The organism is Oliverpabstia intestinalis (assembly GCF_009696065.1).
Taxonomy (GTDB): domain Bacteria; phylum Bacillota; class Clostridia; order Lachnospirales; family Lachnospiraceae; genus Oliverpabstia; species Oliverpabstia intestinalis.
On record NZ_VUMS01000010.1, the window covers coordinates 1 to 57,671 of the forward strand.

Below are 57,671 nucleotides of genomic sequence, written 5' to 3' on the forward strand. Positions count from 1 at the left end.
GGTAACCAGAATCAGTTTACCATCTTTTTTGTCAGATTCTTTCAGCAGATTGTAGTCGATCTTTGCTTTGTACTTTCCGTACTGTTCCAGATATTTGTCATCAATACCTGCTTTTGCTGCGATCTCGGTGATCGGTTTCATTTCGCATTCCTGTGCGATCTCAATGTCTGTTTTGTATCCCATATCATTTACCTCCTTTTATGATAACTGTTTTCTTATTTTACAGTTATCTTTTATACTTCTCTGGTTCTCTGCAGAGCAAATACCTGATTCACATAAGTAGTCAGTGCACTCTGATATAAAACAGAAACCAGAATTGTATTTGCAATTGTCAGTGCAATCGTCTGTATGACTCTTGTGGCATACAGCACACTCCATGGGGTCGCATAGTATACATGCAATCCTACGACGGTAAATCCCAGAGAGCCTACGATTCCATGAACAATCAGCATAACTGCTATTTTCCAAGTATTCACTTTATCCCTGAAGACATATTTCTTAAATACTGCAGGAATCACACCTGCCAGCACAGAAGACACCAGAATCAATGGATTCGGTGCATATCCCTGGATCAGACATCCCAGCAGATCTCCCAGACCACCGCAGATTCCCCCTACCAGCGGTCCAAACCAGAGACTTGCCAGATAAATCGGTGTTGCACTTACTGTAATTCGAAGGGTGGAGCCAATATTAATTGCCAGCACCCGGCTCAACACCAGATTCATTGCCACTAAAACAGCTGCAAAAACGATAGTTTTAACATTCAGTTTTTTCATACGTTTTCCTTTCTCAGGTATAGCAGTATACTACACCAAAGGCAGATAACACAGCGACTGAATCTATCTTTAATGCAGTAGCGGACGCAACATTACATCGTGGAAATATTTCGCGGTTTCCTTCGTCAACAGGCAACTTCCCATCCTGAAGCACTTTACGCGCAATGTTTACTCTACTATCCTTATTCATTTACATTCTCCTACTGTCGGGAATGAAAGTCATTCCCCATTTTCTATCTTTCCCGTAACGGTTCCATATCTCCTGAATCGTTACTTTTCTACAAATAATACATCCGTAAAATTCTGATTTTATTATGCCAGTGCTTTTATCATAGTGATTGATATATCGCCCACTACAGCCATATCCTCTGCCTGAAAAGCAATGGGAAAATTGTCAGAGAATAAAATCTGGGATGACGGTGGAAATTCGTCATCACCTGCCCATAAGATCATCTGTACACGGAACCCATCAATCACTTCGAATTCATAAGCGATATCGCCGTGCTCGAGAGGTGTCGCACCAATCTTTTCCATTGCAGACCGGAACGCCTCCTGTTTGTTGCCAAATCCATAAGCAAGACGCATCAGACATCTGCCCTGAAACTGTTTCAGATATACAGTTCCCCACGGTGTTTCCCGATACGTCAGATATTTTCCGGTAGACGGAGCGCTGTGTCCTTCCACCAGGTAACGAAGTACCAGAATCCGGGCATTGATTGCTGCTTCCAGAGGATAATATCCTACCGTGCTTTCCGGATCGTGTGTTACCACATAATCCGGAAAATGTACCTGATAAGCAACACCCAACAGATGAAGATTAAAGGTCTGTGATTGTTTGTCGTAAGGAATCCCTGTTCTTGCACTGATTTCTGCCGGATCTGCTTTCTGAAACAGTTCCATATAGTGCTCATAAGGAATTCTTTCCTTACTGTCTTTTTCATACTGTAATTCCATCTTTGTTCTCTCCTGCATGTCTGTCTTTACTGCTGAGAAACGGACGGGAACATACTGGTATCAGTATGCGGAATAAAGCATGCCGCAACAAATTCATCCATATAAGTCGGTACAGTACTCAGTTCCAGATACGTCATATTGGATGCAACCTGGTAGGTTTTGCGTTCTGCCTCTTTGGAAAGAAGCATGGTATAGGCACCGGACAGAGAAGAGTTACCAATATAATGGAATTTTTCCAGAGGAATATCCGGGAACATTCCAATATTGACCGCATTCTTCATATTGATGCCGCTTCCGATACCACCGGCTACATACACTTCTTCAATCATCGACACATCGAATTCCAGAGAATTCAGCATCGTACGGATGGCTGAAAAAATTGCACCTTTGGCACGGATAAAGTTGTCAATATCCACTTCTGTAATCTCAACATCTTTCTCTGCACCTGCATCCTTCTGGAATGCCAGAACATAGCTTCCCATACCGTATTTATCCCGGTGGATACGCTCGCCTTCCCGCACGAATTTTCCTTTCGGATTGATAATTCCTGCGGAAAACAGTTCACTAATCACATCAATGATTCCTGAGCCACACAGACCAATCGGTTTTTGTCCCGGATCTCCTACGACCGTAAAGGACGGTTCCATAGTTTCTTTATCGATAGTACATGCCTCGATTGCCCCATCTGTTGCACGCATACCACAGCTGATATCTCCACCCTCGAAGGCAGGACCAGCCGAACATGCACAACTCATCATGAAATCAGAGTTACCAAATACCAGTTCACCATTGGTTCCAAGGTCGATAAACAGGGAAAATTCCGGTTTATTCCACAGCATGCTGACCAGTGTACCTGCAGTGATATCTCCACCCACATAACTTCCGATATTCGGAGCTATAATTATGTGTGCATCCGGATTCACTGTCAGACCAAGGTCAGATGCATACAGCGAATTTGTCTTATAGAATGTCGGTATATACGGTTCCATACGAACCGGATCTGCATTCACTCCGGCAAACAAATGATTCATAGTTGTATTACCGGCAACACACATACGGTAGATCTGTTTATTCGGGAATTTTGCCGCACGACACATCTGCTGAATCAGCGGATTGATTGTTTCATCAATAATCGCTTTCTGCAGGCGGCGTCTTCCGCCAGGTTTTGCAGATTCGATGATTCGGTTGATAACATCTGCTCCATAACGGATCTGACCATTTCCTGAGGATGCTTTTCCAAGGATATCACCACTTATCATATCGATCAGCAATGCGGATACTGTTGTAGTACCGATATCAATAGCAAGTCCGCCGATCACTACTTCAGCATCTTTCGGAAAAATATCATAGACGAAAACATTGCCTTGGCTTCCTGTTCTTCCGATCACACAGCGAACAGAAAAATTAGTTTCCCGCAGCACATCTGCCATCTTGCAGATTACAGTATATGGAAGAATCACATGTTCTGCCTGCATCTGTTTTTTCAGTGCACGCATCAGCCGTTCATTATCCGGCATGGTGTCTTCCAGAGACGGAGCATCCATGGTAACATCTACCACTTCCATATCGTTTTTCAGAACGATTCCCGCCGCCTCAACATCTGCTTTGGCATTGTCAAAAATAGCTACTTCTTCCGGGGAACTTAAATCCGCAACCTTCATTCTGCTGCGATAGGCAGACGCGATATCCGGTACTTCCACCTCGATATCATCTTCCACTTTACTCGCACAGGACAATCTCCACCCCTCTGCATATTCTTCCTCTGTAATATGTCTGGTTCTTGGCGAATTCAGAGTTCCTTTTAACAGTTTCACACGACATTTTCCGCAGGAACCGTTACCGGAACAAGGGGCATCAATTGCTACATTCGTTTTTCTTGCAACCTCCAGAAGATTCTCTTCGGCTGCCGCAAAACCCTCTACGGTCTCACCGTTTTCAAAACGAAAAGTTACTTTAAACATGATTTAAGCCTCTCTTTTTCGAATTTGTGAAAGGAGGCTGTCACCTCAGCCTGAAAAGACTAGTGGCGACGGCCTCATTATCAGCAGTATTATAATTATTTTTGTAACTGTTCAGTACCTTCACAGTTACGAGCCAAAATGCATAAAAAATCACCTTCGGTGATGACATTTTGGCTTGTATGTCTCAGGACTTTGACATATTCATGTCAAAACACCTCGCGGGACAGTGGCTACTGAATAGTTACTTACTTTTCTGTAATAGAATGTGTCAAGACACATTCTCGCGCCAGTAGCGGTCGCTTGCGACATCTGCTTTGTACGCCGCTGTGCGCATCTTACAGTTCCAGATAAGAATCTGCGTACAGAGTATTGCCTTTGAAAACATCACAGGATTTGATGGTTTCCATCAGACGCAGGTCGTTAGGGTTAACGATTGCGGATGTCAGACCATTCATCATAGCCATAGCAACCAGTGCAGAGTCCATGATCGGGCGGATATTCTTCGGCATACCATTGGAGTTATTAGACAGACCACCTGTGGAGTTCAGTCCCATGTCGGAGATCATTTTGATGAATTCCAGGACTTCCATCTGTTTGTCCTGCATTCCTTTTACTACCAGGAACAGAGGATCGAACCACATATCTGTTTCTGCCATACCATGCTCCAGACCTCTTTCCAGAAGCATTGTCAGATAACCCATACGTTCGTCATTATCTGCAGCGATTCCTTCACCGTTACACAGAGCGATAACAATGGCATCATTTGCTGCTGCCAGGTCGATGTTCTCGATTCTTCCAGCTGCATCTGCAGAGTTTACGATTGGTTTTCCTTTGGAACGGTTGTATACAGAGATACCAGCTTCGATAGCTGCTTTGTTGGAAGTATCCAGTGCCAGCGGAACGTTATCGAATTCGCTCTGCAGTAACTGTACTGCCCATTTCATCAGATCTTCGCCGTATCCGTCAGCAGGTCCGATGTTTACATCCAGATATACAGCACCAGCATCCAGCTGCTGTTTTGCTCTTTTCAGGATCGGTTCAGGATCTCTTTCCATAAATGCTTTGTTTACTGCCGGAGCTGTGGTGGAAAGTCTCTCACCAATTGTTACAAATTTTGCCATAGTGTGTGTCTCCTTTAATTATATTTATTTGCCGGAATCCCCGCGAAGAGGATTCCGGTCTTTCTTCACATGTCCGGTATTCCTGAGGAACCAGAAATCTTACAGTTCGCCTGCTTCTTTCATATCTTTCAGGAATTTAACCAGCTGTACTGCTTCCAGAGGAGCTACGATAATCTCCCATCCAGGAAGTTTTGCTTCCAGATCACCTTTCAGAACGGCAACTTTACCAGGAATGATCAGTTTTCTGGATTTTACTTTACCTTCGATGTTTTCTTTTACGAAAGTAGAGATGGATGTACCGGAGAACTTACCTGCTGCCCAGGATGTCAGTACGGAAAGTCCACCTGCATCGTTGATGATCAGGTTTACAGGTACTCCTGATCTTTCCAGCTCGCCGGATACGATGAAATATGTAAGTGCGAAGTCTACAGTTGTCAGACAGATAGAATTCTCATCTGCACCGTTCAGTGGATACAGACCCGGTTCTACTTTCATTGGTTTCTGAGGATCGGTAAATACGTTCTGACGCAGACCAAACAGAGGCAGAGCTTCTGCATATCCCAGTTCGTCAACAACTACGATAGAACCGTATTTCATTGTGAACAGGGAAACCAGTGCTTCCTGCATATATTTGTCTTTTACAGCCAGTTTGGATGTATTTACGATAGTCGGGTAACCGAAAGTTCTGTCCTGATCTTTCAGTGCTGCGCGACGAATCTGTACTGCGTTTGCATAAGTCTCTTTGATAGAAGCTCCTGTTGCATCGATTACCAGGTTTTTGTTTCCTGCTTTTTCCAGAGCTGCAACAGTGTCATAGATTTCATCCAGATTTGCACCGCTTACACCTAAAACAACATCTGCTTCTTTTGCAAGAGCATTCATTGCTTCGTAGTTGGAAGCATTTGCACCATTCAGAATCGGTTTTACGGCTTTTGCGATTTCCAGAGCTGCTTTTGCAACTTCAACGTCGTCACAACCCAGTACCAGAGTTTTTCCGGTAGCAACAGCTTTTTTCACCAGTTCCAGATATTTGTCTGCACCGGCTTCAGCGCCATAGTTGACATAGATCATCTCAACATGCATGCGCTCACCGATACGTTCGTAATCTACTGCCGGGATAGCTGCGATCTTAGCATCGATAGTAGCATCGTCCATGCAGCTGCACAGAGATACTGCGTATCTTGTTTTGTTTACGTATGTTTTCTCATGTCTGTACAGAACGGTTTCTCCACCCAGTGTGTACTCTCCTTCGCCTGTTCCGACTTTGATGGTCTTCATTGGCGGTGCAGTAGCTTCAGACAGAGCTTCCAGAGCTTCCGAAGAAACGTGTGGACACTGTTCGATTTTCAGTGCGCCCTGTGCTACTTTCATAGAGAATGCCATACAAGTAGGGCATCCACATTCTTTACAGTTTTTCTTTGGTAACATTTTAAAAATCTGAATACCTGATAATGCCATAGTTTTTATCCTCCTGTTCTATCGCTTACACTTAAACTAATTCTTTAATCATTTTAGAAATGGTTGCTACAGACTGAGGATGCATTAAAATTACGGCATCAGATCCACAGGCCAGATCGGCTGCTGCGGTCATGATTTCCATAGAAATTGCACGTTCTTCTACTGGTCCCCATTCCGGCATATCTTCCTCGGAAGCCATGGATTCTTTTACATTCCATGTTTCGGAAGATACTGGTGTAATGATAGGCATCTGGAGCATGGCATCACTCTGAGACAGTGCTGCTGCTTTGATACGGTCCATAGTAGATACTACATATTCATAACCATATCCAACGGCTGCAGAACCAACATTCATAACGATGCTTTCCGGTTTAACACCCAGCTGAGTAGTAACTACATTCAGCTGTTTTGCCAGGTTGATATCTACTGCAGATTCAGCTCCTACTTTCTGATCGTAAGCAAGACCTGCTGCTGCTCCAACAGATTTATAATCTTCTTCTCTTGCAGAAAGGATCAGAGCGTTTTTGCCCTGCAGTGCTTCTGCAACTTTTGGAAGAAGTTCTCCATCTTTTTCTACGTTTTTGCAGCCTTCTACAGCTAACGGTACGTCGATTGCATCTGCAACTTCTTTTACAACTGCAATCAGTTCGTCTACGGATTTGTTTGCTCCGTTCGGATCTCCGCCTTCCAGACGCAGGCAAACAAAATCAGCACCTTCCATTTCAGAAGCGCGTTTTGCGATTTCAGCCATGGTAGAACATCCTTCATAGTAAGCTTTCAGACCTGCTACTTCCGGAACTCCCATATCGGAAATTTCAACGGCTACTTTTGGTGCATTGGTGATTTCTCCATCAAATGAGTAGAAAGGATAAACATTTTCCCCTCCTAATGTGACTGCTTTTTCACCGCATCCAATTGTTACTTCTTTGATAGATGCATTAAATTTCTGTGGTTTACGATTAAACGGCATTCTCATTAGCCTCCTTAATATTTATTTATGGCTGACAATCCTCTGACATTTGGCATAGAAAAATGCCAGGCATTTGTCAGCCACTTTCTTCCATTACTAATTATATTACATCATCGGGTCCATTCCAAGTGCCGGATGACCTTTTTCTGTTAAAAATTCTACCAGAGTTTCCGGATCTGTAGCTACAGTCTCATCACCGATCATATCTGTGAAATTATCAATACCATACAGTTCTTTTGCTGTCTGGTTCAGTCTGTCTGCTACGAATTCTTTCAGTTCTTTTGGCATCCATACGATACGTTCGATACCGCCTTCTGCTTTCATGAACTTCTTGGAAGCGATGAAGTGTTTACCATGTCCCATGAATCCAGGAGTCTGAACTCCACCACCGGTCATAGATGCCAGTTCAGGGAAGGTCATTCCCAGAGGAGTCATACCAGCGTACTCACGGTTGGCGATACATACACCGTTGGAGAATGGCTCGATACCACAGATACACTCGAAACATCCACAGGATGTCATTGGTTTTTCCATGATAGAATACAGGGATACATCTTCCAGAGCACCCTGAGACAGTCTCTTAACAGCTTCGTTAACGTCTTCATATTCACCGATTCTTTCATCGATCGGACGCTCTTTTGTAATTACCTGGCAAGGTCCGTTCGGATCCAGCTCGTTGGTAGCTTTTGCATCCAGCCATGAAACGGCACCACACAGTCCCAGACGTTCCGGTGTAACCACACATACGTGGCTCGGGGAGAATGCCTGGCACAGGATACAGCTGTAATATACATCTACAGACTCATCTGTCAGGTTGTTCAGACGGTCATCACGTTTGTTGAATGTCGGGATAGCAACTTCGTGACGGATTCTTGTACACTCTGCAGGATCTGTGTAAATAATAACTTCACATTTGTCAACAACTGCTTCAAATTCATTTTTAACGGATGCATACAGAACTTCACCAATATGTTTCAGACGGAATCCTGCAGCAAATGCGTTTTTGCTGATACGGATACGCTGCATATCTCTCTGTCCGGTATGGTATACACCTTCGATACAGTTGATGTAGTTATGGAATTTACGCTCGATAACCGGTTCAAAGTCAGGCTGCATGTTTTTACCGGCAACTTTAACAACATATGCAATGCTGTTTTTACTTCCCAGTTCCATGTCATCTACTTCCGGTCCTACAACTGTGATCTTATGATCTTCGATCTCACTGGCATCAACAGTATGAACCAGCTCAGCACAGTCAACACGGGAACCATCGAATTCAACCTGCATGTCACCACGACGAATGATCTCACCTTCGAATGCGGATGCAAATGCTACCGGGATATCGATGTTTGTGATCTTGATCTTGATATCACGAGCTTCCAGAGATGTTGCATTGAATTTGCTTACATCTTCCTGAACAATCAGGCTCTTCGGAACACGTGCGATGTTTTCTGTTTCGTTGGTGATTACCGGGAATCCCAGTGCGATAGCACCAGCACCACATGCTACGATTACGTCATCCAGAGGAGCGAATGCGTTAACAAATGCCGGTACACGCTGCATGGTGTATTCCATCAGAGTCTTAGCATCACCAGGTGTTACGTTACCGAAGATCAGAGCTGCTCTCAGAGCTACGGATACTACATGGATAACTGCTGTTACATCTTTACCCAGCGGGATAACACGTACGTTTGCGCCGGTAGCCATACCTGCTTCTGCTACCTGATCACAGATACCGCCTACCAGTGTTACCAGAATACCCTGTGCCTGATAAGATTTTACCAGTGCAACACCTTCTTCTACTGTAGGAGCGGATCCCAGGATAACAGCTACACCAGGGATATCACCTGTTACAAGCGGTACACCCAGTTCACGGATCACTGCATCTGCCAGATGTCCGTATAATGGCTCTTCGTATGGAGTAGCACCGTCAATATATTTTAAAGCTTCGATAAATTCCGCACACAGTGCTGTAGCAACGCCAGACATAAAAGCGTCATTCAGACGTGGCTCTCTTGTCATAAGAGTTTTAACAACTCCCAGTGCTTCCTTTAATTCTTTCAGATTAGTAACCTTTACACCTGTTACAGCGTAATAGCAAGGCAGGCAGTAAGCAGTGTTTGGAAAGCTGACTGCTTTCTCTTCACCATGCTGCGCAATTGCTGCATCAATTGCCTGTTCAGTCAGACCGTATACAGCATCATTTCCATTGAATACTCTTTCAAATAATGTCAATGTTTTTTCCTCCTAAACGATTATTTATCGCAATCATCGATTTTATCGATGGTCGTTTTGATTTTACGGATCTCATCTACTGCCGATTTGCTGTAGTCGTATGGAGAACAGCCCTGACGGTCCGCATCCATAATCTCCGTGTTGTAGTGAATGAATCCCAGCAGATCTTCTGCCGGAATATGTGTTTTTACAAATTCTTCATCTTTTTCATCCCGGATCTTATTGGCAACCACGTGTACCTGTTTCACACCGAGATCTTTTGCCAGACGTTTTACATTCTTGTAAGTCTGTACACTTCTTGATCCAGGTTCGATCACTACGATGAACTGATCCATACCTTCTGTGGTTCCCCGACCCATATGTTCCAGACCGGCTTCCATATCCAGCACCACTACATCACCTCTGTGAAGTACCAGGTTGTTAATAATTCTTCTGAGCATCACATGTTCCGGGCAGACACATCCGGCACCGCCAGTCTCCACTGTTCCAAGAACCAGGAGTTTTACTCCGTTGCACACTTTTCCGTATGCATCCGGAATATCGTCTACCTTCGGATTAATCTTGTAATACTGATTATCCGGTCCAGCACCGGTACGTTCCTCTACAAGTTTTCTCATCTTGCTGATCGGAACGATCGTATCCAGCTCTTCTTCTGAAAATCCAAGAGCCAGTCCCAGATTCGCATCCGGATCCACATCGGCTGCCAGTACATGCCGCCCCTCTTCCGCATACAGACGCGCCAGAGTAGCCGCAAACGTTGTCTTTCCCACGCCGCCTTTACCGGTAACTGCAATCTTCATAATTAGTCATCCACCTTATCATTATATTTGTATCCGATGCCGGGTTTGGAAATTCCAGATCCCGGCATCATACAGATGAGCGATCTTATCGATTAAATACCAAGAGCAGTTCTCTTCTCTTCGATTCTTTCTATCATCAGATCGGTCAGTTTTTCGATATCTGTTTCTACTGTGTAAGCAGCACCTGTCCATTTTCTGGTTCCTTCTGTCAGCAGTTCACACATTTCACTGGAACCGGATACATAAGGATCAACACCCAGGAAGGTATCGATACCGGTTCCTACTACGTAGTTACCGATGGATACTGCCTTTTCGGACATCCATTCAGGAGCACATCCAACTACAGGAAGCTGATTGATCTGCAGACCGGAATCTTTAGCAAGTTCAGCTGCCAGGATCATCATACGGGAGATATCTACACAGGATCCCATATGCAGTACCGGCGGGATATCAGCCAGTTCACATACACGTTTCAGACCTGCACCACAGATATCTTTTGCGGATTTGTCCATCAGACCGGCTTTTGCTGCTGCCTGTGCGGAACATCCGGAAGCGATAACAACGATATCGTTTGCGATCAGTTTCTTCATCAGCTCGATATGTGCATAGTCAGGACGGATCTTCGGATTGTTACATCCAACCATAGCAACGGCACCACGGATAACACCGGAAGTAATACATTCCAGAAGTGGTTTTGTTGTTCCGGTTTCGTCAACCTGGCTGTTGGTAACTCCATCCAGAGTTTTTACGATTGCTTCTACAGAATAACCAACGGTTGCTTTTGCTTTCATATCCGGGATATGTACCAGTTCCGGTTTTCTGTTCTTGAAGTTTTCGATTGCCATCTTTACGATTGCTTTTGCATTTTCTCCTGCTGTCTCAGCGTTGAAACGGATAAATTCAGAATCTGGCATCTGAGCGATCGGAGAAGTTGTCACGAATTTTGTATGGAAACATTTGCTCAGAGGTCCTAACGCCGGGAAGATACACTGTACGTCTACAACGATTGCTTCACATGCACCTGTCAGAACAACGTTTTCCTGCTGCAGGAAGTTACCTGCCATCGGAATACCGCGACGCATAGCTACTTCATTGGAAGTACAGCATACGCCGGATACAGTGATTCCTTTTGCTCCCATTTCTTTTGCGTATGCGATCATTTCCGGGCTGTCAGCATATTCGCAGATCATCTCGGAAAGGCTCGGATCATGTCCGTGTACAACGATGTTTACATTCTCGGCAACCATAACACCCAGGTTTGCTTCTGTATCAATTGGCTTCGGAGTTCCGAACAGGACATCAGAGAACTCTGTTCCCATCATGGAACCGCCCCATCCATCTGCCATTCCGGCACGCAGAGACTGTTTTACCAGTGCTTCCGGCAGAGAAGAGCATCCCATATGAGCCATATGTAATGAAGTGGAAACTTCACGGTCGATCGCACGCGGTGCAATCTCGTTCTCGATCAGTTTTTCTTTCTGTCCTTCCGGCATTCTGTCCAGGAATCTCTGATATCCGAATGGTTTACCATATTCCATCAGACCGATCTCAGCCATCTCATGAGCCAGATCATAGATATCTTTTCCTTCTGTCTCTACGCCCCATTCTTTTGCGATACGAAGCAGTTTCTCAGGATCTTTTACTTTGTAGTTTCCGTCTTCTGCTGCACAATACAGTGTGTGGCAGATCTCACGACCATGGTCAGAGTGAGTAGCTGCTCCACCTGCTGTGAATTTCAGGAAGTTACGTCCTACGATACCGTGAGCATCACATCCGCAGATTCCTCTCGGAGCCTTCGGGGTAATACGGCAAGGTCCCATTGCACAGATTCTACAACAGACACCCTGTTCACCAAATTTACAGTGTGGTGTCTGGTTTTTTACACGGAACTGCCATGCGTCAGCTCCTACTTTTGCTCCCGTTTCCAACAGACGGTTGGTGGCTGCTTCCATCTCTTCAACGGTAGTCATCTTAAATTCGCTCATTTTTTTCCTCCTTTTGTTTTATAGCCATTCCTCCGCTTTTCTCCGCTTTTATGGCTATTATATATTCTTTCACCCGGAAGTGTGGTTTTGTGTATCTTCCGGGCGAAGACACTCCGGAGATTATCTCTCCGGTAATATCCGCATTGATAATGAATTATAAATTCAGTTTTTTGACGATTTCACTCATCGCTTTTCGAACCGGTGAATCTTCCGGAAGTTCAACGGTTGGTCTTCCTTCGCAGTCATATTCATATACCAGTTCATCCTGAGGAACCACACCCAGAAGGTTCAGGCCCTGGATCTCGATCTCCTCTTTGGTTCCTTCATTAAGAACACCGTTCGGCGCACGGTTTACGATCAGCCCGATCTGCTGTGGATGCATATCGCATTCCTCGATCAGTTTTTTGATTCGTCCCACTGCCTGGATTCCTCTTCTGGAACAGTCGCTGACTAAAATAGCAGTCTGCATATTCGGAAGAACTCCGCGGCTGATGTGTTCCATTCCTGCTTCATTATCCACAACCATATACGGATAATTGTTTTGCAGTTTGGCAAGCTGTGCCTGTAACAGTCCGTTTACAAAGCAGTAGCATCCTTTTCCCTGGGTACGTCCCATCACCAGCATATCGAAGTCATCATCCTCGATCAGCGCGGAATTAAATTTGAACTCAGCATAATCAGCCTTGCTCACTCCCGCAGGAATCGGATTTTCTTTTGCCGTTTCCGCTCTGGCAATTTCTTCTCTGATATCACCCAGTGTAGCTTCTACCTCTACGCCGAGTACTTCATTCAGATTAGAATTCGCATCTGCATCCACTGCCAGAATCGGTCCCTTTTTCTGTTCGCAGAGGTACTGAATCAGAAGTCCACACAGTGTGGTTTTTCCAACTCCACCTTTTCCTGCGACTGCAATTACATGTGACATTTTCTTATCCTTTCTGATAGTTTCTTGTTATTAAGTTCTGCCTTATCAGTGTAGAATCTATCGTAACTGCTCAGTTTCTTCACAGTTACTATCTACTGAATAGTCAGAATCTATCTTATAAGATTATTACATCTTATGACCTTATCATTAATCGCACTGTAATTTTACAATGCTGTTTGCGAGATCGACCATCAGAATCTTTCCTTCAATGCTGGTCTCTTCTCCCATGATATCGCGGATAATAACTTTTTCACCCTCTACCAGAATCTTGCTTACATTCCGGCAGATGACAGTATCATCGCTTTCTTTATATACAGTAGCCAGACACATTTGCTATTCCTCCTTTTACCAAGATGTCATATGCAGTCTGTAAAACACTGATTAAAACTCTTTCAGCTCTTCTTTTACTGTTGTGAGTGCCAGACGCAATCTGAGATTGCCTTTCTGGAAATCAGCTACTGCTTCTTTGATCTGCTTTGCAGCTGTATCCATACCCAGTTTTGCCAGGTTGTCAGCCATCTGATCGAGTTCTGCTGCATGATGTTCGTTATGATCCACCATATAGTTTAACAGTGCTACAGATTCGTTCTTACATTTGTCAGAACCGCCACTGCATCCGTCGCATGCATGTTCTTCACAGCCATGGTCATGCTCATGTTTATGGGCAGGGCCATCACCATGTGGAATTACATTTCCGTTCTCATCTTTTAATAAGTGCATGTCCTACTCCTTTCTCTGCTTTTCCCCCAATGGGGGATATGACAATCTTTTGTCAATTATGTTTTATTATACTCCTTTTCCCTATGGTATTCAATAGAATCTATGCAAAATATTTATAAATTCAGCTGTACTTTTTTATATACAACAGGGGATTTTTGTAAGAAATGACGCAGTCTCCGATTTTCACGCTTTGCTTTGTTAATTCGTTAACATGTATCGTTGATGGTTTATCCTATCCCGGGGATAGGGTCTTTGATCTTCCGTATCGCCTTCATGTCACAGCTTCGTAATATTTTTGCCCTAATTATTTCACATTTCCATGGTATAATGGACGGAAATTGGGATTTTCGGTCATTTTTGTGCTTTTCGGAAATGCCGGATGTTACGAGAGGAGGTTTACATCATGTCAAACATCCCATCATTGACTTTGAACACAAATGCCAGCATGCCGCTTCTGGGGCTTGGCGTATATAAAGCTACCGCACCCGGTGAAGTGGAAGGCGCTATCTCCACCGCTCTGGATCTTGGCTATCGGTTAATTGACACAGCTTCTGCTTATAAAAACGAAGAGGGGGTAGGGCGGGGGATCCGTTCTTCTTCTGTTCCACGGAAAGAACTTTTTATCACAACAAAATTATGGAATACCGCACAGCGAATCGGAGATATTGACGGGGCCTTTCAACGAAGTCTGGATCGACTCGGACTTGATTATGTGGATCTTTATCTGATCCACTGGCCGGTACCCGGTTGTTTTATCAATTCCTGGCAGGCGCTGGAGCGTATCCGGGAATCCGGTCAGGCAAAAGCGATTGGCGTAAGTAATTTTGAGATTTCCCATCTGGAAGCACTGTTTCAGACTTCCGGAATCGTTCCGGCAGTGAATCAGATAGAGTATCATCCACTGTGGAATCAGTCAGACCTGTACGAGTATTGTAAGGAACGAGGCATTGCCGTACAGGCTTATGCACCGCTTGCCCGTGGGGCTTATCTCAAAAAAGATACAATGATTCATATAGGAGAAACTTACGGAAAATCGCCGGCACAGATAGGTCTGCGGTGGCTGGTACAGAAAGGAATCTCTGCTATTCCGAAGTCGGTAAATCCTGAGAGGATTGCGGAAAATGCAGATATTTTTGATTTCGAACTGACCGACATGGAAATGAAGACGATCGATGCCCTGGATGAGAAATTCAGAAGTGCAGGGATACCGGAGGATATGCAGGGTTTCGTGATCTAAAGGATTAAGGTATATAAAATGCAGCCCGCCCGGGAATCATTCCCGGGCGGTCGTCCGTTTTACATCACTCTTCTATTTCTCATCATCCCAGAGTTCAACTCCAAGCTCATCCTTTTTCATTCTCTGCATCAGCTCATTCACCGCATCCGCAGCGTTCTTATCTTCAAACAACACTTTATTGACTTCCGCAATAATCGGCATTTCCACCCCATATTTTTCAGCCAGTCCCAGTGCTGCCTTCGCAGAATATACCCCTTCTACCACCATCTTGACTTCATCCATGGCTTCTTGCATGGTATATCCCTTGCCCATCAGATAACCTGCTTTACGGTTACGGCTGTGTACGCTTGCGCAGGTAACGATCAGATCACCGATACCGGACAGTCCATAAAAGGTTCTCGCATGTGCACCCATTGCGATACCAAGGCGGGAGATCTCTGCGATTCCTCTGGTGATCAGAGCTGCTTTTGTGTTGTCTCCGTAGCCAAGACCATCTGCTACACCTGCGGCCAGCGCGATGACATTTTTCAAGGCCGCTCCCAGTTCGATACCAAGAACATCCGGACTTGTGTAAACACGGAAAACCGGACTCATGAAGATTTCCTGCAGATATTCTGCTATCTGTCTCGTTCTCGCTCCCACCACACAGGTTGTCGGAAGACCTTTTCCAACCTCTTCTGCATGGCTCGGACCGGATAATACGGCAACATTTGCTTCCGGCAGTTCTTCTTCGATGATCTGACTTAAAGTCATCAGCGTATGCTCTTCCACACCTTTCGCCACGTTGACAACAATCTGGCCTTTTTTCAGATATGGTGCCATCTTCTGTGCGGTGCTTCTGGTATATGGAGAAGGTACTGCCAGTACCAGTACATCCTTGTCTGCCATTGCTTCTTCCAGATTGCTTGTCAACTGAATACTTTCCTGCAGTTTTACACCCGGAAGTTTGGAAGTATGTTCTCTTTTTGTGCGAAGCATCTCCACTTCAGCTTCCATGATAGACCACAAAGTTACTTCATGTCCGTTATTTGTCAGAAGCCACGTGAGGGCAGTTCCCCAACTTCCGGCTCCCAGTACGCCGATTTTCTTCATACGACACCTCCATTATGCTTTTTTCTTTTTCAGATATGTTTTATTTTCATTTCCATGGATCAGACGCAGAATATTCGGCCAGTGTTTGTAATATGCAAGGATGGCAAGCAAGATGGCAAGCACATACATTTCATAAATATTTGCCTGACTCATTCCCGTAAATTGTCCGTTCTGTCCCATGATAATGATACCTGCCACAAATACCACATAAACCAGCAGAGATCCCAGTGATACATAGTGGGTAAGGAAAAATACTGCAAGGAACACAATAGCTGCAACCAGTGTCAGCCGCAGATCAAACGATAACAGTAGACCTGCTGTGGCAGCAATTCCTTTTCCTCCTTTAAAGTTCAGGTAAAACGGAAAATTATGTCCGAGGATCGTTCCCGCTGCCGCATACATTCCCAGCAGCCGGATCATCTCCGGATGGCTTTTTCCAAAAATCAGATGTACGATCACAACCGCGATCACACATTTAAAACAGTCTCCAAGCAGTGTGATTGCTCCTGCCTTTGCGCCCAGTGTACGCAGTGCATTGGTCGTTCCGGCATTTCCGCTTCCGTAATTACGGATATCGATACCGTGTACTTTTCCATACAGATAAGAGGTCTGGAAAAGTCCACAGATATATCCGATCAGAACACAGAGAATCCGTTCCATAAATATCCCTCCCCGGATCTAATAATTCTTATTTTTCACCATTTCTTTCCCGAATGATAAACTTCAGAGAAGTTCCCCTGAAACCGAATGCTTCACGGATCTTGTTTTCAAGATAACGGGTATAAGAAAAATGCATCAGTTCTTTATCATTGACAAAGATAACAAATGTCGGCGGTTTGATGGATACCTGTGTCATATAGTACAGTTTCAGACGTTTTCCTTTGTCTGACGGTGGCTGTTGCATCGCGATCGCTTCCGTCATGATCTCGTTGAGTACACCGGTCTGGATACGCAGTGTCTGATTTTCCAGTACCATATCGATCGTCTCGAACAGTTTTGGAAGACGCTGTCCGGTCTGAGCGGATATAAACAGGATTTCCGCATACGGCATGTACGCCAGGACTTCACGAACCTTATTTGTATATTTGTAAATGGTTTTATCATCTTTCTCGACCGCGTCCCATTTGTTCACTGCAATGATAACACCTTTTCCACGTTCATGAGCAATACCGGCGATCTTCGCATCCTGTTCCGTGATCCCTTCTACCGCATCGATGACCACGATGACCACATCGGCACGTTCTACAGCCGTTACGGTACGGATAATACTGTAACGTTCCAGTTCTTCTTTGATCTTATTTTTTCTTCGAAGACCTGCGGTATCGATAAATACATATTCTTTTCCGTTCCACATCACGTTGGTATCGATGGCATCACGGGTGGTTCCAGCAACATTTGATACGATCACACGGTTCTGTCCCAGTAATTTATTGACAATAGAGGATTTTCCTACGTTTGGTTTTCCTACGATAGCGATATGAGGAATCTCATTTTCCTCCTCTTCCTCTTCTTCGGTCGGGAAATATTTTACCACTTCGTCAAGCATATCACCCATACCCAGCTTGCTGGATGCGGAGATCGGAATCGGATCGCCGATGCCAAGATTATAGAATTCGTATACATCCGGCATGAATTTTGCAAAACTGTCTACTTTATTCACCACCAGAAGTACCGGTTTGCCACTTCTTCTCAGCATATCAGCCACTTTGGAATCGGCATCTACCAGTCCCTGGCGCACATCGGTGATAAAAATAATAACATCTGCGGTATCAATCGCGATCTGTGCCTGATCTCTCATCTGCGCCAGGATGACATCCTTGCTCTCCGGCTCAATACCGCCGGTATCGATCAGTGTAAAACTGTAGTTTAACCAGGTTGCATCCGCATAGATACGGTCTCTTGTTACACCCGGTGTATCTTTTACAATGGAAATAGTCTCTCCTGCCAGGGCATTGAATAATGTGGATTTACCCACATTAGGTCGTCCCACAATTGCTACAATCGGCTTGCTCATAGATCTGCCTCCTTTTATGATTTTCCAATATTGTATCATCTACCACTGCGTGTACAAAAGATGCACCATCTTCATTTACCACAGTGATTTTTATCTGTAACGCTTCTTCTGCTTCTTCTACGGTAATATCGTCCAGGAACACATTTTCTCCCGCACGAAGCATATTGCACGGGATCAGAAGTCGTTCCCCAAGATCCTGATCTTTCAGCTGTGCGATCAGATCCTGTCCTGTGATCAGACCGGATACGGTGATCATCGGACCAAAGAAGTCGTTTCGGATCGCATAGACCGTCCCATGAATATTCGGAAACTTTTCCTGAACATACGAAATATTCTTTTCTATATAAGGCGCTGCCAGTTTTCCGGTCGCTACCGAAAAATGTCGAAGCGTGTCATTTCCCTCCAGACCCTGCACCGTCTCCTGTATCTCAGTATCCAAAAGCCGCAGCATACCTACGCCATTTTCCAGCTGCAGATATCCATCGTACTGTTCTTCCGGCGGCATGGACTGCTCTGCCAGGATATACCATTCGTCACTGCAATGAATAAAATGCAGGCCATATTCAGCATACAGCATTTTTTGCCATCTGTGAACGCATTCCAGTACATTTTGAGCATCTTCTTTTGTAAATGGCTCCAGTGGGTACAGACCATCCCTGTATTTACTCAGTCCAACAGGAACGATCGAGACGCTTCGAAGATGCGGCAGATACCGGCTGAGATCCCGGATACTCCGTTCCAGTTCCTCTCCGTCATTCACGCCTTTACACAGAACAATCTGACCATTCATTTCAATTCCGGCTTCGTATAACCGTTGCACCTTTGGAAAAATATCCCCGGCGAACCGGTTATGGAGCATCTTACAGCGAAGCTGGGGATTGGTTGTCTGGAAAGAAATATTGATTGGCCCCAGATGGTACTTTATGATACGGTCGATGTCATGATCACTCATATTTGTAAGTGTTACATAATTACCCTGCAAAAAAGAAAGGCGGGAATCATCGTCTTTAAAATACAAAGTTTCCCGCATCCCCGGCGGCATCTGATCGATAAAACAGAAAATACAGTTGTTTCTGCAGGAACGATATTCATCCATCAGTCCATTATCGAACTCGATCCCCAGATCTTCCTCATAATCTTTTTCAATCTCCAGTTCCCATTCTTCCCCGTTGGTCTTACGGATCAGTACTGTCAGATAATCATCGTTTACCAGATAATGATAATCGAAAACATCTTCGATCTTCTGGTCATTGATGGAAATCAGTTCATCTCCCGGTTCGATCTCCAGTTCTTCGGCTATACTCCCGGGCTGAACCATCTTTATAATATGTTTGTTTTTTTTCATTCAACTTTCTCCGTTCTCCTGGTAAGAACAATTATAACTATTCAACCGGAAATATTCCGCGAGGTATTTTGACTCGTAACCGTGAGGGTACTGAACAGTTACAAGTATTGAACACTTACGAACATTTTCAGGTTCTTTCCGCTACCTTACTATATAGAAACCGCCCAGAATTGTCAAGGAAAAGCCGAAAAATACTGTTTTTCCCGTTATTTTTCACAAGAATTCTACATATTCTTGACGGGCTTTAGTTTCTAATGGTATAACTATTATGTCTGTAAAAATCGTGTAAAATACAACAGGTTAAATCACTTTATTTGGAGGTTATTATGGCAAACTTAGACTTATTGGAAAAATCCATTCCAGTCGCACCTATTAAAATCGCAGCGCTGAAAGGCTGTGAAGAATTGGGAAAAACCGTCAATGATTATCTGGTTCAGTTCCGTAAAGAGCTTATGGAGCACCGGACTAACGGCATCGCATGGTCAGGATATGCAGAGGAATCTTTCCTTATTGACTGTGACTGCCCTCGTTTCGGTACCGGTGAAGCAAAAGGTGTCATCAACGAATCTATCCGTGGAGTGGATCTTTTCATTCTTTGCGATATCACCAACTACAGTATCACTTATAAAGTAAATGGTTATGAAAATCATATGTCTCCGGATGATCATTTCCAGGATCTTAAACGTATCATCGCTGCTGCTACAGGAAAAGCTCACCGTATCAACGTTGTTATGCCGTTCCTGTATGAAGGAAGACAGCATAAACGCAGCAAACGTGAATCTCTGGACTGTGCAATGGCTCTGCAGGAGCTGGTTAGTATGGGTGTTTCCAATATTATCACTTTCGACGCTCATGATCCTCGTGTACAGAATGCGATTCCGCTGTCCGGTTTTGATAATTTCATGCCTACTTATCAGTTCCTGAAAGCGTTGCTTCGTTCCGTACCGGATCTGCAGATCGACAACGAACATCTGATGATCATCAGCCCGGATGAAGGTGCTATGGCAAGAGCCGTATATTTCTCCAATATTCTTGGTGTTGATATGGGTATGTTCTACAAACGTCGTGATTATTCTACCGTTGTAAATGGTAAAAATCCAATCGTTGCTCATGAGTTCCTGGGCGACTCTGTAGCCGGCAAGGATGTGATCGTTATTGATGATATGATTTCTTCCGGCGAGAGCATGCTGGATGTGGCAAAACAGCTGAAAGATCGGAATGCAAATCGTGTATTTGTTTGTACTACGTTTGGCCTGTTTACAGATGGACTGGAGAAGTTTGATGAGTATTATGAAAAGGGTTATATCCATAAAGTGATTACTACGGACCTGAATTATCATACACCGGAGTTGTTGGATCGTCCTTATTATGAGCCTGCTGCTATGGGTAAATATCTGGCAAGTATTATGGATACTCTGAATCATGATGTTTCGGTTGAGAAGGTTCGGTCTACGACTTCTAAGATTACGAAATTGCTTGCTAAGAACAGAGAAGAGAAAAAATAGAGTTTTTTAGAAAAGTTTTTTTAAGGCGTACGTAAACGATCCGGGGGATCGTTTACTGATGTTGGCGGAAACTCGATTACTTTTCGGAAGGTGTTTGATGTTTTTAGATAGTTGTCTTTAAATGCATATATCGATAGTAATTTTCTGCATATAATCACATTATATTTGTACATAAAAACACTGTGTAACAACTCAATTTCCCATTATAATAATGGTTATTTGAGCGTACACAGTGTTTTTCTATGTATATGGTTCTTTCTTTATCGTAGTCCCAGGAAGGCTGCAAGGTTCCCTCGTTTGCCGTGGGAGGCGCGGTGGGAGTAGAGGAAATCGGGGTTGCAGCAGGTGCAGAGGTTGGGGGTGAGGATATTTTCTTCACGTATGCCGCTGGTGAGGAAATTTTGGTGGCAGGCTTCCCAGAGGTTTAGCTGGTACTTTCCGTTGGGTTTACGGTAGAAGAGTTTTTTGTGGAGGGTTTCCGGATAAGCCTGGCGGAATTCTTCGATGACGTCTTCGCTTACTTCGTAGCAGTCCTGGCAGATGGAGGGACCGATGGCTGCGATGAGGTCTGCCGGGTCGGTGTGATAGGCTTTCTGCATGGCTTCTACGGTTGCTTTTGCGATGTTTCCTACGGTTCCCCGCCAGCCGGAATGGGACAGACCGATGGCTTTGTGGGTTGGATCATAGAAATATAAGGGGACGCAATCGGCGTAAAACGTAGCAAGAGTTACAGCCGGCTCGTTGGTGATCAGACCGTCGATGTCGTGAAAGGTCCGTGGCGTCAGAACGCCGCATCCGCAGTCTTCTTTTCCTACCTGGCGCACATTTGTCGTATGAGTCTGATCAGAAGTAACGATGCTTTCTACCGGAAATCCGATGGCTCTGCTGATTCTCCGGTAGTTTTCCAGTACATTTTCCGGGTTGTCACCTCTGGAAAAGCTGAGATTCATGCTTCCGAGACAGCCCTCACTCACACCGCCCAGACGGGTGCTGAAACCGTGTACAATGGCGGATTCCCGTTCCAGTCTTGGATAAGAAAGGTAAGTTACACCATCACGTTTTCTGACTTCCATATCTCCTGTATATTCCTGTTTCCAATGAATGTCCATAATCTGCTCTCCTGCTGTACTGTTTTATTTTCTGATACTGGCTGTTTGTTTTCTGTATTTCATCTTTTTTGAAAGACTTTCTATCCGTTTTTCCATATTTGCAGATGTTTCTGTCTCCCAGATTTCTTCTTTTAACCCTGGTAGAAAAATGCATCCCGGTAAAGCCGGATCTCTTCTCCCTCAATCGCCACCACATCGAATCTGCACGGTGTATAGATATCCAGACCGTTCTCTGTCAGATACCAGGCTGCCACCCGGGAGATCTGTCGCTGTTTCCGCAGATCTACGGCTTCTTCCGGCAGACCGCTTTCGTTTGTTGATCTGTATTTCACTTCCACAAATACCAGATACTGCCCCTCCCGGGCGATCAGGTCGATCTCTCCTTTTTTGCAGCGGTAATTTCGTTCCAGTATCTGGTATCCCTGTGTTTTCAAGAAGCAGGCGGCTTTCACCTCCTGCTCCTGTCCTGTTTTTCTTTTATTCAAATATAGTTTCCTCTTATTTTGCAGAAAACTGAATTACGTGATCTGTTTTGTTTTCAGACATTTTCATCCAAAATCAGTAGCTTCATCCATCCCGGATTACAGAAAGTTCTTGATAAATGTTGCTCTGTGGATCGGTGACGGACCGTATTGCCGAATCGCTTCGATATGACTTTTCGATCCGTATCCCTTATGAGATGCAAATCCATATTCCGGAATGATCTTATCATATTCTGCCATTAACCGATCCCTGGTGACCTTCGCGATGATACTTGCAGCTGCGATTGAAACGCTTTTGGCGTCCCCTTTGATGATCGGCACCTGCGGAATCTCGACCTGAGGGATCGTCACCGCATCATTTAACAGAATCTGTGGCTTGACAGCCAGTTTTGAGATGGCTTCACGCATCGCTTCATAGGTTGCCTGTAAAATATTGATCTCATCGATTCGTGCCGGACTTGCATACCCAACACCAACGCTGATCGCTTCTTCCATGATCACATCATAGAGTTCTTCTCTTTTCTTTGCTGACAGCTGCTTGGAGTCGTTCAGCCAGAGGATCTTGCTGTCTTCCGGTAAAATCACCGCACCTGCCACAACAGGTCCCGCCAGCGGGCCACGTCCTGCTTCATCGATGCCACAGATCCAGCCCACGTGACTGTAGGTGTTCTCATAGACTTTCATATCTTCAATCCGCTGTTTTTCTTTCTCCAGCAGTTCTTTTTCCCGGTCGTATTTTTTCACCAGACCGACTACGCCGCTTCGGGTATCCTCCCGGTACAGTTCCAGAAGTTTTTCTCTCTCTGTTCCCGACGCCGCCTGTAATTCTTCTTTAATCTCCCGGATGGTCTTCATGTGCAGTTTCCTCCTCAACCGGTGGAAATTCCAGTGTGATTCTTCCGATTTTACCGTTACGGAATTCTTCCATCACGATTCCTGCCGCTTTCGCATAGTCGATCTCCTGCCCGCGGATCAGACATTTTCTCTTATCCGCTACTGCTTCCAGAAGAGATACCGGTGTGCCCTCTTCCTTGATACCGTAACGGGTATTTAACAGGCCCGGATAATTCGTGCGGATATAATCCAGCAGTTCCAGAGACAGTTCCTCCAGATTCAGGATCTCGTCCTTGATAGATCCGATAAACGCCAGTCGTTTTCCCACTTCCTGATCCTCAAATTTCGGCCAGAGGATACCAGGTGTGTCCAGAAGTTCCAGTGTCTTATTCAGACGGATCCACTGCTTTCCCTTTGTCACACCCGGTTTGTTTCCGGTCTTTGCACAGGCTTTTCCTGCGTAGGAGTTGATAAATGTGGACTTACCTACATTTGGAATACCTACAACCATTGCACGAATCGGACGGTTCTTGATTCCTCTTCTTCTGTCTCTCTCGATCTTTGCCTTACAAGCTTCCTGGATCACGCCCTGGATAGACTTGAGTCCCGCGCCTGATTTAGCATTCACTTTTACCACGTAAAATCCTTTTTTCTGAAAATACGCGGACCACTGCTCGTTATATCTTTCATCTGCAAGATCTGATTTGTTTAACAGGATCAATCTTGCCTTATTTTTACCCAGTTCATCAATATCCGGGTTTCTGCTGCTTAACGGGATGCGGGCGTCCACCAGTTCGATGATCAGATCAATCAGTTTCAGATCTTCCTGCATCTGCCGTTTTGCCTTGGTCATATGACCTGGATACCATTGTAAATTCATCTGCTTACCTCATTCTATACGAATCCGAACCTGCTCCACGGTGACGCAATAAACCAGACCTTACCGATGATATTTCTTTTCTTGACATTTCCCATATCGGCGTATCTGCTGTCTTCGCTGTTGTTCCGGTTATCACCCAGCACAAAATACTCTCCGCTGTCCAGTACCACCTTCGTCTCAGCAACCCCTGCATTTTCAATCCCTGGAAATTCGCCGTTTTCCTGATAGGTCTCCCCGTCTATCAGGATCTGTCCGTCCTTGATCTGTATCGTCTCTCCCGGAAGTCCGATGATCCGTTTGATATGTGTACTTGCTTTTTTATCATCGCCTGTTTTATATACGATGATATCTCCCCTCTTCGGCGTACTGAATCTGTATGCCATGCGATCGACCAGAAGTACATCTCCTGCATTTAACGTAGGATCCATAGAACCTTCCTGCATAACGGTGATTTTTCCATAACCAACCGCCAGTACAATGCCGAGGATAAGCACCGCTGCGATCTCTGCCGCCCAGATAACAGCTGCTTTTAACTTGGCAGCTGCCACATAGTCTCTTACATACCTTGCTTTAAAAAATCCCATATTCATTTGCCTCAGAGTTTTCCCACAGTAACGCGATAACGAGATAACATACTCTTCGCAAAATTTACTCATTATCGTGGCAGTCGTCAAGACCTCGTGCAAGCACGGACTTTGACTCATTGCCCGCGTAAACGGAAACAGGGGCAAGTACATGATGTATTTGCCCCTGCTCCTCTACCTGTGAATTATTTTACCAGTTCTTTTACCTTAGCTGCTTTACCAACACGGTCTCTTAAGTAGTTCAGTTTTGCACGTCTTACTTTACCACGTCTTACTACTTCTACTCTCTCTACGTTCGGAGAATGCAGCGGCCATGTCTTTTCTACGCCGATACCGTTAGAGTTCTTTCTTACTGTGAAAGTTTCACGGCAGCTTCCGCCCTGTTTTTTAATTACGATACCTTCGAAGATCTGAATTCTTTCGCGGTTTCCTTCTTTGATTTTACCATAAACTTTTACGGTGTCACCAACGTTGAATGCCGGTGCTTCTGCTTTCAGCTGAGCAGCTTCGATGTTTTTAATAATTTCGTTCATCTTTTTTCTCCTTTTGTTCCTGGATGTTCTTAATACCTTTTGTAACAGAGGACCATCTCGTTTATTCATACGTCAAATATTATACACTACCATATTTTAAATTGCAAGTCTTATTTTTCTGCTATTTTTCTTTTTATTGTTCACCATGCCCGACACTGTTTATCATTCTTTCTGCGACACAATATTCTGCAACCAGACACCTTTCTTAACCAGTACAAAGCCGATCACGCATTTGATCCAGTCTGCAATATTGACGCATGCGAAAATCACTACTACAAACAAACCGGTAAACCGGCTCAGCACAAAGGCGATCGGCACGCTGACGATCCACACGAAGACGCTGTCGAAAAAGAACGTGACCACTGTCTTGCCACCGGAACGCAGGGTAAAATATGTCGCATGCAGGAATGCATTCTGCGGCATAAAGACTGCCTGTGTCATGATCAGGTATTCTGCCAGATGTCTTGTCGTACTGTCAGTGTTATACAGCTGTGGAAACAGCGGCGCGATCAGGAACATCACAATCGCAACACCGGTACAGCACATCACGGAAAAGGCGATCATCTTGTTGTCCAGATCCCTTGCCTCATCCATCTTGCCGGCACCCAGCCTCTGTCCTACCACTATGGCTACCGAATCACCCAGGGCGATAAATACTACATTAAATAAGTTTGCAATCGTATTCGCAATATTGAACGCCGCTACTACGCTCAGCCCGCGCATCGAATAACACTGCATCAGTGTAGCCTGCGCGGCCGCCCACAGTGTTTCGTTGAAAAGCAGCGGAGAGCCTTTGATGATAAATTTCTTTATCAGATATCCGGGAATCTTCATCGTCTTATAAAGCCCGACGATATAGGTATTGATTTCCTTATGCTTGTGTGTCCAGACCAAAACGATCGCCATCTCCACATATCTGGAAAGTACCGTTGCAATTGCAGCACCGACAACGCCCAGTTTTGGAAAACCGAATTTTCCGTAGATCAGCAGATAGTTAAATACCAGATTCACCAGAACCGCTGTCACACCGGCTTTCATCGGCACCATCGTCTCTCCGCACTCACGAAGTGTACTCGCATATGTCTGTACCATCATAAAGGCCGGCAGTCCGCATAACATCACCAGCATGTACTGTCTTCCATAGCGAAGTGCAGCCGCCAGATCACCGCCATCGCTACTGCCGTTCAGATAGATCTGGATGAGACTTTCTCCACCGATGATAAAAATCACAATAACCAGCGCAGTCAGAATCGCGGATACCCATAATTTGAACCGGAAGGTATGACGGATACCTTCATCATCTTTCTGTCCAAAATACTGCGCGGTAAAGATTCCCGCACCGGACACCCCGCCGAAGATACACAGATTGTATACAAAGATCAGCTGATTGACAATCGCAACCCCCGACATCTGCTCCGTTCCGATCTGACCAACCATGATGTTGTCCAGCAGGCTTACAAAGTTTGTGATTCCGTTCTGGATCATGATCGGTATGGCGATGGCAAGTACCATCTTATAAAACTGCTTGTTTCCAATAAATTTTTTCCTTACGTTTCCCAGCATAAATCCCCCTTCTGTCCTGTTTATTCTGTCTTTAAATATACTTTTATAAGAATGTGCCATGCATCCCGGCCACAATGCTTCCTGATGCCCTATCTCCATAAAACCTTCTCTGAAACGAGATAAAATACACTCCGAAAATTTTACTCGTTGTCGTGACGATCATCATGGTTTCATACGAGGTCAGATTCTGACTTGTAGCTCAAATAAACTATGAGAAAAACGCTACGCGAGTTTCTCAAGTTATCGCGACAGTCGCCCCGGTCTCGTGCATGCACAGACTTTGGCTCGTTGCTCGCGTACACTCGCTGGCGCTCGTTATCGCGGCAGTCGCCAAGGTCTCGTGCAAGCACGGACTTTGGCTCGTTGCTCGCGTAAATCAAAAATCAGGCATGCCCCATGACACCCCTTATCTGGGATATTCTACCATCAGTCTGTTGTTTTGTCACGAATATTTCTCCTTATTTCCTACTATTTTTGTTTTTTATCACACGGGGTTTTTCGTTTTTATCGAAAAAGACCAATTTGCTTTCTCTCCCCCCGTCTGCTATACTGTTTTTATCTATTTTCGTAATTATTTTTTTCATACACAGAAAGGCGTATAATCTATGAAAAAAGAGGGCTACTACTCTTCCGGGGAATTTGCCCGTATGGCGCATGTGACGCTTCGGACGATCCGTTATTATGATAAACAGAATATTTTAAAACCTTCCTATGTAAGTGACGCAGGTGCACGGTTTTACACGGATGAGGATCTGGCGCGGCTGCAGCAGATCCTGTTGTTGAAGTTTCTGGGATTTTCGCTGGATGATATCCGGGATATGACGATCAATGATACGGACTATCATTTTATGCGGGATTCTCTGGATGTACAGCTGAAACTGGTGCGCGACCGGATTGAACAATTACAGCTGGTGGAGAAGGCGATTCAGGATACTTCCGATGCGATCCAGACCCAGCACACCATCGACTGGAACCAGATGCTTGATCTGATCCATCTGACCGGTATGGAAAAGAGTATGAAGAATCAGTATCAGAACGCAACTAACATTGCAGCCCGAATCAAGCTGCACAGTTTATACTCTATAAATAAAGAAGGATGGTTTCCGTGGATCTATTCACAGTGTCATCTGCAGTCCGGCATGAACGTTCTGGAACTGGGATGTGGGGACGGCGCTTTATGGAAACAAAACATCTCTCTGCTTCCTCAGAACATCCACCTTACCCTCTCCGACATCTCCGACGGGATGCTGCGCGATGCAAGACGTGCACTGGGAGCCAGAGATTCCCGGTTTTCTTTCGCTGCTTTTGACTGTGAAAAGATTCCGGCAGCTTCTGAAAGCTATGATCTCGTGATCGCCAACCACGTGCTGTTCTACTGTGACAATCTGGAAAATGTGTGTAAAGAAGTCCGGCGGGTACTGAAACCGGGTGGGCGGTTCTTATGCAGTACCTATGGCAACTCTCATATGAAAGAAATCAGTCAGCTGGTCAGCCGGTTTGATGAGCGGATCGTGCTCTCCGCCAACAAATTATATGAGAAATTCGGTCGCGAAAACGGCGCACAGGTGCTCGAACCGTGGTTTTCCCGTGTGGAATGGATCTCTTATGAAGACGGTCTTCTGGTGTCCGACCCGGAGCCTCTGATCTCCTATATCCTCTCCTGCCACGGCAATCAGAATCAGTACCTGCTTGACCACTACAAAGAATTTCGTTCCTTTGTAAAGAAAAAAACAGAAAAAGGATTGCATATCACAAAAGATGCCGGGATTTTTATTTGCAATTACTAAATTTTCCTTCTGTTTTTCTCTGTCCTATAAGTAAAAACCAACAATTTTACCAAAATTTTTAAAAAATGCTTGAAGGTGACCTAAGGTCACCTTTTATAATGGTATCATCTTAGGATACGGAACTGAAAAAACAAATGGTAACTGTTCAGTACCTTCACAGTTACGAGTCAAAATGCATTTAAACCTTCGGTGATGGCATTTTGACTTGTATGTCTCGGGATTTTGACATATTCATGCCAAAACATCTCGCGGGATACTACCTACTGAATAGTTATAACAAATGATCTGAAAGGAGAATACTCATGAAAGGAATCATTTTAGCAGGAGGATCCGGCACACGCCTTTATCCTCTGACCATGGTAACTTCCAAACAGTTACTTCCCATCTATGACAAACCGATGATCTACTATCCGATGTCTGTTCTGATGAACGCAGGCATCCGTGATATCCTGATCATCTCCACCCCGCAGGATACCCCGCGTTTCAAGGAGCTGTTAGGCGACGGTCATCAGTTCGGTGTGAATCTGTCCTATGCTGTACAGGAAAGTCCGGACGGACTGGCACAGGCATTCATCATCGGAGAAGAATTCATCGGTGATGACTCTGTAGCTATGGTTCTGGGTGACAACATTTTCGCCGGTCACGGACTGACCAAACGTCTGCACGCAGCGGTAGAAAATGCAAAAACCGGAAAAGGTGCTACTGTCTTCGGTTATTACGTGGACGATCCGGAGCGTTTCGGTATCGTAGAATTCGACAGTGAAGGAAAAGCTATCTCCATCGAAGAGAAACCGGAACATCCGAAGAGCAATTACTGTGTGACCGGTCTGTATTTCTACGACAATAAAGTAGTGGAATACGCTAAGAATCTAAAACCAAGTGCACGTGGCGAACTGGAAATTACCGATCTGAACCGCATCTATCTGGAAGAAGGACAGTTAAATGTAGAACTTCTGGGACAGGGATTTACCTGGCTGGATACCGGTACACATGAAAGTCTGGTAGATGCTACCAACTTCGTAAAAACCATGGAAACTCACCAGCACAGAAAAATCGCGTGTCTGGAAGAAATCGCTTACTTAAACGGCTGGATCTCAAAAGAAGAAGTTCTGAAAGTATACGAACTGCTGAAAAAAAATCAGTACGGTCAGTATCTGATGGACGTTCTGAACGGCAAATATCTGGATGCACGCCGCTAATACCGCTGCGTTCCCGGATTTGTTATTAAATTTTTAATGGTGCCTGACACCCAAAAGGAGAAATGTTATGAATATTATTGTTACCGGCGGTGCCGGATTTATCGGAAGCAACTTTATTTTCCATATGCTGAAAAAATACCCGGATTATCGGATCGTATGCCTGGACTGCCTGACTTATGCAGGTAACCTGTCCACTCTGGCTCCTGTTATGGACAACCCGAACTTCCGTTTTGTAAAAGAAAGCATCACAGACCGTGAAGCTGTATACAAACTGTTCGAAGAAGAACATCCGGATATGGTTGTAAACTTCGCAGCAGAAAGCCACGTAGACCGTTCCATCGAGAACCCGGAAGTATTCCTGGATACCAACATCAAAGGTACTGCTGTCCTGATGGATGCCTGCAGAAAATACGGTATCAAGAGATATCATCAGGTATCTACCGATGAAGTATACGGAGATCTGCCTCTGGATCGCCCGGACCTGTTCTTTACCGAAGAGACTCCGATCCACACCAGCAGCCCGTACAGCTCCTCCAAAGCAGGTGCTGACCTTCTGGTTCTGGCTTACCATCGTACTTATGGTCTGCCTGTTACCATCAGCCGCTGCTCCAACAACTATGGACCGTATCATTTCCCGGAAAAACTGATTCCGCTGATGATCGCCAATGCACTGAATGACAAACCACTTCCTGTATACGGAAAAGGTGAAAATGTCCGTGACTGGCTGTATGTAGAAGATCACTGCAAAGCGATCGACCTGATCATCCACAACGGTCGTGTCGGCGAAGTATATAACATCGGTGGTCACAATGAGATGAAAAACATCGATATCGTAAAAATCATCTGTAAAGAACTGGGTAAACCGGAAAGCCTGATCACCTATGTATCTGACAGAAAAGGTCATGACATGCGTTATGCCATCGATCCGACCAAGATCCACAACGAACTGGGCTGGCTGCCGGAAACCAAATTCGCAGACGGTATCAAAAAAACCATTCAGTGGTATCTGGATAACAAAGAATGGTGGGAAACCATCATCTCCGGTGAATACCAGAACTACTATGAGAAAATGTACGCAAACCGCTAATTCCTGCCGGTGCGTACCGTGACATTGAACTAATAAATCATTTAAAATCTGCCGTTCTGCCAGGCATATACTCTTGCTTCGCAGCTACGGCAGATAGATTATGGAGAGAACAATATGAAAGTATTTGTAACAGGTGTTGCCGGACAGCTGGGACACGATGTGATGAATGAACTGGCAAAAAGAGGTTATGAAGGAATCGGAAGTGATATCGCTCCTTCCTACAGCGGTGTACAGGACGAAAGCCCGGTCACAACCATGCCTTACGTTGCCATGGATATCACAGACAAAGAAGCTGTTTGTAAAACCCTTACCGAGATCAACCCGGATGTTGTCGTTCACTGCGCTGCATGGACTGCTGTTGATCTGGCAGAGGATGAAGACAAACAGGCAAAAGTAAAGGCCATTAACGTAGATGGAACTGCTAATATCGCTTCTGTCTGCAAAAAACTGGATGCAAAAATGGTTTACATTTCCACCGACTATGTATTTGACGGACAGGGAACCGAACCGTGGCAGCCGGACTGCAAGGATTACAAACCGTTAAATGTATACGGACAGACCAAACTGGACGGAGAACTTGCGGTATCTTCCACTCTGGATAAATATTTTATCGTGCGTATCGCATGGGTATTCGGTAAGAACGGAAAAAACTTTATCAAAACCATGCTGAACGTAGCAAAGACACACGACAAGCTGACCGTTGTTTCCGATCAGATCGGTACTCCTACCTATACCTACGATCTGGCACGACTGCTGGTCGACATGATCGAGACAGAGAAATACGGTTATTATCACGCAACCAACGAGGGCGGCTATATCAGCTGGTATGATTTCACAAAAGAAATCTTCCGTCAGGCTGTCGCAATGGGACGTGAGGAGTATTCCGAAGACCGCGTGTCCGTCACTCCGGTTTCCACTGCTGAATACGGCGTATCCAAAGCAAAACGCCCGTTCAACAGCCGCCTGGACAAATCCAAACTCGTAGAAAACGGATTCGAGCCGCTTCCTACCTGGCAGGATGCTGTGGCACGGTATCTGAAGGAGATTGAGTTCTAGAGTGTGTCTGATTATCGACGCAAATGATATATTGTTTAGCTAAAAACAGTGTAGTACGGTTTGAAATCAAACATTGTACTACACTGTTTTTAGTTTTCCTCAGATATTTATACATAAATGTCTGTCATAACCAGAATGCAATTATCCCAGCTCTCTCTCACTCATATCCAGTGCCGCTGCGATCACCGCATCCATATCATAATACTTATATTCACCCAGTCTGCCGCCGAAAATCACATCCTTTTCTTTCTCAGCAAGTTTCTTATATTCTTCATAGAGTTTTCCGTTCTTTTCATCATTGACCGGATAATAAGGTTCATCGCCCGGTTTCCACTCGGAGCTGTATTCCCGGCTGATGACTGTCTTCGGAAGTTCCTGACCATTCTCATCTTTTCCGAACTCAAACCATTTATGTTCGATGATTCGTGTCCATGGAGTCTCTGCATCTGTGTAGTTCACAGCTGCATTTCCCTGGAAATTCGGTTTGTCCAGTACCTCTGTCTCGAATCGTACCGAACGGTATTCCAGTGTACCCAGTTCATATGCAAAATATGCATCGATCGGTCCGGTATATACGATTTTTTCTCCCAGACTGTCATAATACTCTTTCTTCTCAAGATAATCCACACCAAGTTCTACCTCGATACCTTCAAGCATATTGGCAACCATCTTTGTGTAACCACCTACCGGGATTCCCTGATACAACGCATTGAAGTAGTTGTTATCAAAAGTCAGGCGCACCGGCAGACGGCGGATGATAAATGACGGAAGCTCTGTACACGGACGTCCCCACTGTTTCTGTGTGTAACCCTTGATCAGTTTCTCATAAATATCTGTTCCAACCAGAGAGATCGCCTGCTCTTCCAGATTCTTCGGCTCGGTGATACCTGCTGCCTGTCTCTGTTCTTCGATCTTGGCTGCTGCCTCTTCCGGTGTCACCACACCCCACATCTTATTGAAGGTATACATATTAAACGGCAGGCTGTACAGCTCACCCTTGTAATTTGCCACCGGGGAGTTCGTAAAACGGTTAAATTCCGCAAAAGATGCCACATAGTCCCACACTTTTTTATTGTTTGTATGAAAAATATGGGCACCGTATTTATGTACATGAATCCCTTCCATCTGCTCCGTATATACATTTCCCGCGATGTTTGGGCGTTTGTCGATCACCAGCACCTTTTTCCCTTTTTTCACCGCTTCCCGGGCAAATACGGCGCCGTACAGACCGGATCCTATTACAACATAATCATATGCTTTCATTTTCTGTTCTCCTGTTTCCTTCGTTTTTTCCGTTTTCATCTCGCTGACACTTCCTCTATTATATACAAACTCTGCCAAAATGTCATCCCTTTTCTTTTTCTGCCTTTTTTGTCTCACTTTTACAGCCATACGGATTCCTGAACTTTTGTAAAATTATGAAAGAGCTCAGAAACCAAACGGATTTTGCCCAGTTATCCACGTAACTTAAAAAGCACCAGGTTAAAATCAGATTCTGAGACTTCCCATATCTCCGATTTTCACCCTGATGCTTTGTCATTTCTCTTTTATTTTCTCAAAATTAATCCCACAGCTTTGCCGGATATTTACCGGAACGAATCATTTCACGGAAGCCTTCCTGTGCCAGCTCTGTATCTTCTTTATAAGTAATTCCGATCCATTTGTCCTGTGTCTCCAGCACCTTCACTGTCGCTTTGTTCTGTTTTAACAGACCATCCACGATGATCGGAATCAGATATTCTTTCTTTAACGGATCTCCGGATTCGTCTTTCAGGAATTCTGCAAATCCGCTCTCCAGCTTGTCCAGAAATTCCGGATAAGCAGCCCACATATTCATGGACACGTGAACATCCGGTGTGATCCAGGACTTTACTTCTTCTCTGTCACAGACTACCGTTCCGTCTGCTTCGATTGCGATACCGGATGTTTCCAGAACATCAGTCAGCATATCATCGTCATCCACGGTACAGATACCACGGGTAACTGCTCCGTTCTCGCTGACAGTATTTTTCAGGACAAATCCTGCCATTGCCATATTCAGGACTTCGCCTTCCTGCTTCCCATTTACCAGAAAATCATGCAGTTTTACGAAAGCCTCTTTTCCGTAGTAATCGTCTGCGTTGATGATCACAAACGGCTCTTCTACTACGTCCTTGCACGCCAGTACTGCCTGACCTGTTCCCCATGGTTTTTTACGTCCTTCCGGAACAGTAAAGCCTTCCGGCAGATCAGTGAGTTCCTGATATACATATTCCACTTCGATCTGAGAACCAATACGGTTTCCGATCACCGCTTTGAACTCTTCTTCAATATCTTTACGGATTACAAAAACCACTTTGTCAAATCCTGCTTCTTTTGCATCATAGATCGAGTAATCCATGATGATCTCTCCGTTGTCCGACATCTTTGCCAGCTGTTTGATTCCTGTTCCGAACCGTGAACCAATCCCTGCTGCCATGATAATCAGTGTTGTCTTCATATGTTGTTCCTTTCTGTTGCAGAAGAATACCTGCAGCGCGTCTTCCCACCTCTGCAGGTATTCTTTGTTTCGTGTTCATTTGCTAATATATTAACATTTTCCCCAACAAAAAGCAATACAGAAAACATATTTAACGCATCTATCACGCTTTTCGGGCATGGATGAACCGTTTTTTATTATTTGTCAAGTTTTTCCGATGCTTCTTCCAGTAATGAAATGATGGACAAGTGCTGCGGACAGACACTCTCACACTGGCCACACTGGATACAGTCACCTGCTTTTCCGGAAGTCTGTGTCAGTTTTTCATAATAAGACTGTGCACGATCTTTTTCTCCATACAGACGGATGGTATTTAACGCACGGAAGACATCCGGGATGGAAATCTGCTGTGGACATCCATCGCAGCAGTATCGGCAGGAAGTACATGGAACGGTTGGATTTTTCTTCAGTTCATCCTGTGCTTTTTCGATTACTTTCCGCTCTTCCTCCGACAGTGGTTCGAAGTTGGTAAATGTCTTCAGGTTGTCATTCATCTGCTCTTCGTTGGACATGCCGGACAATACTGTGGCAACGCCCGGAAGAGATGCCGCAAAGCGCAGTGCCCAGGATGCTACGGAAGCGTCCGGTTTGATCTTTTTCATCTCTGCCTCTACTTCCGGAGACGCACTGGCAAGAGAACCGCCTTTGACAGGCTCCATAACCAAGAAAGGCATGTTGTATTTGCGAAGAACCTCATACAGTCGACCGGACTGTACCAGCGGATTCTCCCAGTCTGCATAATTCATCTGGATCTGTACGATCTCTACTTCCGGATGCTCGGAGAGAATTTTATCCAGCAGTTCCGGTGTTCCATGGAAAGAGAAACCGAAATGACGGATCAGTCCTTCTTCTTTTTTCTTCATCGCCCAGTTGAAGCAGTCGTATTTGACGTAACCTTCGTAGTTTGCTCCGTCTTCTACGCTATGTAACAGATAATAATCAAAATATCCCGCACCGGTACGTGCCAGCTGCTCATTAAAGATCCGGTCTCTTCCATCGATTCCTTCATCCATCATCCATTGTGGCAATTTCGTTGTCAGTGTAAAGCTGTCACGCGGATAACGCTCTACAAGCGCTTTTTTGATAATACTCTCGGATTTTCCTCCGCAGTACATATATGCGGTATCAAAATAGTTCATTCCGGATGCCATATACGCATCCACCATCTTACAAAGCTGCTCCAGATCCAGTTCCCCGTCCTTCTCCGGCAGTCTCATCAGCCCGAAACCGAGTTTCGGCATTTTTGTTACATCAACACTCATTGTAAAAACCCTTCTTTCTTTTTTGTTTACTTTTATGATAACATTCAAGTATACTTGAATGTCAATCTTTTTTTTCTTTTTTGTGATGTTTTTATGCTGAATATTCTTTCTATTCTTAATAAAACAAAAGAATAATCACTCCAAACAACAGAAACAGAAGAAACATCACTAAAAGTATTATCCCTGTCGACCAGTTTTCCAGCGGTATTCCTGTCAGTTCTGCCAGTCCGATTACCCCTCCAAAAACCACGATCAGACCCACAATTATCCACAGACCATCTCCACCACCACCTCTTCTCGGTGAACCTCCGCTTCCTCCATCGCATCCACAGGGACCGCCTGCACAGCCGTCATAGTGGAATCCACTGTCATCCAGCTTTCCTCTTTCATGATCTCCCATAATGTTCTTCTCCTTCACGTTCTTTAACTTTCAATATTTCAACCCGCGATTTCTCCCAGTTCGAATATTACGATTCTTTCCCGCTGATTCTCTCCTGGAAAAAGATCTTTGCAATCAATTTCATCTGCAAACTGTAACCCTTCCGCATTCATCAGACACGCTATGTAGTCATCCGAAGGATAATAAAAGAACAGTTGAATCGGTCTCATATTCCGGTAATAGGACTCCAGTATTCTCGCTATCACATGCTGCAAAATTTCTACAGAAAACGGATTAAAAAAATACATCCTGTCCGCCTGATCCGGGACAACGAATTCTGTCGCATCTACTTTTTCAAAAGATACCCGTCCGGAAGAAACTGCTGTCTCTTTATTTTTCTGTGCATTTTCATAGATCCGCTCATCATATTCAATCCCGACAGACTGACATCTGGTCTGCCAGGACAAAAAGAAATCCACCCGCCCTTTTCCGCAGCCATAATCCAACAACAGATTGTGCTTTCGGATATACCCGGAATCCGCAAGGCGTTGCAATACAGTATATGGTGTTGGCTCATAGGGATATCGGTACTGATCCGAGTGAGAATCATCCCTTCCACTGGTGCGGATATGAAGCAGCTTGTCCCAGCGCTGTTCGGTTTTGTCTTCTTTCATATGGTAACTCCAGCCTTTGTATGTGAAAATTCGATGCCTGCTTTTATTCTCAGCATCGAGTCTTTCACTTAAAATTTTATTTCCTTTATACTTTCCAGAATCATCTTCTTATTTCTGTCATGAAGATAACTCTCGTTCCATTTTCCCCGGTTTTACCGGCAGTCGTTTTTCTTCGGTATAAATCTGATACATCCGCCGATACGTTTTCCTGGTGTTCTGATTTAGCATGCATGATCTCCTTCTATGATTCTTTCCTTCCCAGCACTTCCTCCATCATCGCAAGCACTGCCTCCGTATTCATTGGTTTTGCCAGATGACCGTTCATGCCGGCAGCGCGGGAGGCTACTTTGTCTTCTTCAAAGGCGTTTGCGGAAACCGCAATGATTGGTATGTTTGCCAGTGACGGATCTTCCAGTTGACGGATCTGGCGGGTGGCGGTGTAGCCGTCCATGACAGGCATCTGGATGTCCATGAGAATGGCCGCATAGGTATCTGGTTCTGCGTGCTTTATCAGTTCTACTGCCTGTGCGCCATCTCCTGCTTCTGTCACCTCAAAACCGACATCCTGCAACAATGTGGCAGCAATTTCCCGGTTCAGTTCATTATCTTCCACAAGAAGAATCCGTTTTTCCATGATCTGCTGTTTCACGGATACTGTTGATGGTCTGTTCGTTGTTTCCAAAAGTGCCCTGCTCACCAGCAGAAAGTCTGTTTTTATAATAAATTCTGTTCCGACACCCTCAGTGGAGATTGCTTCGATTGTTCCTTCCATCAGTTCTACAAACCGCTTAACGATCGGAAGGCCAAGTCCGGTTCCCTGGACACCGCTGAGCGTAGAGTTCTTCTCCCGTTCAAAAGGATCAAACATTTTTTCCATAAAAGAAGGACTCATTCCGCATCCGGTGTCTTTTACATGAATCTCATAATGTCCGATTTCTTTCTCATATGGAGGTATTTGTACAATCTGAAGTGTGATCAATCCTTCCTGCGGCGTAAACTTCACAGCATTTCCCAGAAGATTCAGCAGGATCTCTTTGATCCGCAGTTTATCACACAGAATCTCGTGATTTTGAACACCGGACAAGTCAATCACAAACTGCTGATTATTCTCCTGTGTCTGTTCCCGGATGATCACCGCAACTTCTTCCACGATCACATCCATATCTGCCGGTTCCTCGTAGAGTTCCGTCTGTCCGCTCTCGATCCTGCTGATCTCAAGGACCTCGTTGACGATTGCCAGCAGATGATTGCCGGATACCCGGATTTTCTCCAGATATTCCTGGATCTTTGATACATCCGTTCCTTCTTTCAACGCAAGATCGGTAAATCCGAGAACCGCATTCAGCGGTGTACGGATATCATGAGACATATTCCGCAGAAATACCGTTCTCGCCATGCCGGCTTCTCTGGCCGCTTCAAGGGCTTCTTCCAGCTCTTTCTTCTGTTTTGCTTCCTTTCGTGCGATCTTTCGCATATCCTGATCATGCCTGGCAAATACAATTACCAGTACAAAAAGAATCACACCAATTGCACCGGCTATGGATCCCAGATTGTCATGCATAAAATCTGCCGCCGTATAGGTGACAATATTTTTAATGTAAGCATATGCATAGTTCAGTCCGCAATAGCTCCCAAAACTACTCAATCCGTGATTCAGAATCCGTACTGTCATGGTGTATCTCCCCCATCTGTTCAGATGTTTTTATTCAATAACTCTTCATCGAATCTTAACTGTGAAGTTACTGAACAGTTACATTATTTTTTCAGATTCATTCCATCATGAAATGCTCTTCCAACGGTTTTCCCCAGTACCACATAGGTATTGTTAAACGGATCAAACGTAATTGGCTGAGTTTTTGCCACATCCACTTTACCGTTCTCGTCCAGTACACGCTCATCCACACTGATGTTTACGATTTCTCCCACCATCCGGCAACTTTCCGGGTCGTAGCTTTTCAGTCTGCATTCTACGGCAATCGGGAGTTCTTCGATCAGTGGTGCATCTATAAACTCTGATTTTACTGCGTGAAATCCTGCATTTGCGAATTTGTCCGGCTCTTTGGTTCCGGAAACGATTCCCACATAATCACATGCTTCCACATGAGCAGCATCTGCCATACTTACGGTAAATGCTTTTTTCGCCAGAATATCTTCCGTTGTCTTATGGCCGGCACTGATACACATGGTCAGTTCTTTTTCATCACTGATCCCGCCCCAAGCTGCATTCATTGCATTCGGTGTTCCGTCCTCTCCGTAAGCTGCCAGGATAAATACCGGCTGTGGATATGTATATGCTTTTGCTCCTAAATTTTTCCTCATGTTAAAACCCTCCTGCTTTTTGTACTCTTTTCTGACAGACTCTGTTCTTTTATTATATCTCTGATTTTCCTTCATCTCAACTGTTGTTTTCTGAAAAGGACTTGATTTTCTTATTTATATTTTCCGCATTTATTTGCCAATCATTAAAAGATGTTGTATACTAAAAAAAGTTTGGAGCAAACTATTAAACGCTTTTTCAGACACGCTCTAAATCACAGAATCAAAAACAAAGGAGTCTTACCCATGAAATTTATGTACCCTGCTGTCTTCCGCAAAAATGAAGACGGAACATACAACGGCTACTTTCCGGATCTCGAATGCTGCACCTCCACCGGAGATACTCTGGACGAAGCCATCGAGAATGCCAACGAAGCCGCCTACAACTGGATCACCGTAGAACTGGACGAAGAAGAACCAAACCTTCCCAGCATCTCCGACCCCTCCGACCTCGACCTGACCCCGGAAGACATCGTCCGCATCATCTCCGTAAACATTCGATTCTACGAAGGCTGGGATGAGTAGCACCCAAAACACTATGCTGCCATCCTCAAAATATTAAAGCCGACAGGTATTGTATCTCGCATCACGCAGATACACCTGTCGGCTCTTTTTGTTTCCAGTCTTTTCACCTTCATAATCCATCAACATATTCTAATTATACCTTCCAAACATCAATTTTCATGTTTCATTACCAACATCTCCCAGTTACTACACCACTTCTCTTCTCCAATTGCCAACACTGTCATGTATCCACTTCTACGGATACCCCAACAATGGAATGCCCCAATTCAGGGTTATTATCTTTGTGTAGGTGTCTAAAAAATAGGCACTACACTAATTCAAAATGTCCTTGACAAGGGGGACTGTTTACTTTCCGCCCACCACAATTACAGCCAGTAAACAGCCCGCCAATTCTCTTTCTGGCGTTCGTCTTGGCACACCCTTTTTTAGAACTTCCTCCACGTATCCGGAAAGAACACCAGCAGCAATGGAAAAATCTCCAACCGTCCCGCCAGCATATCAAAAATCAACACATACTTACCAACATCCGAAAACACATTAAAGTTCGCCGTCGGTCCAACCAGCTCCAGTCCGGGACCAATATTATTAAAAGTTGCCGCAACCGCCGTAAAATTCGTGATCAGATCCAGATTATCAAATGCCAGAATAAACACAGAAGTCGCAAAAATCATGATATACACAACCATAAACACATTGACATTTCTTACCACTTCATGTTCCACAACTCTTCCATCCACCCGGATTTTCCGGATCTGACGGGGATGCAGATACTGCTTGATCTCTTTCTTCATCGCTTTTAATAGGATAATAAAACGCGAAACTTTAATACCTCCACCGGTACTGCCTGCACATGCACCGACAAACATCAGAAGCACGAGAATCGTCCGGGAAACCTCCGGCCAGATATTAAAATCGACCGTCGCAAATCCGGTAGTAGTAATGATCGATGCAACCTGGAAAGCAGCCTGTTGGATTGCCTTTCCCATACTTCCATAGACTCCCCGGATATTCCATCCAATCAGAAGAACCGCGCCCAGAATGATGGCCAGATACCAGCGTACCTCCTCATTTTTCAGTGCCTGTTTCCATTTTTTGGATAGCAACAGAAAATAAACGTTGAAATTAATACCAAACAGAATCATGAATACAGTAACAACGATCTGAATCGTTACGCTATAGCCACCCATACTGTCATTCTTGATTCCGAACCCTCCGGTACCGGCTGTACCAAAAGCAGTTGTCAGCGCATCAAATACCGGCATTCCACATAACAGCAGAATCACAGTCTCCAGCACCGTCATCAGAAGATAGATCGTATACAGAATCTTTGCCGTAGAACGTACGGTAGGTGCCAGACGGCTGACTGAGGGACCCGGACTCTCCGCTTTCATCAGATTCATCTGTGAACCACCACTCATCTTAATAATAGAAAGTAATAATACCAGAACACCCATACCACCGATCCAATGGGTAAAACTTCTCCACATCAGGATACAACGAGGTGCATCTTCCACAGATGCCATAATGCTGGCTCCCGTTGTTGTAAAACCTGAGACCGTCTCAAAAAGAGCATCCACAAAATGCGGAATCGTCCCACTGATCATAAAAGGTAACGAGCCAATCAGACTGAGTGCTATCCAGGAAAGAGCTACCGATACACATCCCTCTTTCATAAAAAAGTGCGGTTTTTCCGGTCGACGCACTACAAGGAGCGTTCCTGCCAGCGCACTGATCAGTCCTGTGATCAAAAAGGAGGTCCATGTTTTTTCTCCATAGATCAGCCCGGTAACTGCCGGAAGTGTCATGCAGATGGCTTCCAGATTCAGTACCCAGCCGATCACATAGGTAATAATTCGATAATTCATACGTATCTCTCCTATTTTTCCAGAATATCTTCAATGTCCCGCAGGCATTTCTGACTGGTTACCACAACTACCGTATCACCCACCATCAGACAGTCATCGCCACGTGGAATCAATACCTTACCGCTCCGGTTGATACAACCCACCAACAGGTTATTCTTCAACCGCAGATCTTTCAGTTCCACGCCAACTACCGAAGAATTTTCCCGGATCACGAACTCCAGAGCCTCTGCCTTGCCGTCCAGAATATGATACAGTGTCTCCACATTACTTCCGATGGAGTTCTGAGTTGCCCTCGTATATTGAAGAATCCGATCCGTCGTGATATATTTCGGATGGATCAGACTTCCGAGTTCCAGTTCGTCTGTAATATCATCAAACGCCACACGATTGACCTTTGTGACTACTTTTGCATGGGACATCCGCTCCGCAAACATGCCAAGCAGAATATTTTCCTCATCCATATTGGTCAGTGCCACAAACGCTTCAGCGTTTTCCAGATTTTCTTCAAACAGCAGGTTCTTGCTTGTACCATCCCCGTTGACCACCGTTGCATCCGGCAGCAGATCTGCCAGCAGCTCACATCGCTCTTTGGACTGCTCGATGATCACAACGCGCATTTTCATCTCCAGCAACATTCTTGCAAGGAAGATAGCGATGGTTCCGCCACCCACGATCATACAGTTTCTCACCTGATTGGTCTTTAAACCAATAGACTTGAAAAATGCGGAAGCATTCTTCGGAGATGCCAGAATCGATACCAGATCACTGTTTTGCAGTACAAAATCACCGTTCGGGATGAATACCTGCTCGCCACGTTCTACACCCGCAACCAGAATATTATGTTTCCCTTTCATGTTGATCTCAACGATAGACTTACCGTCCAGACGGAATTCCGGTTTCAGACGGAACTTTAACAGTTCCACTTTTCCCTTGGCAAAAGGATCAATTTTAATGGCCGAAGGAAAGCGAAGCAGCCGTGCGATCTCTGCAGCAGTTGCCATCTCCGGGTTGATGATCATGGAAATGCCAAGACTCTCTTTCATCAGATTGATTTCCTTGTTGTAAATCGGATTTCTTACCCGGGCAACTGTATGACATTTTCCCAGATTTTTTGCCACAAGACAACACAGCAGATTCAGTTCATCCGATCCGGTCACTGCGATCACAAGATCTGCAGATATCACACCGGCATCCATCAGAACGTTGATGCTGGATCCGTTTCCCTGAATCTGCAAGGCATCCAGATCCTCTCCTACCTCCTGTAATTTCTGAGCGGATATATCTACAATCGCCACTTCATGATTTTCCATGGTCAGCTCTTCTGCCAGGGCAGAACCTACTTTTCCACATCCGATAATTATAATCTTCATAGTTCCTCCAGATATCAGTTACGCTGCTGCTGTGATGTATCATTTTCTTACTAACAGTATTTCCGCTTTCATCAACAGCACAAAAAATGCTATAACAGGATAGAATAATAAAATAAAATCATATCCTATTATAGCATCAATACTAAAATACTCAAGACATATTCTGTCTAACAATTAACTGAAAACCATGTTGATTTTTTATGCATTTCACCTGTTTTGTCTGTCTTATCAAGACAATCTTCAACTATTTTCCGCTACATTATCGCTTTTCATAATTTCTTTAAAAAAGCAGCTGCGGCTTCCGGTATGGCAGGCTGCACCGACCTGATCCACCCTTGCCAGGATCGTATCGTTATCACAATCCAGATACAGTGACCGGACATACTGAAAATGTCCGCTGGTAAGTCCTTTCACCCACAGTTCGTTTCTGCTGCGGCTCCAGTAAGTCATCACACCGGTCTCCAGCGTCTTTTCATAAGCTTGTCGGTTCATATAGGCAACCATCAGAACATCTTTATTTTTATCGTCCTGTACCACCACACAGACCATCCCGTCACTGTTCAGTTTCAACTCATCCCATGTAAATGCAGCTTTTAACGGTGTTTCTTTTTTTTCTTTCATGCTCATCGATTCCTCTGTTGTAACTATTCAGCAACCACTGTGAAAGTACTGAACAGTTACCCTCTGTTTTTGTATAAATATATCCCTGGAGTTCCCTTGTGTCTGCAGCTCAGCCCTTTTACAGACTGCCCTTTGTAGACAAAACTCCCTGAATCCGCTCATCCATCTGCGTTGCCTGATCCAGTGCTTTGGCAAACGCTTTGAACATCGCTTCCATGATATGGTGATTGTTTGTTCCGTCCAGTACCTTGATGTGCAGGTTCATGCCGGCTGCATAGCTGACCGCATAGAAAAACTCTCTGGCCATCTCTGTATCCATATCTCCAAGACGTTCTGCGGTAAATTCACCGTCAAAGTTCAGATACGGGCGACCGGACAGATCGATGCCGCAAAGTACCAGTGTCTCGTCCATGGGAAGAATCATGCTTCCATAACGGCGAATCCCTGCTTTATCGCCCAGTGCTTCTTTAATAGCCGTCCCCAGTACGATTCCGGTATCTTCGATCGTGTGATGGCTGTCCACATTCAGATCGCCGTCTACGGCAAGATCCAGATCAAAGAATCCATGACGTGCAAATCCATCCAGCATATGGTCAAAAAATCCGATGCCGGTATTCAGGCTGGCTTTTCCGGTTCCGTCCAGATTCAGACTCATCGTGATCTTCGTTTCTTTGGTATTTCGCTGTACCAGTACATTACGGGTCATACCCTGTTCTTCCAGTCTGCGGATCTCCATACCTTATTCCTCCCCTTCAAAACGCACTGCGATCGAGTTCGCATGTGCGGTCAGTTGTTCACATTTTGCAAACTGCTCGATATCTTTGTGGATCGGTTGCAGCGCTTCTCTGGAGTAGTAGATGATACTTGATTTCTTCACAAAATCATCAACAGACAGTGGGGAGAAGAATTTTGCGGTTCCGTTGGTCGGCAGGATGTGGTTAGGTCCTGCAAAATAATCACCCAGCGGTTCACAGCTGTATTCCCCGATAAAGATTGCACCCGCATTCCGAATCTTTGTCATAACCTCAAACGGGTTGGCGGTAACGATCTCCAAATGTTCGGAAGCAATCTCGTTGGCGGTATCAATTGCTTCGTCCATATCCTCTGCCACCAAAATATATCCAAAATTATCCAAAGATTTCTGAATAATCGCTTTTCTTTCAAGAATCTGTACAAATCCCTCAACTTCTTCGCTGACTTTCTTTGCAAAATCTTCACTTGTCGTGATCAGGATTGCAGATGCCAGCTCGTCGTGTTCTGCCTGGGATAACAGATCAGCTGCCACATACCGTGGATTGGCTGTCTCGTCTGCCAGTACCAGGATCTCGCTCGGTCCCGCGATGGAATCGATGCTTACATGACCGTATACTGCTTTTTTTGCTAACGCTACATAGATATTTCCAGGTCCTACGATCTTGTCTACTTTCGGAATACTTTCTGTTCCAAAAGCAAGGGCAGCGATTGCCTGTGCACCACCTGCTTTATAGACTTCATCTGCTCCTGCTTCTTTTGCAGCGACCAGAACAGCCGGATTCACCTTTCCTTCTGCATTACATGGGGTGGTCATAATGATCTTATCTACACCTGCTACTTTTGCCGGCATAATGTTCATCAGAACAGACGACGGATATACTGCTTTTCCTCCCGGTACATAGACGCCTACCTTTTCCAGTGGTGTTATTTTCTGTCCAAGCATCGTTCCCTGTGGGGTGCTCTTGAACCAGCTGTTCTGTTTCTGCAGTTCATGGTAACTCTCGATATTAACCAGCGCCTTGCGGATCACATCCAGAAGCGCCGGATCCACTGCTTTATATGCTTCTTCGAATTCTCCGTCTGTTACTTTTACATTGGAAGCATTGATATCTGCTTTATCAAACTGTTTGGTATAGGAAAACAGAGCCTCATCTCCGTTTCCTTTGATATTCTGAATAATAGCCTGCACCCGGCTTTCATACTCTCCGTACTGGCTCGGACTTCTTTTTAACATATTTTCCAGAATATTTTTTGTAGTTTCTTTTGTTAATTTTACGATTCTCATCTGTCTGCCTCCTTGATGACCTTTTTTAACTTTCCTAAAAGCTCTGAGATCCGTTCGCTTTCCATTTTCATGCTTACCTGATTCACAACCACTCTTGCGGACAGAGGGCATACTTCTTCAAGAATATGCAGACCATTTTCCCGCAGAGTGGAACCGGTCTCTACGATATCGCAGATGACTTCGGAAAGTCCTACGATTGGTGCCAGCTCGATGGAACCGTTTAATTTGATGATTTCCACGGTCTGGTTTTTCTTATTATAAAAATAATCTTTGGCGATATTCGGGTATTTGGTGGCTACACGGATCTGCTGATTACCATCCAGCAGTTCCCGGGCAGATTCCGGTCCGCAGATACACATTCTGCATTTTCCAAAGCCAAGATCCATCACTTCATATAATTTTCTTCCTTCTTCCAGAATCGTGTCGCGACCTACGACACCCAGATCTGCCGCTCCATATTCCACATAAGTCGGGACATCCGGTCCTTTGGCCAGGAAGAACCGAAGTTTCAGATCTTCATTGACAAAAATCAGTTTTCTTGTCTTTTTATCTTTCATCTCTTCACAGGTAATGCCTACAGCTTCCAGCATCTCCAGTGTTTTCTCTGCCAGACGGCCTTTCGTCAGTGCGATGGTTAAATATCTCATGGGTCTTTCCTCCTACTGAAAACTTTTCTGATTGGTCATCTGTACTTCATCGGTAAACAGATTGATCACCTGTATCTGATCTTCTCCCACCGGAGATACAATATCCGTAAACTGATGACCCTTTCCATATGCAATATAGTCTTCCGCTTTCAGACCTTCTTCCATCCGCATACACTGGATCTGCATACCATGTGTTCTCTGCATACCGGCAATCCGGATCGCTGCTTCACGATTTCTTTCATTATATAAGACCAGTCGTTTTCCTTCCATCACCGGCACCTGAATATTCTGACGGTTCAGTGCATTCAACACCTGTTCCATTACCAGACAGAAACCGATTGCAGGGGCAGGTCTTCCAAAATGTTCCAGCAGCCTGTTGTACCGTCCACCGGTTACTAACGGCTCACCGGTGCCATAGGTAAATCCCTGGAAGATAATGCCTGTATAATACTGATATTTACTGAGCATGCCAAGGTCGAAAGAAATATATTCTTCACAGCCATAGCAGGAGGCCACCTGATACAGTTCCCGTAACCTGCGGATCGCTGCCAGTGCCTTGGGGTTGCCAGTAAGACTTTCTGCTTTTTTCAGTACTTCCGGGCCACCAAAAAGTTGTGGCAGTTCTGTCAGTGCTTCTACCTGTTCTTTGGACAGTCTCTGACTCTCCAGAAGTTCTTCCACACCAAAATAATTCTTGTTGGAGATCAGCTGGCGCAGTTCCTGAATAGTCTCTTCCGACATACCGGAGTCATCAACCAGTGCTTTGAAAAAATCCACCTGACCGATACTTATCTGGAATTCTTTCAATCCTGCTGCCTTTAAGAGTTCTACAGTCATGGCAATGATCTCACCGTCTCCGTCCACCGATGCATCGCCCAAAAGCTCCACACCCATCTGGGTGGATTCTTTCAGTCGTCCCTGATAGCTGGAGCGGTTCACAAAGGTGTTTCCACTGTAGCAGAGACGAATCGGCATATCTTCCTGATGATAATACATAGAAGCTGCTCTCGCGATGGAAGGTGTAAAGTCCGGACGAAGTACCAGAGTATTACCTTCCCGGTCAAAGAACTTGTAAAGTTCTCTGGATGGTGTGGTTCCCACCTGCTTTCCAAACACATCAAAGAATTCGAAGGTCGGTGTCTCTATGCTCTGATAACCGTATGCATGAAAGATTTTCTCCATTTTTCTCTGAAGATACAGTTTTTTTGCACATTCGGTTCCGTAAACATCCCGGACTCCTTCCGGGGTATGAAATAATTGTCTCATGGTTCTATCCTCTTCTTTAATCTTGTTATGTAACTTCGTAACTGTGCAGTAGCTTTACAGTTAATCTTCATTCACTTTAGTGTGTTAATGTGTTACTATGCTAATACATTATATGTGAAGACAGCACACTTGTCAATCCCTGTCCTGCAAATCTTTCTGGATTCCGTCCAGATACGGCACCAGAATCCCACCGTGGTTCGTAAGAAAATAAGAAGGATTCAGTTCTTCGTAAAGAAAACTTTTTCTTCCACCATTCTGCGCCCGTTCCCAGAACCACCACAGATCTCGAAATGTCAGATAATAGAATTCATTTCTTCCCGAAAAGTAAATCAGCAGGAAAGAAATCCCCTCCTGCTGTTCAAACTCTCTCATAAACCGCACCTGATGCTCATGGATATTGGCAAGGGGAAAGACTGTTTCTTTGCACTCTTTCGCATCGAAGCATACAGGAATCCCCTGCACTGCCCCGATATAATCCACCGTACTTTTCTGTTCAAAATACGCCAGGGTGATCTGTCTGGTATCCTTGGCGATCCTAACCGGCGTGATCGGTGTCGGCACTTTCTGAATCAGTGCCAGCCCCTTTTCACGGTACTGTTCATTGCTCCGGTTGATCAGTTCTTCCAGTGTAGAACCCCTGAGTCCTCTTGAATTCCAGGTTGCCATATTTTCCTCCCATCAGTCCTTTTCGATCACACCGATCTTGTTAAACGGGTAATAACGGAAGATCGCTTTTGCGAGAACTTTTTCTTTTTTCACATAAGTATTTGTCCAGAACCTGGAGTCCTTCGACCAGTTTCGGTTATCTCCCAGCATAAAGTAGCTGTCTTCCGGCACATAATACGGTCCATAATCGCCTTCCGGTGGTTCCGGCAGGTAAGGCTCATCTAACGGTGTTTCAGAATCGTTAATATAAACCTTTCCGTCAATAATCTGCACTTTATCTCCCGGAAGTCCGATTACTCGCTTGATATACAACTGACTCTCATCATCCGGGAACTTAAAGATGGCAATGTCCCCTCTCTGCGGCTCGCCGAATTCATATGACAGCCTGCTTCCAAAGATCCGGTCGCCCGTCATGATCGTATCTTCCATCGATGCCGAAGGAATAACTGCATTGATCAGTACATAATTTTTCATCACCCAGACCGTTACCAGAACAAACACGATCATGATTACATCTTCCATAAGCTCCCTTTTCAGACTCTTTTTCGGTTTCTTCTTCTCTTTCGTTTCTTCTCCGTCTATTCTCTCTTCTGTCATAATTTACCCTTCTTTCTCTCACCCTCTGTAATCCGTTCCAGTTCATCCGGAAGCGGTGCGGTAAAACATTTTCCCGACAAAGCTTCCAGCGCACCGGACATTCGTGGGAATTCCACCTGCCATGCATGCAGAAACTGACGTTTCAGACCATATTCCTGTTTCAGCCTCCTATTCCAGTGGGCATTCCCGTACTTCGGATCTCCTGCCAGCGGATATCCCAGACTAGCCAGATGACAGCGGATCTGATGAGATTTTCCGGTGATCAGTTCCACCTTTAAAAGCGTTTCCTCTCCATTGCTCCAGACCGGCTCCCAGGCGGTCTCGATCGGAGAACTTTCAGGCACCTGACCAGTGCTCACTTTTACCTGATTGGTTTTTGTATCTTTGCTCAGCCAGGCTTTCTGATGTCCCGGCCTGTCTGCTTTTCCAAGCACCAGTGCCAGATAATATTTTTTCAGCGTTCGCAGTTTCAGTGCTTCCGACAGTGCCTGCAGCCCTGCCAGACTCTTTCCGCACAGCACCAGACCACTGGTATTGCGGTCCAACCGGTTACAGGGTGCCGGATGAAAAGTCTCTAACTCCTGTTCGCTGATTGCTCCCGTCTCCAGCAGATATTGCTGAAAATACTCCACCAGCGACAGATCCGACGGTTTTGCTTTCTGTGACAGCATGCCTGCCGGTTTATTGACTATTGCCACATGGTCATCTTCATAGATCACATCCAGTTTTATGTCAGACGTTTTCCTGCCGGAAACTGCCGGTTTCATCTGTTCCCCACGGAACTTTTCAATCGTCTCCTCCGCCAGATACAGCCGGATGCAGTCTCCCGGCTTCAACATTTCCTTTCCGTCTGCTTTTTTTTCGTTTAACAGAATATTCTTCTTTCGAAGCATTTTATATAAGAATCCGGATCCGGCTTCCGGAAAGTACTTTTTCAGATACTTATCCATCCGCTGGCCAGCTTCATTTTTTCCGATTGTCAGATCTCTCATGTTTTTCCCTTTTACCTTACAAAGAAATCGCCAGGATCGTATGTTTGATCAGCTGATCTCTGGACAGATCCGGATATCGTTCATCCGGCTTAAAAGAAATATTCTGCTCCAGTTCCTGTTTGTGTGCATTCAGATAATCCATCCGTTCCAGATAGGTCTTCAGTTCTTTGAAGACTTTTACTTCTACTTTATAACCGTTCTGTTTCAGGATCCCCCGCACATGATCTTCGATAAACTGTGTGGATCCGTCCATATGGCTGGTATAACCGATCACCTTATTTCCGCAGATTGCAAAGCTTTCCACAAATACACTTTTTTCATAGGTAGTCAGATACGTTTCATAAGTTACTTCCAGATTGCCCTCGTGTTCCCGGATCTTTTTGTATACTTTCTTATCCATCGGTTTCTGCATCCACATCATGATCATATTTACCAGGGCACGGCACGCCGGAAGGCAGCCGACCATAGCAATTACCGTAATAATATTTTTCTTGGTACCTGTAATCAGAAACGCTGCCAGAAATGCTGCCAGAGGAATCAGAAACAGTGCAACTGTAATCAGCAGTCGTTTTTTCTTCTCATATCGAATGTATCCATAATCACCTTTATTTACTTTTTTCATGCTGTATCCTTTCTGTTACCGTTTTTTATGCACGTTACGGATAGTCTTTTTCTTACCCATATGCTGTTTTTGCTGACGGCCGTTCGATTGTTGATTCTGATTTCCTCTTCCATTTTTTCCGTTATTTCCGATATGTCCATTCTGCGTTTTCAGATTTTCTGCCTTCTGTGTCCTTCTGCCGTCATACGGACGAATCAGACACTTCGGGCCAAATCCGATAAGATCCTGTCTTCCTGCTCTGACCAGTGCTTCTTCCACCAGTTTCCGGTTCTCTGGCCTTCGATACTGAATCAGGGCTCTCTGCATATTTTTCTCGTGGGGATTGACCGGTACATACACTTTTTCCATCGTCCGCGGATCCAGTCCCGTATAATACATACAGGTAGATATTGTCGACGGTGTCGGATAAAAATCCTGTACCTGTTCCGGCATAAATCCCATATCCCGGATATATTCTGCCAGTTCCACTGCCTCTTTCAGTCCACATCCCGGATGAGAAGACATAAAATAAGGCACTGCATACTGTTCTTTGCCACTTTTTTTACAGCAGGCATAATATTGTTTTAAAAATTCCAGGTAAACCTTATGGGACGGTTTTCCCATCTTTTCCAGAACTTTATCGGCCACATGCTCTGGAGCTACCCTCAACTGTCCGCTCACATGGTAATCTGCCAGTTCCTGTAAAAAACGGCTCTTCGTATCTTCCAGCACATAATCAAAGCGGATGCCCGAACGAATAAATACTTTCTTTACTTTCGGAATCTTACGGAGTTTTCGAAGCAGTGCAAGATAATCCGAATGATCCGCGATCAGATTTTTGCAGGGTGTCGGGAACAGGCACTGCCGGTTGGTACATGCACCCTTTGTCAGCTGCTTTTTACAGGCCGGCTGTCGAAAATCTGCCGTAGGACCACCCACATCATGAATGTATCCTTTAAAATCAGGATCTTTCGTCATCTCAACAGCTTCTTCTAACAATGATTCATGGCTGCGGACCTGTACGATCCGTCCCTGATGAAAGGTCAGCGCACAGAAATTACAGCCGCCAAAACATCCGCGATTACTGGTAAGACTGAATCTGATCTCCTCAATCGCCGGAATGCCACCTTTCTTCTCATACATCGGATGATAGGTCCGCATAAACGGAAGATGATACACATCATCCATCTCCTGCTCTGTCAGTGGATATGCCGGTGGATTCTGCACCACATAGCCCTGATTGCCATAATCTTCTATCAGAACCTTCGCCTGATATGGATCCGTATTCTGATGCTGGATCCCGAAGCTTCTTGCATACTGTTCTTTCTTCTCTTTTATCTCTTCGAAAGAAGGAAGATACAGCGGTTCCAGTATATGTTCCACACTTTTACAGCGGTATACCGTTCCCCGGATAAAGGTAATATCTTTTACATCCAGCCCGGAAGCCAGCGCATCTGCAATCTCAACGATGGAATGTTCTCCCATTCCATATGAGATCATATCTGCCCCGGAGTCAAGAAGTACACTTCGTTTCACCTGATCGGACCAGTAATCGTAATGTCCCATTCTCCGAAGACTTGCCTCGATACCTCCCAGGATGATTGGTGTTTTTTTATACGTTCTTCGAATCAGATTTCCATAGACGATCACCGCCCGGTCCGGTCGATGTCCCATCTCTCCACCGGGAGAATAGGCATCTTTCTGCCTGTGTTTTTTAGACACTGTATAATGATTAACCATAGAATCCATATTTCCGGCAGATATCAGAAAGCCCAGACGCGGTTCACCAAACACCTGGATGCTTTCCGGATCTTTCCAGTCCGGCTGAGCTATCATTCCCACCGAATAGCCCCTGCTTTCCAGGAGACGGCAGATGATCGCCGCCCCGAAAGAAGAATGATCCACATACGCATCTCCACATACATAGACAAAATCCGGCTGTTCTATTCCTCTCTCCCGGCACTCTTCCATTGTCACCGGCAAAAACTCTCCGCTCATGGCTGCATCCTTTCTCTTGGTATCTCATCATAACTTTCTATGTAGTAATCTGCAAGCTCTTTTTTTTCTTCTCTCTGGATGGCACTGAACGTATCTTCCACCGCACAGACTCGCATACCGGCATTTTTTCCTGCCAGAATTCCCATAGGAACATCCTCAAAAACCAGACATTCCTCCGGTTTTACCCCCAGTGTCTCTGCCACCAGAAGATAAATATCCGGGGCAGGTTTTCCTTTCGGAACTTCACAGCAGGTATGTACGGATTCCAGGTATTCCTGGATTCCCTGTGCCTTTAAAACCGTCTCTACCAGTTCAATCCCGTTAGAGCTTGCAATCCCCGTCCGGATTCCCTGCTGTCTCAGCCATACCAGAAACTCTCTCGCTCCGGGCTTCAGCGGCACCTTGTTGGTATATTTATCCCTTGCCATATCCATCCAGGTACTCTTAATTTCTTCCAGACTCTCCGGGATAGAAAACCGTTCTTTAAAGTACACAGCTGTCTCCGAGAGGCTCATACCCTCGATGTCTTTTTGCAGTTCGGGCGGCAGTTCATATCCGTACCGTCCCAGATATTCGATATCGATGTCTTCCCACATCCACATGGAATCCACCAGAGTACCATCCAGATCAAACAACACTGCTTTGATATTTTCTAACATATATATTTATCCTTTATCTTTCTGTATCTGTTCCTAGAGCGTGTCTGAAAATCATTTCCGCAATCTGCAAGCCCCACTTTTCGGATAAAATCTCCCACAAACTGGGACTCGCAGCTTACGAAAAGCTTTTTCAGACACGCTCTAGAGCTTTCCGCTCCTCTTCACACAACTCCCGGTAATTGCCTTTCGGCAGATCATCACCGAGCACAAGTGGACCCATAGTCATCCGTTTCAGATAGATCACCTGTTTGTCCCTTGCCTGAAACATCCGTTTCACCTGATGGAAACGCCCTTCCTGTATCGTCAGCAAAATCTCGGAAATATCCGCACTCTTTAAGATCTCAAGTTTTGCCGGAGCTGTCTTTGTCTCATCCCCGATATCTACCCCCTGCAAAAAAGCTCTCTGATCCTCTTCGTCTACCTTTCCGTCGATTCTTGCATAATAGGTCTTGTCCACATGTTTCTTCGGGGATAACAGCCGGTGGGCAAGTTCACCGTCATTCGTTAACAGCAGCAGTCCCTCTGTATCTTTATCCAGTCGTCCCACCGGAAACAGCTCCCTGCGAATGTTCTCAGGCAACAGTTCCAGTACTGTTTTATCCCGGTTATCTGTGGTTGCCGACACATAACCGGCCGGTTTATGAAGCAGATAATAACGATATTTTTCATAACGGATTTCTTTTCCTGCCACGCATACACGATCCTGAGCAGTAGTGATCTTCTGTTCCGGTTTTTTTATCTTTTCTCCGTTGATCTCCACCTGCCCTTTGCGGATCATCTGCTTCACCTGACTTCGGGTCCCACAGCCCATATCTGCCAGATATTTATCCAAACGAATGATTTCGCTCATCTCCATCTCCTTATCACTGCCAGCGCCAGCCTGCATAATATTTATTCTTTAGACTTCCGCCGGCAAGTTTTCCCCAGCCAAGCGGATATTCATCTACACAGACTAACTGCCAGCCTTTTCTCTTTTTCAGATCAAGATCCGATACATCCAGCGTTTCCCCTTTCAGATAACGGATCACCCGGGGATCTCCCCGGTTCAGATGAATCCGGTTCTCTCCCTCTCCGTCAAGCACCATCGCCAGTGCCTGAGACGGCTCAAACCGTTTTTTCTTACACTCACCAAGATACAGCCCCGTACGAAGATATCGCAGATTTTCCGGCATACCATCCTTTTTCCCAAGGGCATACAGCCGTTCGTCCCGCAGATAATACTGCCATTCCCTCTTATACATGCCCCAGTTCTCCAGGAATTCTTTTGCTTCTGTGGGGATCACTGAGTTTTTTCCTGTGGCTTTTTTTCGGTTCCGCGGCTCACCCTGTTTTTCCAGCAACGCCAGAAAATGACCTTCCCCGTTCATACGATGCGGAAAGATCCTCACACAGGCTTCCAGACCTCTGCGGCCTTTTTCAAATCCCTCATATGGTGCACAGGGGATCAGTTTCATATCCGGCCGCTGTTCCAGAAGATACTGGATCGTTCCCTCATTTTCCAACTCACTGAACGTACAGGTGGAATAGAGAAGTTTTCCTCCCGGCCGCAGCATATCTGCCGCATCCAGAATAATCTCTCTCTGAAGCTTACTATAATATTCCGGTCCCTGCTGTTCCCAGTCTGCCATCATCCGCGGCTCCTTGCGAAACATTCCTTCCCCGGAACACGGTGCGTCTACCAGAATCTTATCAAAAAACTCCGGCAGTATCTTCGCCAGTTTCTCCGATGTTTCACTGGTTACATAAATATTGGGAATTCCCATCAGTTCCAGATTCTTCAACAGCGCTTTTGCCCTGCTGTTACTGATATCATTAGCAAGAAGCAGTCCTTCCCCGTTCAGTTTTGCACCAAGCTCGGTCGCTTTTCCTCCCGGTGCCGCGCACAGATCCAGCACATAATCACCCGGTTCCGGCGACAGACGGTTGGCAGGTGTCATTGCACTCGGTTCCTGCAGATAATACAATCCCGCATAATAATACGGATCTTTCGCCGGTGTACCGGTCCCGTACGTATATCCGTTGTCGATCCAGGGTATTTTTTTCAACAAGAAAGGTGTACGGGTCAGGAACTCCTCTCCCGTCACCTTTCTTCGGTTCAGACGCAGACCGTTTTCCGGCTGTCTGTCATAGCTTTCTTTAAATGCTTGATATTCATCCCCCAGAAGGATTTCCATCTCCTTCTGGAATTTCTCAGGTAAGTGCATCTGTATTCTTCCTTTTTCTCATAGTAAATGTCATAAAACAATTTCTCTGTTTTACAGGTTCTGATCCCATCCCTCGCTCGTCACCGCCTGGGCACAATACCCTTCCGCAATAATATCAAGTTGTTGATGAAACCGCTTGAGTTGCTGCAGATCGTTGGATGCATAGATCCGGTAAAACTCATCCTGTATCTTCTCCACCTCTCTGCGATTGGACTTCTGATACAAATTCTCAATGTTCTGTAAAATATCCATCACCAGATTACGCTGCATCAGAGAAGAATTCTGTGCATTCATAATTTCATTTCGCACCGAAGACATTTCACCGTCCAGTGCAATAATCGCCTGCGCCGCATTCGCAAGCCGTTCTTTGACATATGGTGGAATATTTGTCTTATATTTATACTGCAGAGAATGCTCGATGGTTGCCCAGAAATTCATTGCCATCGTTCGTATCTGAATCTCTGCCTGGATCTTTTTCGGACCATTTAATGTCTCTACATGATAATAAATAACCAGATGATAGCTTCGGTAACCACTCTCTTTCTGATGTGCAATATAATCTTTGATACATTTGATTTCCATATCGGAACGCCCGGCGATCAGATCCGACACCCTTTGAATATCTTCCACAAACTGACAGATGATCCTGATGCCTGCAATATCTTCTACCTGTTCTTCCATTTCCTCAAACGGAATGTTCTTTCGTTTCATTTTTTCCAGAATACTGGTAATGCTTTTTACACGTCCTGTGACCTGTTCGATGGGAGAATACAATCCCCGTTCCCTGTGTTCCAGGCTCAGATGTTGGAACTTTTCTACCAGTTCTGTAACAGCCTGCTCGTAGGGACTGAGTATTTCACGCCATAATTGTATTTCCATGTTAACCTCTCCTTATTCTGTCGTCATAATCTAGTCTCTTTCGTACATTATAACATACTTTGCCAGTCAGGAAAACACTTCGCTGGTCAGTAACTTTCCTCATCCTATATATCCTATGCTTTTCCCTGCCTTTTCAGAACTTCAATTTTAATGTTTTCCAGAGAAAAAGGCTGCCGCGCCGCGACAGCCCTCTTTTTCACTTTTTCTGTAATTTTCGTAACTGTTCAGTACCTTCACAGTTACGAGCCAGAATGCATTTAAACAATAAAATCACGCTTTGCGAGTTTTTATCGTTATCGCGGCACTCCTCAAGGTTCCGTGCAAGCACGGACTTTGACTCGTTGCTCGCGTAAATCACCTTCGGTGATGGCATTTTGGCTTGTATGTCTCGGGATTTTGACATATTCATGTCAAAACACCCCGCGGGACAGTGGCTACTGAATAGTTACTAATTTTCATTTATCTGATCGTATTCATTTTCTCCAGAGTGCGTACCAGATACTTCCACATTTTTTCCGTTGACGGAATGGACAGTTTTTCTTCCGTTGTATGAATATCAATCATGGTCGGTCCGAAAGATACACAGTCCAGACCTGGGATTTTGTCATAAAACAGACCACATTCCAGGCCTGCATGAATCGCTTTCACTACCGGTTTCTCACCAAAAAGTTCTTCATATACATCTGCCATCAGATCTCTCATCCTGGAATCTTTCCTGTACTCCCATGCCGGATAATCACCCTGTTCTTCATAAGATCCTCCCAGGAATTCTGTCAGATACTGTAATTTTGCAGACAGATGCTCTTTTGCGCTTCCCACAGAACTTCTCACACTGCTGGTGGAATATAACGCATCTTTTCCCAGTTTCAGGATGCCAAGATTACTGGAGGTTTCTACCAGTCCTTCGATTTCTCCGCTCATCTTCTCAATGCCAAACGGTACATGTACAAGATAAAATACAACTTTTTCTTTACTGACCATAGAAAGTGCCTGCACAGTTTCTTCTTTTCCCGTTGTTACGGAAATAGTGATTCCTTCATCACTTCCTGCATACTCAGTGCGAAGATCTTTCTGCAGTTTTTCAGCTGTGATTTTCGCTTCCGCCAGGTCTTCCTCACCAAGAACCAGTGTTGCCTTACAACTTCTTGTAATTGCATTATCTTTCGTTCCGCCGGACAGATCTTTGATGCTGTATGCAGTCTTCTGTCCCAGCTCATACAGGAAAAGACCCATCAGTTTATTGGCATTTGCACGATTTTTATCGATTTCTGCTCCGGAATGTCCACCATTAAGACCATCGATCAGAACTTCAGTTACTACTCCTTCCATTTCCTGATATTCTACAGGGATCCGGCTGGTTCCGCTTAATCCTCCGGCACAGC

Annotated in this window: 55 protein-coding genes and 1 riboswitch (1 of these 56 running past the window's edge); of the genes, 7 read left to right on the top strand and 48 right to left on the bottom strand. The window is 45.0% G+C overall.

Going from position 1 to position 57,671, the window contains the following annotated elements:
* The 13 genes from FYJ57_RS06510 to FYJ57_RS06570 all read right to left on the bottom strand — a co-directional run.
* Positions 1-183: formate--tetrahydrofolate ligase (locus FYJ57_RS06510; protein ID WP_154432093.1), on the bottom strand; the 183-nt coding region annotated here is incomplete at its 3' end.
* A gap of 50 nt (positions 184-233) precedes the next feature.
* Positions 234-776, bottom strand: coding sequence for a folate family ECF transporter S component (locus tag FYJ57_RS06515; RefSeq protein WP_022171443.1), 543 nt, complete (start codon positions 774-776; stop codon positions 234-236).
* A 76-nt stretch (positions 777-852) separates the two neighbouring features.
* Positions 853-954: riboswitch (THF riboswitch) on the bottom strand.
* Between the two features lie 134 nt (positions 955-1,088).
* Positions 1,089-1,730 (bottom strand): DUF3786 domain-containing protein, encoded by a 642-nt coding sequence (locus FYJ57_RS06520; protein WP_106492513.1) that lies wholly within the window; start codon positions 1,728-1,730, stop codon positions 1,089-1,091.
* A 26-nt stretch (positions 1,731-1,756) separates the two neighbouring features.
* The gene (gene acsV, locus FYJ57_RS06525; RefSeq protein WP_117524638.1) at positions 1,757-3,691 is read right to left on the bottom strand and encodes a corrinoid activation/regeneration protein AcsV; all 1,935 of its coding nucleotides are present in this window, start codon (positions 3,689-3,691) and stop codon (positions 1,757-1,759) included.
* Between the two features lie 335 nt (positions 3,692-4,026).
* A complete protein-coding gene (acsE, locus tag FYJ57_RS06530; protein ID WP_022398442.1) occupies positions 4,027-4,812 on the bottom strand; it encodes a carbon monoxide dehydrogenase/acetyl-CoA synthase methytransferase subunit in 786 nt (261 codons plus the stop codon).
* A gap of 99 nt (positions 4,813-4,911) precedes the next feature.
* The gene (gene acsC / locus FYJ57_RS06535; protein WP_106492515.1) at positions 4,912-6,270 is read right to left on the bottom strand and encodes an acetyl-CoA decarbonylase/synthase complex subunit gamma; all 1,359 of its coding nucleotides are present in this window, start codon (positions 6,268-6,270) and stop codon (positions 4,912-4,914) included.
* 31 nt (positions 6,271-6,301) lie between these two features.
* Positions 6,302-7,240: an acetyl-CoA decarbonylase/synthase complex subunit delta gene (gene acsD / locus FYJ57_RS06540; RefSeq protein WP_106492516.1), complete on the bottom strand. Its 939-nt coding sequence runs from the start codon at positions 7,238-7,240 to the stop codon at positions 6,302-6,304.
* Positions 7,241-7,345: 105 nt separating this feature from the next.
* Complete coding sequence (gene acsB, locus FYJ57_RS06545) at positions 7,346-9,475, bottom strand: acetyl-CoA decarbonylase/synthase complex subunit alpha/beta (protein ID WP_154432094.1); 2,130 nt, start codon at positions 9,473-9,475, stop codon at positions 7,346-7,348.
* A 20-nt stretch (positions 9,476-9,495) separates the two neighbouring features.
* On the bottom strand, positions 9,496-10,275 hold the full coding sequence (locus tag FYJ57_RS06550; protein WP_022171168.1) for an ATP-binding protein: 780 nt from the start codon (positions 10,273-10,275) through the stop codon (positions 9,496-9,498).
* A gap of 92 nt (positions 10,276-10,367) precedes the next feature.
* The gene (cooS, locus tag FYJ57_RS06555) at positions 10,368-12,260 is read right to left on the bottom strand and encodes an anaerobic carbon-monoxide dehydrogenase catalytic subunit (protein WP_154432095.1); all 1,893 of its coding nucleotides are present in this window, start codon (positions 12,258-12,260) and stop codon (positions 10,368-10,370) included.
* A 154-nt stretch (positions 12,261-12,414) separates the two neighbouring features.
* Positions 12,415-13,185 (bottom strand): nucleotide-binding protein, encoded by a 771-nt coding sequence (locus FYJ57_RS06560; protein ID WP_154432096.1) that lies wholly within the window; start codon positions 13,183-13,185, stop codon positions 12,415-12,417.
* A 147-nt stretch (positions 13,186-13,332) separates the two neighbouring features.
* Positions 13,333-13,515: a CooT family nickel-binding protein gene (locus FYJ57_RS06565; RefSeq protein WP_022171171.1), complete on the bottom strand. Its 183-nt coding sequence runs from the start codon at positions 13,513-13,515 to the stop codon at positions 13,333-13,335.
* Positions 13,516-13,566: 51 nt separating this feature from the next.
* On the bottom strand, positions 13,567-13,905 hold the full coding sequence (locus tag FYJ57_RS06570) for a DUF8180 domain-containing protein (RefSeq protein WP_154432097.1): 339 nt from the start codon (positions 13,903-13,905) through the stop codon (positions 13,567-13,569).
* 403 nt (positions 13,906-14,308) lie between these two features.
* On the opposite strand from FYJ57_RS06570, the gene FYJ57_RS06575 reads away from it, so the two are divergent.
* The gene (locus FYJ57_RS06575; RefSeq protein ID WP_022171173.1) at positions 14,309-15,142 is read left to right on the top strand and encodes an aldo/keto reductase; all 834 of its coding nucleotides are present in this window, start codon (positions 14,309-14,311) and stop codon (positions 15,140-15,142) included.
* Positions 15,143-15,214: 72 nt separating this feature from the next.
* Here FYJ57_RS06575 and FYJ57_RS06580 read toward each other — a convergent pair whose 3' ends face one another.
* From FYJ57_RS06580 to FYJ57_RS06595, 4 genes are read right to left on the bottom strand one after another with little or no spacing between them, the layout of a single operon-like run.
* Entirely contained in the window at positions 15,215-16,234 is a 1,020-nt protein-coding gene (locus FYJ57_RS06580; RefSeq protein WP_022171174.1) for an NAD(P)H-dependent glycerol-3-phosphate dehydrogenase, read from the bottom strand.
* A 12-nt stretch (positions 16,235-16,246) separates the two neighbouring features.
* Complete coding sequence (gene plsY / locus FYJ57_RS06585; protein ID WP_022171175.1) at positions 16,247-16,894, bottom strand: glycerol-3-phosphate 1-O-acyltransferase PlsY; 648 nt, start codon at positions 16,892-16,894, stop codon at positions 16,247-16,249.
* Between the two features lie 28 nt (positions 16,895-16,922).
* Positions 16,923-18,248, bottom strand: a complete 1,326-nt coding sequence (der, locus tag FYJ57_RS06590) for a ribosome biogenesis GTPase Der (RefSeq protein ID WP_022171176.1) — start codon at positions 18,246-18,248, stop codon at positions 16,923-16,925.
* On the bottom strand, positions 18,211-19,593 hold the full coding sequence (locus tag FYJ57_RS06595) for a DUF512 domain-containing protein (protein ID WP_106492526.1): 1,383 nt from the start codon (positions 19,591-19,593) through the stop codon (positions 18,211-18,213). Before FYJ57_RS06595 ends, der begins: the two co-directional genes overlap by 38 nt.
* Positions 19,594-19,919: 326 nt before the next feature.
* On the opposite strand from FYJ57_RS06595, the gene FYJ57_RS06600 reads away from it, so the two are divergent.
* A complete protein-coding gene (locus FYJ57_RS06600; RefSeq protein WP_106492527.1) occupies positions 19,920-21,098 on the top strand; it encodes a ribose-phosphate pyrophosphokinase in 1,179 nt (392 codons plus the stop codon).
* Positions 21,099-21,358: 260 nt separating this feature from the next.
* Here the strand turns inward: FYJ57_RS06600 and pgeF are convergent, their stop codons facing one another.
* From pgeF to FYJ57_RS06635, 7 genes are all read right to left on the bottom strand, one after another.
* Positions 21,359-22,207, bottom strand: a complete 849-nt coding sequence (pgeF, locus tag FYJ57_RS06605) for a peptidoglycan editing factor PgeF (RefSeq protein ID WP_154432098.1) — start codon at positions 22,205-22,207, stop codon at positions 21,359-21,361.
* Between the two features lie 131 nt (positions 22,208-22,338).
* Entirely contained in the window at positions 22,339-22,692 is a 354-nt protein-coding gene (locus tag FYJ57_RS06610) for a YraN family protein (RefSeq protein WP_154432099.1), read from the bottom strand.
* A gap of 96 nt (positions 22,693-22,788) precedes the next feature.
* Positions 22,789-23,544 (bottom strand): ribonuclease HII, encoded by a 756-nt coding sequence (locus FYJ57_RS06615; protein ID WP_154432100.1) that lies wholly within the window; start codon positions 23,542-23,544, stop codon positions 22,789-22,791.
* Entirely contained in the window at positions 23,522-24,403 is an 882-nt protein-coding gene (gene ylqF / locus FYJ57_RS06620) for a ribosome biogenesis GTPase YlqF (protein WP_154432101.1), read from the bottom strand. The genes FYJ57_RS06615 and ylqF overlap by 23 nt, the downstream gene beginning before the upstream one ends.
* Before the next feature lie 14 nt (positions 24,404-24,417).
* Positions 24,418-24,987, bottom strand: a complete 570-nt coding sequence (gene lepB / locus FYJ57_RS06625) for a signal peptidase I (RefSeq protein WP_154432102.1) — start codon at positions 24,985-24,987, stop codon at positions 24,418-24,420.
* Between the two features lie 185 nt (positions 24,988-25,172).
* A complete protein-coding gene (rplS, locus tag FYJ57_RS06630; RefSeq protein ID WP_022171184.1) occupies positions 25,173-25,520 on the bottom strand; it encodes a 50S ribosomal protein L19 in 348 nt (115 codons plus the stop codon).
* A 162-nt stretch (positions 25,521-25,682) separates the two neighbouring features.
* Positions 25,683-27,083, bottom strand: coding sequence for an MATE family efflux transporter (locus FYJ57_RS06635; protein WP_235904466.1), 1,401 nt, complete (start codon positions 27,081-27,083; stop codon positions 25,683-25,685).
* A gap of 605 nt (positions 27,084-27,688) precedes the next feature.
* Between FYJ57_RS06635 and FYJ57_RS06640 the strand changes: the two genes are divergently transcribed.
* The 4 genes from FYJ57_RS06640 to rfbD all read left to right on the top strand — a co-directional run bounded on the left by FYJ57_RS06640 (position 27,689) and on the right by rfbD (position 32,212).
* Positions 27,689-28,870: a MerR family transcriptional regulator gene (locus FYJ57_RS06640; protein ID WP_118721633.1), complete on the top strand. Its 1,182-nt coding sequence runs from the start codon at positions 27,689-27,691 to the stop codon at positions 28,868-28,870.
* Between the two features lie 302 nt (positions 28,871-29,172).
* Entirely contained in the window at positions 29,173-30,069 is an 897-nt protein-coding gene (rfbA, locus tag FYJ57_RS06645) for a glucose-1-phosphate thymidylyltransferase RfbA (protein WP_022171187.1), read from the top strand.
* Positions 30,070-30,136: 67 nt separating this feature from the next.
* The gene (gene rfbB / locus FYJ57_RS06650) at positions 30,137-31,156 is read left to right on the top strand and encodes a dTDP-glucose 4,6-dehydratase (RefSeq protein ID WP_022171188.1); all 1,020 of its coding nucleotides are present in this window, start codon (positions 30,137-30,139) and stop codon (positions 31,154-31,156) included.
* 114 nt (positions 31,157-31,270) lie between these two features.
* The gene (rfbD, locus tag FYJ57_RS06655; protein ID WP_154432103.1) at positions 31,271-32,212 is read left to right on the top strand and encodes a dTDP-4-dehydrorhamnose reductase; all 942 of its coding nucleotides are present in this window, start codon (positions 31,271-31,273) and stop codon (positions 32,210-32,212) included.
* 141 nt (positions 32,213-32,353) lie between these two features.
* Here the strand turns inward: rfbD and glf are convergent, their stop codons facing one another.
* The 7 genes from glf to FYJ57_RS06690 all read right to left on the bottom strand — a co-directional run bounded on the left by glf (position 32,354) and on the right by FYJ57_RS06690 (position 39,364).
* Positions 32,354-33,475: a UDP-galactopyranose mutase gene (glf, locus tag FYJ57_RS06660; protein WP_154432146.1), complete on the bottom strand. Its 1,122-nt coding sequence runs from the start codon at positions 33,473-33,475 to the stop codon at positions 32,354-32,356.
* A 298-nt stretch (positions 33,476-33,773) separates the two neighbouring features.
* Positions 33,774-34,691 carry a nucleotidyltransferase family protein gene (locus tag FYJ57_RS06665; RefSeq protein ID WP_154432104.1) on the bottom strand — a complete coding sequence of 306 codons (918 nt, stop codon included), beginning with the start codon at positions 34,689-34,691 and terminating at the stop codon, positions 33,774-33,776.
* 176 nt (positions 34,692-34,867) lie between these two features.
* Complete coding sequence (locus tag FYJ57_RS06670; RefSeq protein WP_235904467.1) at positions 34,868-35,992, bottom strand: aldo/keto reductase; 1,125 nt, start codon at positions 35,990-35,992, stop codon at positions 34,868-34,870.
* Positions 35,993-36,107: 115 nt separating this feature from the next.
* The gene (locus FYJ57_RS06675) at positions 36,108-36,392 is read right to left on the bottom strand and encodes a hypothetical protein (RefSeq protein WP_154432105.1); all 285 of its coding nucleotides are present in this window, start codon (positions 36,390-36,392) and stop codon (positions 36,108-36,110) included.
* Positions 36,393-36,430: 38 nt separating this feature from the next.
* Positions 36,431-37,045: an SAM-dependent methyltransferase gene (locus FYJ57_RS06680; RefSeq protein WP_154432106.1), complete on the bottom strand. Its 615-nt coding sequence runs from the start codon at positions 37,043-37,045 to the stop codon at positions 36,431-36,433.
* 241 nt (positions 37,046-37,286) lie between these two features.
* Complete coding sequence (locus FYJ57_RS06685) at positions 37,287-38,717, bottom strand: ATP-binding protein (protein ID WP_154432107.1); 1,431 nt, start codon at positions 38,715-38,717, stop codon at positions 37,287-37,289.
* An 83-nt stretch (positions 38,718-38,800) separates the two neighbouring features.
* Positions 38,801-39,364, bottom strand: a complete 564-nt coding sequence (locus tag FYJ57_RS06690; RefSeq protein ID WP_154432108.1) for a flavin reductase family protein — start codon at positions 39,362-39,364, stop codon at positions 38,801-38,803.
* A gap of 243 nt (positions 39,365-39,607) precedes the next feature.
* Between FYJ57_RS06690 and FYJ57_RS06695 the strand changes: the two genes are divergently transcribed.
* Positions 39,608-39,886 carry a type II toxin-antitoxin system HicB family antitoxin gene (locus FYJ57_RS06695; protein WP_022399562.1) on the top strand — a complete coding sequence of 93 codons (279 nt, stop codon included), beginning with the start codon at positions 39,608-39,610 and terminating at the stop codon, positions 39,884-39,886.
* 425 nt (positions 39,887-40,311) lie between these two features.
* Here FYJ57_RS06695 and FYJ57_RS06700 read toward each other — a convergent pair whose 3' ends face one another.
* The 17 genes from FYJ57_RS06700 to FYJ57_RS06780 form a co-directional block, all read right to left on the bottom strand.
* The gene (locus tag FYJ57_RS06700) at positions 40,312-41,751 is read right to left on the bottom strand and encodes a TrkH family potassium uptake protein (RefSeq protein WP_154432109.1); all 1,440 of its coding nucleotides are present in this window, start codon (positions 41,749-41,751) and stop codon (positions 40,312-40,314) included.
* An 11-nt stretch (positions 41,752-41,762) separates the two neighbouring features.
* Complete coding sequence (trkA, locus tag FYJ57_RS06705) at positions 41,763-43,121, bottom strand: Trk system potassium transporter TrkA (RefSeq protein ID WP_154432110.1); 1,359 nt, start codon at positions 43,119-43,121, stop codon at positions 41,763-41,765.
* Positions 43,122-43,361: 240 nt separating this feature from the next.
* Positions 43,362-43,742 carry a phosphoribosyl-AMP cyclohydrolase gene (gene hisI, locus FYJ57_RS06710; protein ID WP_235904468.1) on the bottom strand — a complete coding sequence of 127 codons (381 nt, stop codon included), beginning with the start codon at positions 43,740-43,742 and terminating at the stop codon, positions 43,362-43,364.
* Positions 43,743-43,860: 118 nt separating this feature from the next.
* Complete coding sequence (gene hisB / locus FYJ57_RS06715) at positions 43,861-44,448, bottom strand: imidazoleglycerol-phosphate dehydratase HisB (RefSeq protein WP_106492739.1); 588 nt, start codon at positions 44,446-44,448, stop codon at positions 43,861-43,863.
* A gap of 33 nt (positions 44,449-44,481) precedes the next feature.
* Positions 44,482-45,780, bottom strand: coding sequence for a histidinol dehydrogenase (gene hisD, locus FYJ57_RS06720; protein WP_154432112.1), 1,299 nt, complete (start codon positions 45,778-45,780; stop codon positions 44,482-44,484).
* The gene (gene hisG, locus FYJ57_RS06725; RefSeq protein ID WP_022171773.1) at positions 45,777-46,427 is read right to left on the bottom strand and encodes an ATP phosphoribosyltransferase; all 651 of its coding nucleotides are present in this window, start codon (positions 46,425-46,427) and stop codon (positions 45,777-45,779) included. The genes hisD and hisG overlap by 4 nt, the downstream gene beginning before the upstream one ends.
* Positions 46,428-46,439: 12 nt before the next feature.
* A complete protein-coding gene (gene hisZ, locus FYJ57_RS06730; RefSeq protein WP_022171772.1) occupies positions 46,440-47,693 on the bottom strand; it encodes an ATP phosphoribosyltransferase regulatory subunit in 1,254 nt (417 codons plus the stop codon).
* Between the two features lie 132 nt (positions 47,694-47,825).
* The gene (locus tag FYJ57_RS06735; protein ID WP_022171771.1) at positions 47,826-48,359 is read right to left on the bottom strand and encodes a Holliday junction resolvase RecU; all 534 of its coding nucleotides are present in this window, start codon (positions 48,357-48,359) and stop codon (positions 47,826-47,828) included.
* Positions 48,360-48,371: 12 nt separating this feature from the next.
* Positions 48,372-48,956 (bottom strand): signal peptidase I, encoded by a 585-nt coding sequence (gene lepB / locus FYJ57_RS06740; RefSeq protein ID WP_022171770.1) that lies wholly within the window; start codon positions 48,954-48,956, stop codon positions 48,372-48,374.
* Positions 48,953-49,948 carry an RluA family pseudouridine synthase gene (locus FYJ57_RS06745; RefSeq protein ID WP_154432113.1) on the bottom strand — a complete coding sequence of 332 codons (996 nt, stop codon included), beginning with the start codon at positions 49,946-49,948 and terminating at the stop codon, positions 48,953-48,955. The genes lepB (FYJ57_RS06740) and FYJ57_RS06745 overlap by 4 nt, the downstream gene beginning before the upstream one ends.
* 16 nt (positions 49,949-49,964) lie before the next feature.
* A complete protein-coding gene (locus FYJ57_RS06750) occupies positions 49,965-50,570 on the bottom strand; it encodes a hypothetical protein (protein WP_118316004.1) in 606 nt (201 codons plus the stop codon).
* Between the two features lie 15 nt (positions 50,571-50,585).
* Positions 50,586-52,547: a YgiQ family radical SAM protein gene (locus tag FYJ57_RS06755; RefSeq protein WP_154432114.1), complete on the bottom strand. Its 1,962-nt coding sequence runs from the start codon at positions 52,545-52,547 to the stop codon at positions 50,586-50,588.
* Positions 52,544-53,206 carry an HAD family hydrolase gene (locus FYJ57_RS06760; protein WP_154432115.1) on the bottom strand — a complete coding sequence of 221 codons (663 nt, stop codon included), beginning with the start codon at positions 53,204-53,206 and terminating at the stop codon, positions 52,544-52,546. The genes FYJ57_RS06755 and FYJ57_RS06760 overlap by 4 nt, the downstream gene beginning before the upstream one ends.
* Before the next feature lie 130 nt (positions 53,207-53,336).
* On the bottom strand, positions 53,337-54,056 hold the full coding sequence (locus FYJ57_RS06765; RefSeq protein ID WP_287890725.1) for a pseudouridine synthase: 720 nt from the start codon (positions 54,054-54,056) through the stop codon (positions 53,337-53,339).
* Between the two features lie 13 nt (positions 54,057-54,069).
* A complete protein-coding gene (locus FYJ57_RS06770) occupies positions 54,070-55,410 on the bottom strand; it encodes an RsmF rRNA methyltransferase first C-terminal domain-containing protein (RefSeq protein ID WP_154432116.1) in 1,341 nt (446 codons plus the stop codon).
* 51 nt (positions 55,411-55,461) lie between these two features.
* On the bottom strand, positions 55,462-56,289 hold the full coding sequence (locus FYJ57_RS06775; RefSeq protein ID WP_022171763.1) for a GTP pyrophosphokinase: 828 nt from the start codon (positions 56,287-56,289) through the stop codon (positions 55,462-55,464).
* 459 nt (positions 56,290-56,748) lie between these two features.
* Positions 56,749-57,671 carry the 3' portion of an aminoacyl-histidine dipeptidase gene (locus FYJ57_RS06780; protein WP_154432117.1) on the bottom strand. Its footprint extends 535 nt past the window's final position, so only the last 923 of its 1,458 coding nucleotides appear in the window; its start codon lies off the right edge, out of view; it ends in the stop codon at positions 56,749-56,751.

Coding starts and splice junctions, on each gene's coding strand:
- lepB (WP_154432102.1), bottom strand. CDS start 24,987: ATGGGATTTTTTAAAGCAAGGTATGTAAGAGACTATGTGGCAGCTGCC.
- trkA (WP_154432110.1), bottom strand. CDS start 43,121: ATGAAGATTATAATTATCGGATGTGGAAAAGTAGGTTCTGCCCTGGCA.
- der (WP_022171176.1), bottom strand. CDS start 18,248: ATGAGCAAGCCGATTGTAGCAATTGTGGGACGACCTAATGTGGGTAAA.
- FYJ57_RS06560 (WP_154432096.1), bottom strand. CDS start 13,185: ATGTCACATGTAATTGCAGTCGCAGGAAAAGGTGGAGTTGGAAAAACC.
- FYJ57_RS06640 (WP_118721633.1), top strand. CDS start 27,689: ATGAAAAAAGAGGGCTACTACTCTTCCGGGGAATTTGCCCGTATGGCG.
- FYJ57_RS06570 (WP_154432097.1), bottom strand. CDS start 13,905: ATGCACTTATTAAAAGATGAGAACGGAAATGTAATTCCACATGGTGAT.
- FYJ57_RS06520 (WP_106492513.1), bottom strand. CDS start 1,730: ATGGAATTACAGTATGAAAAAGACAGTAAGGAAAGAATTCCTTATGAG.
- FYJ57_RS06600 (WP_106492527.1), top strand. CDS start 19,920: ATGGCAAACTTAGACTTATTGGAAAAATCCATTCCAGTCGCACCTATT.
- FYJ57_RS06755 (WP_154432114.1), bottom strand. CDS start 52,547: ATGAGCGGAGAGTTTTTGCCGGTGACAATGGAAGAGTGCCGGGAGAGA.
- lepB (WP_022171770.1), bottom strand. CDS start 48,956: ATGACAGAAGAGAGAATAGACGGAGAAGAAACGAAAGAGAAGAAGAAA.
- plsY (WP_022171175.1), bottom strand. CDS start 16,894: ATGGAACGGATTCTCTGTGTTCTGATCGGATATATCTGTGGACTTTTC.
- ylqF (WP_154432101.1), bottom strand. CDS start 24,403: ATGAATTTACAATGGTATCCAGGTCATATGACCAAGGCAAAACGGCAG.
- FYJ57_RS06760 (WP_154432115.1), bottom strand. CDS start 53,206: ATGTTAGAAAATATCAAAGCAGTGTTGTTTGATCTGGATGGTACTCTG.
- acsD (WP_106492516.1), bottom strand. CDS start 7,240: ATGCCGTTTAATCGTAAACCACAGAAATTTAATGCATCTATCAAAGAA.
- FYJ57_RS06775 (WP_022171763.1), bottom strand. CDS start 56,289: ATGGAAATACAATTATGGCGTGAAATACTCAGTCCCTACGAGCAGGCT.
- glf (WP_154432146.1), bottom strand. CDS start 33,475: ATGAAAGCATATGATTATGTTGTAATAGGATCCGGTCTGTACGGCGCC.
- rfbB (WP_022171188.1), top strand. CDS start 30,137: ATGAATATTATTGTTACCGGCGGTGCCGGATTTATCGGAAGCAACTTT.
- FYJ57_RS06550 (WP_022171168.1), bottom strand. CDS start 10,275: ATGAAGATTGCAGTTACCGGTAAAGGCGGCGTGGGAAAGACAACGTTT.
- FYJ57_RS06695 (WP_022399562.1), top strand. CDS start 39,608: ATGAAATTTATGTACCCTGCTGTCTTCCGCAAAAATGAAGACGGAACA.
- acsC (WP_106492515.1), bottom strand. CDS start 6,270: ATGGCATTATCAGGTATTCAGATTTTTAAAATGTTACCAAAGAAAAAC.
- FYJ57_RS06700 (WP_154432109.1), bottom strand. CDS start 41,751: ATGAATTATCGAATTATTACCTATGTGATCGGCTGGGTACTGAATCTG.
- FYJ57_RS06595 (WP_106492526.1), bottom strand. CDS start 19,593: ATGAAAAAAAACAAACATATTATAAAGATGGTTCAGCCCGGGAGTATA.
- hisB (WP_106492739.1), bottom strand. CDS start 44,448: ATGACCCGTAATGTACTGGTACAGCGAAATACCAAAGAAACGAAGATC.
- acsV (WP_117524638.1), bottom strand. CDS start 3,691: ATGTTTAAAGTAACTTTTCGTTTTGAAAACGGTGAGACCGTAGAGGGT.
- FYJ57_RS06565 (WP_022171171.1), bottom strand. CDS start 13,515: ATGTGTCTGGCTACTGTATATAAAGAAAGCGATGATACTGTCATCTGC.
- FYJ57_RS06665 (WP_154432104.1), bottom strand. CDS start 34,691: ATGAAGACAACACTGATTATCATGGCAGCAGGGATTGGTTCACGGTTC.
- FYJ57_RS06750 (WP_118316004.1), bottom strand. CDS start 50,570: ATGAAAAAAGTAAATAAAGGTGATTATGGATACATTCGATATGAGAAG.
- FYJ57_RS06680 (WP_154432106.1), bottom strand. CDS start 37,045: ATGAAAGAAGACAAAACCGAACAGCGCTGGGACAAGCTGCTTCATATC.
- FYJ57_RS06735 (WP_022171771.1), bottom strand. CDS start 48,359: ATGGCAACCTGGAATTCAAGAGGACTCAGGGGTTCTACACTGGAAGAA.
- FYJ57_RS06615 (WP_154432100.1), bottom strand. CDS start 23,544: ATGAAGACCATCCGGGAGATTAAAGAAGAATTACAGGCGGCGTCGGGA.
- hisG (WP_022171773.1), bottom strand. CDS start 46,427: ATGAGATATTTAACCATCGCACTGACGAAAGGCCGTCTGGCAGAGAAA.
- FYJ57_RS06580 (WP_022171174.1), bottom strand. CDS start 16,234: ATGAAGAAAATCGGCGTACTGGGAGCCGGAAGTTGGGGAACTGCCCTC.
- rfbA (WP_022171187.1), top strand. CDS start 29,173: ATGAAAGGAATCATTTTAGCAGGAGGATCCGGCACACGCCTTTATCCT.
- FYJ57_RS06745 (WP_154432113.1), bottom strand. CDS start 49,948: ATGAGAGATCTGACAATCGGAAAAAATGAAGCTGGCCAGCGGATGGAT.
- FYJ57_RS06635 (WP_235904466.1), bottom strand. CDS start 27,083: ATGCTGGGAAACGTAAGGAAAAAATTTATTGGAAACAAGCAGTTTTAT.
- FYJ57_RS06675 (WP_154432105.1), bottom strand. CDS start 36,392: ATGGGAGATCATGAAAGAGGAAAGCTGGATGACAGTGGATTCCACTAT.
- FYJ57_RS06685 (WP_154432107.1), bottom strand. CDS start 38,717: ATGACAGTACGGATTCTGAATCACGGATTGAGTAGTTTTGGGAGCTAT.
- rplS (WP_022171184.1), bottom strand. CDS start 25,520: ATGAACGAAATTATTAAAAACATCGAAGCTGCTCAGCTGAAAGCAGAA.
- FYJ57_RS06575 (WP_022171173.1), top strand. CDS start 14,309: ATGTCAAACATCCCATCATTGACTTTGAACACAAATGCCAGCATGCCG.
- hisZ (WP_022171772.1), bottom strand. CDS start 47,693: ATGAGACAATTATTTCATACCCCGGAAGGAGTCCGGGATGTTTACGGA.
- FYJ57_RS06765 (WP_287890725.1), bottom strand. CDS start 54,056: ATGAGCGAAATCATTCGTTTGGATAAATATCTGGCAGATATGGGCTGT.
- rfbD (WP_154432103.1), top strand. CDS start 31,271: ATGAAAGTATTTGTAACAGGTGTTGCCGGACAGCTGGGACACGATGTG.
- FYJ57_RS06515 (WP_022171443.1), bottom strand. CDS start 776: ATGAAAAAACTGAATGTTAAAACTATCGTTTTTGCAGCTGTTTTAGTG.
- cooS (WP_154432095.1), bottom strand. CDS start 12,260: ATGAGCGAATTTAAGATGACTACCGTTGAAGAGATGGAAGCAGCCACC.
- FYJ57_RS06670 (WP_235904467.1), bottom strand. CDS start 35,992: ATGAGTGTTGATGTAACAAAAATGCCGAAACTCGGTTTCGGGCTGATG.
- pgeF (WP_154432098.1), bottom strand. CDS start 22,207: ATGGACATTCATTGGAAACAGGAATATACAGGAGATATGGAAGTCAGA.
- hisI (WP_235904468.1), bottom strand. CDS start 43,742: ATGAAAGAAAAAAAAGAAACACCGTTAAAAGCTGCATTTACATGGGAT.
- FYJ57_RS06690 (WP_154432108.1), bottom strand. CDS start 39,364: ATGAGGAAAAATTTAGGAGCAAAAGCATATACATATCCACAGCCGGTA.
- acsE (WP_022398442.1), bottom strand. CDS start 4,812: ATGGCAAAATTTGTAACAATTGGTGAGAGACTTTCCACCACAGCTCCG.
- FYJ57_RS06770 (WP_154432116.1), bottom strand. CDS start 55,410: ATGCACTTACCTGAGAAATTCCAGAAGGAGATGGAAATCCTTCTGGGG.
- hisD (WP_154432112.1), bottom strand. CDS start 45,780: ATGAGAATCGTAAAATTAACAAAAGAAACTACAAAAAATATTCTGGAA.